General features: G+C 58.2%; 51 protein-coding genes (2 of these 51 running past the window's edge). 29 read left to right on the forward strand and 22 right to left on the reverse strand.

The genetic code is table 11. The annotated features are described in order from the left end of the window. The 14 genes from B8783_RS17240 to B8783_RS17305 form a co-directional block, all read left to right on the forward strand. Positions 1–895, forward strand: partial view of an acetyl-CoA C-acetyltransferase gene (locus tag B8783_RS17240; protein ID WP_084421503.1) — the 3' portion only. 260 nt of this gene lie to the left of the window's left edge; only the last 895 of its 1155 coding nucleotides appear in the window; its start codon lies beyond the left edge, outside the window; its stop codon occupies positions 893–895. A gap of 11 nt (positions 896–906) precedes the next feature. Then, the gene (locus tag B8783_RS17245; RefSeq protein WP_084421505.1) at positions 907–1785 is read left to right on the forward strand and encodes an SDR family oxidoreductase; all 879 of its coding nucleotides are present in this window, start codon (positions 907–909) and stop codon (positions 1783–1785) included. Between the two features lie 12 nt (positions 1786–1797). Then, entirely contained in the window at positions 1798–2865 is a 1068-nt protein-coding gene (locus tag B8783_RS17250; RefSeq protein ID WP_084421507.1) for an acyl-CoA dehydrogenase family protein, read from the forward strand. Beyond that, complete coding sequence (locus B8783_RS17255) at positions 2862–4052, forward strand: acyl-CoA dehydrogenase family protein (RefSeq protein WP_084421509.1); 1191 nt, start codon at positions 2862–2864, stop codon at positions 4050–4052. Before B8783_RS17250 ends, B8783_RS17255 begins: the two co-directional genes overlap by 4 nt. Before the next feature lie 10 nt (positions 4053–4062). Continuing rightward, positions 4063–4833 carry an SDR family oxidoreductase gene (locus tag B8783_RS17260; protein ID WP_084421511.1) on the forward strand — a complete coding sequence of 257 codons (771 nt, stop codon included), beginning with the start codon at positions 4063–4065 and terminating at the stop codon, positions 4831–4833. Between the two features lie 3 nt (positions 4834–4836). Beyond that, positions 4837–5292 carry a MaoC family dehydratase gene (locus B8783_RS17265; protein ID WP_084421513.1) on the forward strand — a complete coding sequence of 152 codons (456 nt, stop codon included), beginning with the start codon at positions 4837–4839 and terminating at the stop codon, positions 5290–5292. Further along, entirely contained in the window at positions 5289–5681 is a 393-nt protein-coding gene (locus B8783_RS17270; protein WP_084421515.1) for a nuclear transport factor 2 family protein, read from the forward strand. Before B8783_RS17265 ends, B8783_RS17270 begins: the two co-directional genes overlap by 4 nt. Next, positions 5674–6489 carry an SDR family oxidoreductase gene (locus B8783_RS17275; RefSeq protein ID WP_084421517.1) on the forward strand — a complete coding sequence of 272 codons (816 nt, stop codon included), beginning with the start codon at positions 5674–5676 and terminating at the stop codon, positions 6487–6489. Before B8783_RS17270 ends, B8783_RS17275 begins: the two co-directional genes overlap by 8 nt. Positions 6490–6510: 21 nt before the next feature. Further along, the gene (locus tag B8783_RS17280; protein WP_084421519.1) at positions 6511–6957 is read left to right on the forward strand and encodes an Lrp/AsnC family transcriptional regulator; all 447 of its coding nucleotides are present in this window, start codon (positions 6511–6513) and stop codon (positions 6955–6957) included. Continuing rightward, entirely contained in the window at positions 6954–7418 is a 465-nt protein-coding gene (locus B8783_RS17285) for an Lrp/AsnC family transcriptional regulator (RefSeq protein WP_084421521.1), read from the forward strand. The genes B8783_RS17280 and B8783_RS17285 overlap by 4 nt, the downstream gene beginning before the upstream one ends. Before the next feature lie 8 nt (positions 7419–7426). Next, a complete protein-coding gene (locus B8783_RS17290) occupies positions 7427–8578 on the forward strand; it encodes a helix-turn-helix transcriptional regulator (RefSeq protein WP_084421523.1) in 1152 nt (383 codons plus the stop codon). A 322-nt stretch (positions 8579–8900) separates the two neighbouring features. Next, a complete protein-coding gene (locus B8783_RS17295) occupies positions 8901–10067 on the forward strand; it encodes an acyl-CoA dehydrogenase (RefSeq protein WP_084421525.1) in 1167 nt (388 codons plus the stop codon). Between the two features lie 9 nt (positions 10068–10076). After that, entirely contained in the window at positions 10077–11129 is a 1053-nt protein-coding gene (locus B8783_RS17300; protein ID WP_084421527.1) for an acyl-CoA dehydrogenase family protein, read from the forward strand. Further along, positions 11123–12667 (forward strand): AMP-binding protein, encoded by a 1545-nt coding sequence (locus tag B8783_RS17305; protein ID WP_084421529.1) that lies wholly within the window; start codon positions 11123–11125, stop codon positions 12665–12667. The genes B8783_RS17300 and B8783_RS17305 overlap by 7 nt, the downstream gene beginning before the upstream one ends. A 29-nt stretch (positions 12668–12696) precedes the next feature. Here the strand turns inward: B8783_RS17305 and folE are convergent, their stop codons facing one another. From folE to B8783_RS17360, 11 genes are all read right to left on the reverse strand, one after another. Then, positions 12697–13398, reverse strand: a complete 702-nt coding sequence (gene folE / locus B8783_RS17310; RefSeq protein ID WP_084421530.1) for a GTP cyclohydrolase I — start codon at positions 13396–13398, stop codon at positions 12697–12699. Between the two features lie 40 nt (positions 13399–13438). Continuing rightward, positions 13439–14188, reverse strand: a complete 750-nt coding sequence (locus B8783_RS17315; RefSeq protein WP_084421532.1) for an SDR family NAD(P)-dependent oxidoreductase — start codon at positions 14186–14188, stop codon at positions 13439–13441. 10 nt (positions 14189–14198) lie between these two features. Beyond that, positions 14199–16076, reverse strand: coding sequence for a DUF3604 domain-containing protein (locus tag B8783_RS17320; RefSeq protein ID WP_084421534.1), 1878 nt, complete (start codon positions 16074–16076; stop codon positions 14199–14201). 134 nt (positions 16077–16210) lie between these two features. Continuing rightward, on the reverse strand, positions 16211–18487 hold the full coding sequence (locus B8783_RS17325) for a TonB-dependent receptor (protein ID WP_084421536.1): 2277 nt from the start codon (positions 18485–18487) through the stop codon (positions 16211–16213). A gap of 320 nt (positions 18488–18807) precedes the next feature. Beyond that, entirely contained in the window at positions 18808–19674 is an 867-nt protein-coding gene (locus tag B8783_RS17330) for an SDR family NAD(P)-dependent oxidoreductase (RefSeq protein WP_233355852.1), read from the reverse strand. Continuing rightward, positions 19674–20480, reverse strand: coding sequence for an acetoacetate decarboxylase family protein (locus B8783_RS17335; protein WP_084421538.1), 807 nt, complete (start codon positions 20478–20480; stop codon positions 19674–19676). Before B8783_RS17335 ends, B8783_RS17330 begins: the two co-directional genes overlap by 1 nt. A gap of 90 nt (positions 20481–20570) precedes the next feature. Continuing rightward, a complete protein-coding gene (locus B8783_RS17340; RefSeq protein ID WP_084421540.1) occupies positions 20571–21581 on the reverse strand; it encodes a Rieske 2Fe-2S domain-containing protein in 1011 nt (336 codons plus the stop codon). 162 nt (positions 21582–21743) lie between these two features. After that, entirely contained in the window at positions 21744–22658 is a 915-nt protein-coding gene (locus B8783_RS17345; RefSeq protein WP_084421542.1) for a LysR family transcriptional regulator, read from the reverse strand. Between the two features lie 52 nt (positions 22659–22710). Next, on the reverse strand, positions 22711–23904 hold the full coding sequence (locus B8783_RS17350) for an amidohydrolase family protein (protein WP_084421544.1): 1194 nt from the start codon (positions 23902–23904) through the stop codon (positions 22711–22713). A gap of 119 nt (positions 23905–24023) precedes the next feature. Further along, positions 24024–25286, reverse strand: coding sequence for an MFS transporter (locus B8783_RS17355; protein WP_084421546.1), 1263 nt, complete (start codon positions 25284–25286; stop codon positions 24024–24026). 79 nt (positions 25287–25365) lie between these two features. Then, a complete protein-coding gene (locus tag B8783_RS17360) occupies positions 25366–26262 on the reverse strand; it encodes a VOC family protein (RefSeq protein WP_084421548.1) in 897 nt (298 codons plus the stop codon). Positions 26263–26425: 163 nt separating this feature from the next. Here B8783_RS17360 and B8783_RS17365 point away from each other — a divergent pair, with 163 nt between their 5' ends. Both B8783_RS17365 and B8783_RS17370 read left to right on the forward strand, forming a co-directional pair. Continuing rightward, positions 26426–27661: an acyl-CoA dehydrogenase family protein gene (locus B8783_RS17365; protein WP_139792411.1), complete on the forward strand. Its 1236-nt coding sequence runs from the start codon at positions 26426–26428 to the stop codon at positions 27659–27661. Positions 27662–27672: 11 nt separating this feature from the next. After that, positions 27673–28497, forward strand: coding sequence for an alpha/beta fold hydrolase (locus B8783_RS17370; RefSeq protein WP_084421550.1), 825 nt, complete (start codon positions 27673–27675; stop codon positions 28495–28497). Positions 28498–28670: 173 nt separating this feature from the next. Here the strand turns inward: B8783_RS17370 and B8783_RS17375 are convergent, their stop codons facing one another. The 4 genes from B8783_RS17375 to B8783_RS17390 all read right to left on the reverse strand — a co-directional run bounded on the left by B8783_RS17375 (position 28671) and on the right by B8783_RS17390 (position 32392). Then, positions 28671–30737: a TonB-dependent receptor gene (locus B8783_RS17375; RefSeq protein ID WP_084421552.1), complete on the reverse strand. Its 2067-nt coding sequence runs from the start codon at positions 30735–30737 to the stop codon at positions 28671–28673. Between the two features lie 39 nt (positions 30738–30776). Further along, a complete protein-coding gene (locus B8783_RS17380) occupies positions 30777–31073 on the reverse strand; it encodes a lipocalin/fatty acid-binding family protein (RefSeq protein WP_084421554.1) in 297 nt (98 codons plus the stop codon). Positions 31074–31373: 300 nt separating this feature from the next. Then, positions 31374–31838, reverse strand: coding sequence for an Lrp/AsnC family transcriptional regulator (locus tag B8783_RS17385; protein WP_169711841.1), 465 nt, complete (start codon positions 31836–31838; stop codon positions 31374–31376). After that, positions 31835–32392: an Lrp/AsnC family transcriptional regulator gene (locus tag B8783_RS17390; protein WP_084421557.1), complete on the reverse strand. Its 558-nt coding sequence runs from the start codon at positions 32390–32392 to the stop codon at positions 31835–31837. The genes B8783_RS17385 and B8783_RS17390 overlap by 4 nt, the downstream gene beginning before the upstream one ends. A 171-nt stretch (positions 32393–32563) precedes the next feature. Here B8783_RS17390 and B8783_RS17395 point away from each other — a divergent pair, with 171 nt between their 5' ends. From B8783_RS17395 to B8783_RS17405, 3 genes are read left to right on the forward strand one after another with little or no spacing between them, the layout of a single operon-like run. Beyond that, on the forward strand, positions 32564–34492 hold the full coding sequence (locus tag B8783_RS17395; protein WP_084421558.1) for a DUF3604 domain-containing protein: 1929 nt from the start codon (positions 32564–32566) through the stop codon (positions 34490–34492). Then, on the forward strand, positions 34489–35409 hold the full coding sequence (locus tag B8783_RS17400) for a peptidyl-prolyl cis-trans isomerase (protein ID WP_084421559.1): 921 nt from the start codon (positions 34489–34491) through the stop codon (positions 35407–35409). Before B8783_RS17395 ends, B8783_RS17400 begins: the two co-directional genes overlap by 4 nt. After that, positions 35406–36440: a HupE/UreJ family protein gene (locus B8783_RS17405; protein ID WP_084421560.1), complete on the forward strand. Its 1035-nt coding sequence runs from the start codon at positions 35406–35408 to the stop codon at positions 36438–36440. The genes B8783_RS17400 and B8783_RS17405 overlap by 4 nt, the downstream gene beginning before the upstream one ends. Before the next feature lie 70 nt (positions 36441–36510). Here B8783_RS17405 and B8783_RS17410 read toward each other — a convergent pair whose 3' ends face one another. The 4 genes from B8783_RS17410 to B8783_RS17425 all read right to left on the reverse strand — a co-directional run bounded on the left by B8783_RS17410 (position 36511) and on the right by B8783_RS17425 (position 39214). Continuing rightward, positions 36511–36831, reverse strand: a complete 321-nt coding sequence (locus B8783_RS17410) for a hypothetical protein (protein ID WP_084421561.1) — start codon at positions 36829–36831, stop codon at positions 36511–36513. Positions 36832–36888: 57 nt separating this feature from the next. Continuing rightward, entirely contained in the window at positions 36889–37653 is a 765-nt protein-coding gene (locus B8783_RS17415) for an SDR family NAD(P)-dependent oxidoreductase (protein ID WP_084421563.1), read from the reverse strand. Positions 37654–37859: 206 nt separating this feature from the next. Further along, positions 37860–38384: a flavin reductase family protein gene (locus B8783_RS17420; protein ID WP_169711842.1), complete on the reverse strand. Its 525-nt coding sequence runs from the start codon at positions 38382–38384 to the stop codon at positions 37860–37862. Between the two features lie 44 nt (positions 38385–38428). Beyond that, positions 38429–39214 carry an SDR family oxidoreductase gene (locus B8783_RS17425; RefSeq protein ID WP_084421566.1) on the reverse strand — a complete coding sequence of 262 codons (786 nt, stop codon included), beginning with the start codon at positions 39212–39214 and terminating at the stop codon, positions 38429–38431. A 349-nt stretch (positions 39215–39563) separates the two neighbouring features. Between B8783_RS17425 and B8783_RS17430 the strand changes: the two genes are divergently transcribed. The 8 genes from B8783_RS17430 to B8783_RS17465 all read left to right on the forward strand — a co-directional run bounded on the left by B8783_RS17430 (position 39564) and on the right by B8783_RS17465 (position 50847). Next, entirely contained in the window at positions 39564–41891 is a 2328-nt protein-coding gene (locus B8783_RS17430; protein ID WP_084421568.1) for a TonB-dependent receptor, read from the forward strand. A gap of 9 nt (positions 41892–41900) precedes the next feature. Continuing rightward, entirely contained in the window at positions 41901–43262 is a 1362-nt protein-coding gene (locus B8783_RS17435; protein ID WP_084421570.1) for an MFS transporter, read from the forward strand. A 420-nt stretch (positions 43263–43682) separates the two neighbouring features. Beyond that, a complete protein-coding gene (locus tag B8783_RS17440; RefSeq protein ID WP_169711843.1) occupies positions 43683–44825 on the forward strand; it encodes a serine hydrolase domain-containing protein in 1143 nt (380 codons plus the stop codon). Between the two features lie 248 nt (positions 44826–45073). Beyond that, positions 45074–47215: a TonB-dependent receptor gene (locus B8783_RS17445; protein ID WP_169711844.1), complete on the forward strand. Its 2142-nt coding sequence runs from the start codon at positions 45074–45076 to the stop codon at positions 47213–47215. A 6-nt stretch (positions 47216–47221) separates the two neighbouring features. Then, a complete protein-coding gene (locus tag B8783_RS17450; RefSeq protein ID WP_233355854.1) occupies positions 47222–48262 on the forward strand; it encodes a DUF1611 domain-containing protein in 1041 nt (346 codons plus the stop codon). After that, the gene (locus B8783_RS17455) at positions 48259–49242 is read left to right on the forward strand and encodes a dipeptide epimerase (protein WP_084421575.1); all 984 of its coding nucleotides are present in this window, start codon (positions 48259–48261) and stop codon (positions 49240–49242) included. The genes B8783_RS17450 and B8783_RS17455 overlap by 4 nt, the downstream gene beginning before the upstream one ends. A 3-nt stretch (positions 49243–49245) precedes the next feature. Next, positions 49246–50019, forward strand: a complete 774-nt coding sequence (locus B8783_RS17460; protein WP_084421577.1) for an SDR family NAD(P)-dependent oxidoreductase — start codon at positions 49246–49248, stop codon at positions 50017–50019. A gap of 57 nt (positions 50020–50076) precedes the next feature. Further along, positions 50077–50847, forward strand: coding sequence for a TetR/AcrR family transcriptional regulator (locus B8783_RS17465; RefSeq protein WP_084421579.1), 771 nt, complete (start codon positions 50077–50079; stop codon positions 50845–50847). On the opposite strand, the gene B8783_RS17470 is transcribed toward B8783_RS17465, so the two are convergent. Genes B8783_RS17470 through B8783_RS17480 form a run of 3 tightly spaced genes read right to left on the reverse strand, consistent with a single transcriptional unit; the run spans position 50844 to position 54241 of the window. Beyond that, positions 50844–51644 (reverse strand): phytanoyl-CoA dioxygenase family protein, encoded by an 801-nt coding sequence (locus tag B8783_RS17470; RefSeq protein WP_084421581.1) that lies wholly within the window; start codon positions 51642–51644, stop codon positions 50844–50846. The genes B8783_RS17465 and B8783_RS17470 overlap by 4 nt on opposite strands. A gap of 12 nt (positions 51645–51656) precedes the next feature. Next, the gene (locus B8783_RS17475; RefSeq protein ID WP_084421583.1) at positions 51657–53057 is read right to left on the reverse strand and encodes a serine hydrolase domain-containing protein; all 1401 of its coding nucleotides are present in this window, start codon (positions 53055–53057) and stop codon (positions 51657–51659) included. A gap of 23 nt (positions 53058–53080) precedes the next feature. After that, positions 53081–54241 carry a DmpA family aminopeptidase gene (locus tag B8783_RS17480; protein WP_084421585.1) on the reverse strand — a complete coding sequence of 387 codons (1161 nt, stop codon included), beginning with the start codon at positions 54239–54241 and terminating at the stop codon, positions 53081–53083. Positions 54242–54404: 163 nt separating this feature from the next. On the opposite strand from B8783_RS17480, the gene B8783_RS17485 reads away from it, so the two are divergent. Together B8783_RS17485 and B8783_RS17490 are read left to right on the forward strand one after the other, a co-directional pair. Next, on the forward strand, positions 54405–55883 hold the full coding sequence (locus tag B8783_RS17485) for a M81 family metallopeptidase (RefSeq protein ID WP_084421587.1): 1479 nt from the start codon (positions 54405–54407) through the stop codon (positions 55881–55883). A 150-nt stretch (positions 55884–56033) separates the two neighbouring features. Then, positions 56034–57671: the 5' portion of a TonB-dependent receptor gene (locus B8783_RS17490; protein WP_169711845.1), read on the forward strand. 543 nt of this gene lie beyond the right edge of the window; the window shows 1638 of its 2181 coding nt (coding positions 1–1638); the start codon lies at positions 56034–56036; its stop codon lies beyond the right edge, outside the window.

Genomic DNA, 57671 nt, shown 5'->3' on the forward strand with positions numbered 1-57671 from the left:
GCAATGCGGCAGCTCCCAGCAGGCGGTCCATTTCGCGGCTCAGGCCGTGATGAGTGGGACGCAGGATGTGGTTGTCGCTGGCGGCGTTCAGACGATGACCCAGATCCCGATCTCGTCGGCCATGCTGGCGGGACAGGCGCTTGGCTTCGGGGACCCGTTCACCGGCTCTAAAGGATGGGTAGAGCGGTTCGGCGATGGACTTGTGACGCAGTTCAACTCTGCCGAAATGATTGCCGAGAAATGGGGCTGCTCTCGCGAGGACATGGAAGCCTTTGCGTTGGAAAGCCACACGCGGGCCGCCCGAGCTATTGATGAAGGTCGGTTTCAGCGGGAGATCGTGCCTTTGGAAGGCCTTGAGACGGATGAAACCGTGCGGCGTGAAACGACGCTGGAGCGGATGGCAACGCTCGAACCACTTCAGGAAGGTGGGCGGATTACGGCGGCTGTGTCGAGTCAGACCTGTGACGCAGCGGCCGCGCTGCTTATCTGCTCGAAGGAAGCCGTGGAGCGCTATGGCCTAAAGCCGCGCGCCCGAATCCACCATATGAGTGTGCTTGCCGACGATCCGATCTGGATGCTGACGGCGCCGATCCCGGCGACCAAACGGGCGCTGGAGAAGGCGGGAATGACGCTTGACGAGATTGATCTCGTCGAGATCAACGAAGCCTTCGCATCTGTCGCCATGGCTTGGCTGAAAGAGACCGGCTACCCGCACGAAAAAACCAATGTGAATGGCGGGGCTATTGCGCTCGGTCACCCGCTAGGCGCGACCGGCGCGAAGCTTATGACGACGCTTCTGCACGAGTTGGAGCGCACGGGCGGTCGCTATGGCCTGCAGACCATGTGCGAGGGCGGCGGCCAGGCGAACGTGACCATCATTGAGCGAATGAACTGAGGAGGATGTCCATGGGCATTTGTGAAGGACGCGTTGCCATCGTTACCGGCGCCGGAGGCGGACTCGGGCGGGCTTATGCAAAGCGGCTGGCCGCAGAGGGCGCGAGCGTTGTGGTCAATGACATCAATGCTGAGACAGCCGCGACCTGCGTTGCGGAGATTGAGGCGGACGGCGGCAAGGCCATCGTCAATACAGACAACATTACGGACTATGAGGCGGCCGGGAATATCGTGAAGGCGGCGCTCGCCGAATTTGGTGACCTGCATGCCGTCGTAAACAATGCGGGCAACAATCGCGACCGCATGTTCACCAGCCTGACGCCAGACGACTGGGACGCGGTGATGGCCGTCCATCTGAAGGGTCATTTCTGCATTTCATCCCATGCGGCGAAACGCTGGCGGGTCATGTCGAAGGAAGGCAAGCCTGTTAGTGGGCGGATTATCAACACTTCCTCCGGCGCGGGTCTTCAGGGCTCTGTAGCTCAGTCCAACTATGCGGCCGCAAAGGGGGGAATTCTGTCTCTGACGCTGGTGCAGTCAGCTGAGCTTGCCCGCTACGGTGTCACGGCCAATGCGGTTGCTCCACAGGGACGCACGGGCATGACGGCCGGAGTCTTTGACGAGATGATGAAGCCGCCGGAGGATGGCGGGTTCGACGTGTTCGACCCGGCCAATGTTGCCCCGCTGGTCGCCTGGCTCGTGTCAGAGCAATCCGACGGTGTCACGGGCAAATGTTTCGAGATGTATGGCGGGAAGATTTCCGTGGCCGATGGGTGGCGCACGGGCGAGGTCGTCGATAAGGGCGCGCGCTGGGAACCTGCAGAACTGGGCGAGACGATCAGTGAGCTGATCGAGAAGGCACCCCCGCCGCAGCCGGTGTACGGAAGTTAGGGGCGGTCGATCATGGACGCGAGCTTCACCGAAGACCAGGAAATGATCCGCGAGGCGGCGGCGACCTATCTGCGTGACTGGTCCGACCGTGGAGGTTTCCGCAAGCAGGTCGATGCCAGCGCACTAGATTATGGATCGGTCTGGCAAGAATTTGGCATCGAGCTCGGCTTTGCGGGATTGACGATACCTGAAGTCCAAGGTGGCTCGGGGCTTGGTGATCTGGCACGCGCCCTTGTGATGGAAGAGATGGGCCGCGTCCTTTTCACTTCTCCTTATTTTGCTTCTTGTGTTCTGGCGGGCGATGTCCTGGCGGCCGTCGGGGGCAGCGATGCTGAGGGGCTGCTGGCAAAGATAGCATCCGGCGAGCGCACGGCGACGGTCTGTTCGCTGACTTCAGGATCTGTGCGCTCAGGAGAAATAACTGGCGTGGCCAGGAATGTTGTCGACGGCGGAACGGCAGACCTGATCCTCGTCATTGGTGGCGATAGCCTGCACATGGTTGACGCGAGCAAAGCCGGTGTCATCCGTAGTGTGTTCAGGACGATGGACCTGACGCGTCCGCAGGCTGATATCAAGTTCGCCGCGGCGCCAGCTGAACTCGTTGCGTCGGGCGCTGGGCTTTCGGAGGTCTACGCCCTGTCTGAGGCCCGCTCTGCGATAGCGCTGGCGGCCGAGCAAGCTGGCGGCGCTGGCGCCATGCTGGACGCGACCGTTGCTTATGCGCTCGAGCGCAAGCAATTCGGTCGGCTTATCGGGTCCTTCCAGGCGGTGAAGCACCGTTCCGCCGACATGATGGTACTGGTCGAGGCCGCGCGGTCGGCCGCTTACCAGGCCGCAGCGCTGGCTCATGGGCCTGAACTTTTCGCTCAGGCAGCGATTGCAAAGTCAGAGTGTTCAGACGCTTATTTCGCGGTGGCGGGGCATGCGATCCAGATGCATGGCGGCGTCGGTGTGACCTGGGAATACGACATGCATTTCCACTTCAAGCGGGCCCGCGCCGGCATGGGGCTGCTCGGATCTCCGGAAGTCTGGCGCGAACGGCTTGCGGGCTGCATCGGCCTTGAGGGGACGGCGGCATGAATCTCGATTTTACACCCGAGGATGAAGCCTTCCGTGCGGAGGTCGCAGGCTGGCTCGCGGCGAACCTTGTGGGTGAGTTCGAACAGCTGAAGTTTCGCGGCGGCCCTGGCGACGAGGACGCCTTTCCCGAAGAGCGAAAGGCATGGGAACGACGGTTGGGCGAAGCTGGCTGGATCGGCCTCGGTTGGCCGGAGGCGCATGGCGGGCGTAACCTGCCACTCGTCCGGCAGATGATCTTCAATGAGGAATATGCTCGCGCTGGTGGGCCGGGCAGGGCGGGGCACATTGGCGAGACGTTGGTCGCGCCAACCCTTATTGCGCTTGGCACTGACGCGCAGAAGACGCGCTTCTTGCCGGATATCCGCTCAGGCACGGAATACTGGTGCCAGGGCTATTCGGAGCCGAATGCAGGGTCAGACCTCGCCAATGTCGCGACCAAGGCGCGTCTGGAAGGCGGCAAATGGGTCCTGAATGGGCAGAAGGTGTGGACGTCGCTCGCCCATGAGGCGGACTGGGCCTTCGTAATTGCGCGCAGCGAACCAGGGTCGGTGGGACGTGAGGGGCTCGTCTATCTTCTGGTTCCGATGGACCAACCCGGCGTCACCGTCCGTCCCATCGTGCAGATGACGGGCTCCAGCGAGTTCAACGAAGTCTATTTCGACGAGGCCGTGACCGATGCCGAGAACATTGTCGGCGCGCCGGGCGACGGCTGGAAGGTCGCCATGGCGACACTGTCCTTTGAGCGCGGCGCGTCCACGCTGGGACAGCAGATGCAGTTTCGCAACGAGCTTGCGATGATCATCGATGTCGCCAACCGGAATGGTGCGGGCCGGAATCCGGCGATCCGCCAGCGCATCGCGAAAGCGTGGGCGCAACTTGCGATCATGCGGATGAATGCGTTGCGTACCCTGGGCGACAGCACCGCCACGACGCTCGGCCGGGAGGGCTACATTTCCAAGATTTACTGGGCGACGTGGCACCGTAATCTGGGCGAGCTTGCCATGGATGTGCTGGGAGAGGATGCCGAGCGCTGGGAAGCCGATCCTGTGACCAGCCGTCTTCAGAAACTGTTCCTGTTCTCCCGCGCAGACACAATCTACGCGGGCACCAACCAGATCCAGAGAAACATTATTGCCGAGCGCGCGCTGGGAATGCCGCGCGAGGCCAGGGAGAAAACCAGTGGCTAACCTCAAGACCATGCCGAAACCGCCCGAACCGCGAAACCTGCTGGCTGGCAAGACCGCACTCATCACCGCCGCGGCTGGTACGGGCATCGGGTTTTCAACCGCGAGCCGCTTTGCGCGTGAAGGCGCGACGGTGTTCATTTCCGACATCCATGAGGGCCGGCTGGCGAAGGCTGCTGACGCTCTGGAAGCGGAAACCGGTATCCGGCCCGCCACGGCGATCTGTAATGTTACGAAACAGGAAGAGGTCGATGCCTTGTTCAAGGCCGCCGAAGCCGAGCTCGGCGCGATCGACGTAGTCGTCAATAATGCTGGCCTGGGCGGTACAGCCGACCTTGTCGACATGACCGACGAGCAGTGGATGGTCGTGCTGGATGTGACGCTCAATTCCTGTTTCCGCATGACACGGGCCGGCATGCAGCACATGCGCGGTCATGGCGGCGGCGTGATCGTGAACAATGCTTCGGTGCTGGGCTGGCGCGCCCAGAAAGGGCAGGCTCACTATGCGGCGGCCAAGGCTGGCGTCATGGCGCTGACGCGTTGCGCGGGCGTCGAGGGAGCGGAGCTGGGTGTGCGGGTGAATGCTGTTGCGCCGAGCCTGGCGATGCACCCATTCCTGCACAAGGTGACCTCACCAGAGCTGCTGGCCGAACTCGAGGCGAAAGAGGCGTATGGCCGGGCTGCCGATGTCTGGGAAATTGCGACCGTGATCGCGTTCCTCGCCAGCGACTATTCCACTTACATGACGGGCGAGATCGTGTCCGTTTCCAGCCAGAGGGCTTGAGGCATGCCGATGGTCTTCCAAACGCCTTCCGCCCTCGTCGGCTCTGAAGGTCAAAAGCTGGGGCCGACCGACTGGCTCACCATTGATCAGGCCCGGATTGACGGCTTTGCCGACTGTACTGATGACCATCAGTGGATTCATGTTGATGTGGACGAGGCTGCGAATGGGCCGTTCGGCGCAACGATCGCGCATGGCTTTCTGACTCTGTCATTAGCCAACCGGTTCCTGCCGGAGCTAATCGAGGTTCAAGGCTTCAAACATGCGGTGAATGTTGGCTGTGACGGGGTTCGCTTCCTCAATGTTGTGAAGGTTGGAAGCCGGATCCGGGGTGTCGGTGAGATTGTCTCCGTTGAAGAAAAAGGCGGCGGAATTCAGTCGCGGGTCCGCATAACGATTGAGATCGAAGGTGAGAAAAAGCCAGCCTGCGTCGTTGAAACGATCAGCCGTTATTTCGCATGACGGCAGGCCTCGACATAAAGAGCAGGACTCACAAGATCCGCTCAGTTATCGGCACCTACTGCAAGGCCATCCGTGAGGCAGACCTTGAGGCGATCTGCGCGCTTTTTGCTGACGGTGCGATTTTGGAGGATCCTGCGGGATCGCCACAAATCAAGGGCAAGGCCGACATTCGGGCCTTTTACGAACAATCGTTGAAGGGCAGACCTAAGGTCAGGATCAATGCCGACCCCATTGTCATTGGCAGCTTTTCGGCGACGCCGATGCAGATTGATCTAGAATACAATGGCAAGCCGCTCTCAATCGAACTCCTCAGCGTCATGTCCTACGATGATCAAAATCGTATCCTGTCGATGAGCGCCTATTTCGATCCGAGGGCGCTCGATGGTTGAGCTCAATCCATCCTCCTCGACATGCGTCATTACCGGTGCGGCGAGCGGTATCGGCGCTTCGCTAGCCCGAAAGGCGTCCGCAGAAGGATACCACCTCCTACTCACCGATATTGATGAGCAAGGACTGAAGGCGGTTGCTGCAGAAACTGGTGCTGATTACTGCCTGTGTGACGTCAGCTCACCAAGCCAGGTAGAGTCTCTTGCGGATCGCGCCGCTAATGCGGGACGACCAGTCGGCGCCGTATTTGCAAATGCTGGCGTCATGCAAATGGGCCAGTTGGCGGAAACGACGGCGGACGTCTGGGCCCTTATTGTCAATGTCAATTTAATAGGCTGCGCGAATGTCGTCCGGTCATTCGTTCCGATTCTGACGGCGCAGAAGAGCCATTCGCACTTTGTCGCTACAGCCTCGGTGGCCGGTCTCGTCAATGCGCCGGGATCTGGCGCATACAACGCGACAAAGCAGGGCGTCGTGGCAATCTGCGAGACGCTTTATCAGGAACTTCGTGAGATCTCACCGCAAGTCAGCGTTTCTGTCATTTGTCCGGGTGCCGTTCGCACACAATTCCTCAGCACCGACCGCTACAGGCATCTTGCGCGCGAAGAGAAAAGAGTAAAAAATCTCTCGGAAATTGTGCAAACAAAAGGTATAACGCCAGATGATATATCCAAATGCGTTTTTGAATGCCTAAAAGAGAAACGCTTCTGGATTTTTCCACAGGACTACGTCTTGGACAGGTTTCGCGCCAGGGCGGAGGCTATAATGAGCCAATCACCCCCCAAATGGATGCCGGAAGGTTCAAAGTGAGAAAAAGCGCGGAGGGACGCAATGGACGCACTTGATAGCCGGATCATTGCTGAATTGAAGAAAGATGGGCGTCAGTCGGCGCAGTCAGTGGCGAATGCGGTAGGGTCTTCGGCTGTAACTGTCCGGTCTCGTATCAAGGAGCTGGAAGATAGCGGCATGCTCAAAGTGGTCGCCGTGACTGATTTTTCTGCGGCTGGATATGACACGCTATTGGCTGTCGGTGTGGATGTTGAGCGGCGAACAGCAGAAGATGTAGCCCTCGAGCTCAGCCAATATGAGCAGATTCTTGCGGTCAATCTGATCTCTGGCGCCACTGACATCGAAATCCTCGTTGGCGCGCGGGACTTCGCTGACGTGTCGCGGTTTCTCGAAGAAGAAATCGGCAGGATCAAGGGAATTGGAAAATTGTCAGCCGCCCTGGCGCTCGAAGTTTTCAAATATGAGTCTGAAACGGTCGTTGACACATGAAGAACAAGAACCTGCTCGACGATACGGACCGGGAAATCCTGGAATTTCTTTCTGAGAATGCGCGGACGTCGAACCGTGAAATCGCACAGAAGATGGGCGTGGCGGAAGGAACCATCCGTTCACGGATCAAGCGGATGGTCGATGAGCGGTCGATACGCTTTTCTGCGCTCAGCAGGGAAGAGAATCAGGACACGGCAACCCTCTGCTATGTCGGCTTGCGTGTCGATCTGGCAAATACGACGGCCGTTGCGACCTCGCTCTGCGCGTTTCATGAAGCTCGCTTTGTTGCCCGCACGCTCGGTCGCTTTGATATTTTCGCGGTGGTCGTGGTGAGTTCTGTCGAGGGGTTAAACCGTTTTGTCAGTGACAGGGTCATGCCACTGGAAGGCGTGCGGCGTGTACACACAAGTATCGTCACGAACATGATAAAATATGATCACCGCTGGGGCAGGGTGACCTAGGTTCGGCTATGCCTGTAACGAGCCCTCTTGCTTCGGTCGATGATCTTGTCACGTCGATCTATACAGGAATCTCGGAAAACCGGCCTTGGCAGACCTTTCTGAAGCTACTGCGGGAACGCACAAATTCGGAAGTGGCGTCTCTATCCTTGCGGCGTGGCGGCAATGGCGTCTCGCCTATCGTCATCCTCGACCGTCGGTATGAAATCGGCAAGCAGGATGCGCGACACATGGCGCGGGAATATGCCCTGCTCGTCGACCAGGACCCAATCAGCGCGACTCTCAATACACCAGGTAAAGTGACAAGTCTCCACGAACTGATCTCGCCTGAAGAGCTTGAGCAGAATGCATTTTTCCAGCGTCTGATGAAGCCGGGCGGCGTCCAGCATTATATCGGCATGTGCTTTGGTGAGCCGCGGGGCTGGCGTTGTCTTATCCGGCTCATGAACAAGCCCGATATGCCGGACTATGACGAAACAGACCGTCAGCTGTTGCGGGCGCTCCATACGCATCTCGAGACAGCCCTGTCCTTGTTCGCGGAGCTCAAGCGCTCGAGATTCGAACTCAACGAGTTCCATGCTTCGCTCGACAGGCTCGTGATCGGTGTCTTTGTCCTGGACGGCAGTGGAAAGCTGCTTGACGCAAATCGCACAGCGCGATCCATCGCGGCACGCAACTCGCTCGTGCGTGTGCTCGATGACACCCTGCACATCAACAATTCTGCACTGAACAGTAAATTCAAGAATGCTCTGGAACGTGGGCTGGCGGCGCGCGAGTTCGAGCCGGACCATCAGTTTGTCGAGACGCTGAGACTTGAATCGCCAGCAGGAGAGCGATTTGAAATGTTGGTACGCAATGTTGGCCGGCACGACCGCTTTGTTGGAACGCGCATGCCCGCTGTCATCGTCTATATCTCGGATCATGACGACCGAATGAGCATCCATGACAACCTGCTGGAAAAGCTCTTTGGGCTCACACCGACCGAAGCCAGGCTAGCTGCCTTACTGGCGAGTGGAATGTCGCTGACTGACGCGGCAGGCCATCTGGGCGTTACGGAGAACACGGTCCGGAAGTACTCAAAGACAGTCTATTCCAAGCTGGGCGTGCACAGGCAAGCCGAACTTGTCCGCCTCATTCTCAAAAGCGTTGCCATATTCGGCTGACGCTGAGTTAGTTCCCGCCACTTCCCCACTCTATTGTGATTTCTACGGAAACAATGCCTGCGCGCCCCGGAGGCCCACACCCCCCATTTGGGGGTGTCAGGCGGAGCGTCGGCGTGGTCTCTGAACGGCAACGGGGCGGCGAAGTCAGCAACCGGCATATACGGAGTGGAACGCAACGTGAGTGTTATTTTCGGTAAGACCGTGGGTCGTCCGGATGGCGTGTTCGAGGGCGTCTCTGCTTTACTAAATTCAAGACACCGCTGTCCTTTTCGAAGGGCAAGGCTGCTGGCCGTGGCCTGCTGAACGACAAGGATGCCTGCTGATGCCCCTCGATCTCAACTATACAAATCAACAGAAAGTGTTTCGCGAAGACGTGCGAAAGTGGATGGAGGCGAACGTCCCCCGGCAACGTCTGAAGACGCTGGAATGTCGGGAGGGATTCGAGCAGCATCGCGAGTGGGAGAGGGTTCTCCAATCCGGTGACTGGGGCATGGTCACCTGGCCGAAAGCCTATGGCGGGCGCGGCTGCGATCTCATCGAATGGCTGATCTTCGAAGAGGAGTATTATCGTGTCGATGCGCCTTTGCGCGTGAGCCAGAATGGTATTTTCCTGCTGGGGCCAACACTCATGGAGTATGGCACGCCCGAGCAGAAGGCGCGCTTTCTACCGGCCATGGCGGCAGGCGACGAGATATGGGCGCAGGCCTGGTCAGAGCCGAATGCGGGATCGGATATGGCGGCCATCCGCACGAAAGCCGTCCGCGACGGCGATGAATACGTAATTTCCGGCCAGAAGATCTGGTCGTCACGCGCCGTATTTGCAGACTGGTGCTTCACCCTGGTGCGGACGGACCCCGATAGCCGTCGGCACAAGGGGCTGTCGATGATCCTCCTGCCGCTGGATTCTTCCGGACTGACAATCCGACCGATTGCGCAGCTGGACGGAAATCCAGGTTTCGCCGAACTGTTCTTCGATGAGGTGCGGGTACCTGTCTCGAATCTACTTGGCCCGGAGAATGGCGGTTGGGGGGTGGCGATGGCGACGGCCGGCTTCGAGCGGGGGTTGATGCTGCGGTCGCCGGCGCGGTTTCAGAGAACGGCCGCGCGTTTGCTGGAATTGTACCGGCAGCGTGGCGATCGCGCGTCACCCGGGGTCCGCGACAGGGTCCTGCAGGCATGGCTGGACGCTGAAGCTTACTGTCTTTCGACCTATCAGACCGCTAGCAAGATCATGGCGGGCGGCTCAATTGGGGCCGAGGCCAGCTGCAACAAGATTTTCTGGTCCGAACTTGATCGCGAGATGCATCGTCTCGGCATGCTGCTGTGCGGCGACTCGGCCGAGCTGACGGGAGAGAGCGGGCGGGCGCTGGATGAGGGGCGCTGGCTCGACGGATACATGTTCTCGCTCGCCGGGCCGATCTATGCTGGCACCAACGAAATCCAGCGAAACATTATTGCTGAGCGACTGCTCGGCATGCCAAGGGGTTAGGAGACTCCCATGAACTTTGCGTTCGCTCAGGACACACTCGATTTGCGCGATGGCGCGCGGTCATTCCTTGATGCTGAGAATGATGCGGCTCGCCTCAGGGACGTCGCTTCGGGAGGCGACAGGCTGAGATTGTGGCCCAAGCTTGCGGAAATGGGGCTTCTGGGGCTGCTTGCGCCTGAGGCGGCTGGTGGGCTTGATCTGCCTTCAGAGGATGTTCTCCTCTTCTGTGAAGAAGTGGGTAGGGCGTGCCTGCCAGAACCTTTCTCCGAGACAGCTGCGGTTCTGATCCCGGCGCTTCGTGCGCTTGGCTGCCCAACAGAAGCCATGATCGAGGATCTGGTATCAGGGGCGAGACGCGGGATCATCGCTCACCCCCTTAATCCCTATCCCAACTTTGCCGAAGATGCCGACTTCGCGCTTGCCTTTCTGCCCGGTAAGGTGATCGTCTCTGCGGGCGAATACATCAAATTGACGCCTCAGCAGAGCATCGATCCGGGGCGACGTCTCTGTAGCGTGACCGTGCCGTTTGGTAAGATCATCGCCAAGGGCGAACTTGGTAGCCAGCTGGCGGCCAACATTGCGGCACGGGGAGCCTGTGCTGCGGCGGCTGAATTGTGTGGTCTTGCGGCGCGGATGATTGAACTGGCCACTGAATACTCAAAAGTCCGTGAGCAGTTTGGTCAGCCGATCGGTTCGTTCCAGGCGGTCAAGCACCTGATGGCGAATGCGCAGGTCCGGCTCGAGTTCGCCCGACCGGCAGTCTATCGCGCCGGTACTTTGCTGAACACGGCGGGACAGGCGCGAGACAATGCCGTCGCGCATGCAAAGATCGCGGCAACGGATGCGGCCATGTTGGCGGCTGAGAACGCGATCCAGGTATTTGGCGGTATGGGCTATACGTTTGAAGTCGACCTCCATTTCTACATGAAGCGAGTGTGGGCGCTCGCGGGTATCTGGGGCGACAGAAACTATCACCAGAAAGTTGTCGACGGGGCAGTCCTCAAGAGGGCCATGCCTGTCGGCCCGGGCAACACGTTCATGCAAGGGCAATCAGCATGCTGATCCAGACTGTACCAGAGGTCCTGGCGAAAGCTGTATCAGCAGACCCTGAGGGCATAGCCATCATCGACGGCGATCAGTCGATCAGCTATTCGGCGCTGCTTGCGACGGCGAGCAAAGGCGCTGCATGCCTAAGGTCGCTGAACGTATCAGCAGGGGATCGGGTGGCGCTTTGGGCGCCGAATTCCTCAGACTGGATCATTGCGGCACTTTCCATCCATCTGAATGGCAGCATTCTGGTTCCGCTGAATACACGGCTTAAGCCTGCTGAAGCGGCGGAGATCGTCGGGCGGACTTCGGCGCAGCTGGTACTGACAACCGAGCGTTTTCTCGGCCGGGATAATGTCGCTGCGCTAAGGGCAGAGCCCAGCATGCAAGAGACGCAGATCATCAGCATTGATGGCAATAATGAGGGTTCATGGCCTGCACTGCTTTCGTCTCAAAAGGATACGGGCCCGGCGGCCTCCGATCCCTTCATTGCAAGTCCTGATGACATATCGGACCTGATCTTCACATCGGGTACGACAGGCCTTCCCAAAGGCGTGGCGACCACGCACGCCCAGACGACCCAGAATTCGCGAGCCTGGGCCGAAGCGGTCGGTTTGACGTCGGACGATACATATCTCATCGTGAATCCGTTCTTTCACACATTTGGTTACAAGGCAGGCTGGCTCGCAGCCTTATGGTTCCGCACGCGGATCATCCCGATGTCGACGTTCACGCCTGAAGACGCTTGCCGCCTCATCCAGGAGCATCGCGTAACAATTCTTCCTGGACCGCCGACGATTTTTGAGGACCTTCTGCGCTTCAAGGACCGGGACGCCTACGACATTTCTTCCCTGCGTGCGGCCGTGACGGGCGCTTCTGTGGTTCCAGAAGAGCTTGTCCGGCGAATGAAGGACGAGTTGGGGATCGAACAGGTCATGACGGCCTATGGCCTAACCGAATGCTGCGGCGTCGCGACGATTACGGGCCGCGCCGATCCAATTGAACGCATAAGCAAGACGTGTGGCAAAGCCGTCAATGGTGTCGAGCTCATGATTGCCGATGGCAGGGGTATCCCTGTCGAGACCGGAGAGACGGGCGAAATCTTGCTGCGCAGCGAGTATAACTTCAAACATTACCTCGACGATCCGGCCGCGACGGAAGCGAGTTACCATCGAAATGGCTGGATGAAGACAGGCGATCTTGGCCGTCTCGATGCACTCGGTTATCTGACGATTACGGGCCGCAAGAAAGAGATGTTCATCTGCGGTGGATTTAATTGTTATCCAGCGGAGATCGAACATCAAATTCGTCAGCATCCGGCCGTTTCCGAGGTTGCTGTCATTGGCATGCCTGACGACCGTCTCGGCGAGGTTGGCGCGGCTTTCGTTACGCTTGAAGATGGGGCCCGACTTGATGAGCAGGCCCTGGTTGACTGGTCTCGTGACCGAATCGCCAACTACAAGGTTCCGCGACTGGTCCGCATTCTGAAGGTGCTGCCGCGCAACTCTCTCGGCAAGATCGAGAAGGTGAAGCTCTCCCAGATGCTTGATTAGGGGCGGCCTCCCTGCGTGCCGCCGGCGCGTCAGTCTCTTGTTCTCAGGCGGATCAGGGTGAGGAATTCGCGGCGCAGCGACGCGTTTTCCAAGAACTGTCCGCGCATGACGCTGTTGATCATCTGTGTATTGTTATCTTTTACGCCGCGCCAGTGCATGCAGAAATGATCAGCTTCCATCACGATTGCGATGCCGTCAGGCGTGATCATACTTTCCAGCATGTCGGCGAGTTGAACGATCGCTTCTTCCTGGATCTGGGGCCGCGACATGATCCAGTCTGTCAGCCGAGAATACTTCGAGAGACCTATCAGATTTGAGCGGGCATTCGGTAGCACCCCGATCCATACGCGGCCGATAATCGGACAAAGGTGATGACTGCACGCGCTACGAACCGTGATTGGCCCCACGATCATCAACTCGTTTAGAGCTTCCGCATTGGGAAACTCCGTCGTGTCGGGAGAAGAATGGTAGCGTCCGGCGAATACTTCCGTCACAAACATGCGGGCAACCCGGGCCGCCGTGTCGCGGGTATTGTGGTCGCGGCTCGTATCGATCACGAGGGCATGCAGGAGCTGCTCCACTGCGGCCTCGACTTCTGCCTGCAGGGCTTCGATTTCGCCGGGCTCAATGAAAGCGGCGATATTGTCGTTGGCAAAATACCGTTTGTCGGCATCTTCTAGCCGTTTCCGGATTGTGCCGGACACGGCGGTCTTAATGAGCTCGTCGACCATGGAATTGGCCCCTTCTTGTTCTTTGTTATTGCTGCGCCGGTTAAAGCGTTAGGCCGCCGTCCACGATGACGTTCGTACCTGTCGTGAACGAGGCGCCCGGCGAGAGCAGGAAAACTGCGGTTTGTGCGATCTCTTCAGGCGTGGCCATGCGCCCCTGCACGCTGGTGCGGTGGAACATCTTCTCGACGGTGGCGGGTTTAACGCCCTTGAGCGCATTCTGGCTCATCGCGCTGCTGACACTGCCTGGACAGATTGCGTTGCACCGGATGCGGCGTTGCTGATCAATTGCGAGCCGAGCCACAGATTGGGTGAGGTTCAGGAGGGCTGCCTTGGAGGCACCGTAGGACACTGTTCGCGAGCCAGGTTTGAGGCCTGCCACCGAGGCGATATTCACGATCGCCCCTTCGTCCTGCATGAGCCGTAGGGCCATCTGACAGCCAAGCAAAGGCCCTTCGAAATTGATGCGCATGACGTCCCGCAAACCGTCGATGGTGACCTGCTCAGCAGTCTCCTGTCGGTATATGCCAGCATTATTGACCAGCCCGTCGAGCCTTCCGAAGCGTGTGTTGATCACTTTCTCAAGTGTCTGCCAGTCGTCGGCACTGCCGACATCGTGGCGCTGAAAGACGGCGCCATTTATGATTTCATCGCTGGCAGCCGCTTCCGCAGCCGGATCGATGTCGGTCCAGATGACCAGCGCGCCCAGCCGCATCAGGCTGCGCGTGATGGCAGCACCGATCGCGCCTGCGCCGCCAGTCACGACGATGACTTTGTCTGCTAGAGTGATCATGCCGGTCTAATCAGGGCGTGTACCAGATAGGCGATGTGTACGCCCTCTCCTGAAGTGTCGTCGGCACGCCTTCGGGCAGCTCGATTCCGTAGAAGGCCGCATCATACGCTGTCCAGCGCGGCGTCGGGATCTCCAGGACGCGAAGATAGTAGAACGCCCGCTGGTCCGGATCGAAGTCGGGGTCCGTCCAGACGGTGCTCAGTTCCGGATCGCCAATCGAGTTGAGATAGGTTGCAGTTTCCAGATCCACTGTGTTCCCAACAGGGGCGACCGGTGAGCCTGGCTCGGCTGTCCGTCCGTCAGACAGGGCGACATCATAGATCTTTTCGTGGGTGCTTCCGGAGCCGTCGAGCCAGCCTTTCACGACCTGGACCCGGTCCAGGTTTGCGCCTTCCGGGTCTTTCACGGCGCGGATCAGGAAGCGTGGCGCACCGCCCTCCGGATTCGCTGTCAGGTCTCCTCCCATGGGAACGCCGCGGGTATAGCCAATTTCTGCCAGATTTGACCGGTCGGCATCGGCCGGATCGAAGTCCCAGCCGCCGAAGAACCGCACCGTCATGCGTGGTCCGGTCGACGCGTAGGTTTCGCGTCGCATCATCGCGTCGAAAAGGGATTCCCGCGTATTTTCCTGTGCCCAAATACCAGCATAACCTGCTGCGCTGAGCTCCCAGATGTATTTCACGAGATCATCCTGGCGGAAGAATTCTCCCTTCGTCCGAAAGCGCGAAGGCTCGGTGAAGAAAGACTTGCCCCAGAAGTTGTTTTCTTCGACGGCGGACATTCCGGTGTGGGAGTCGGTGCTTCCGATCATGCCAAACTTGAAGGGATTGGCGCCGAGTGATTTGTCATAGGCCAGCCCCGCAAGCAAAGCTGAGCGGGCATACTCGTATTGCAGCATCCAGTCCTGTTTGGCGGCGGTTAATTCGAGATTGGCAAGATCCCAGGTCTCGAAATCTGCAAATGGATCTTCGGGTGAGAGCAGGGGGTGGGTCTCACTATCGCCCTTGATCTGCGTTACCTCGAAGAGTGGTTCCCAACGTGCACGGGTCTCGGCATAGGCCTTGTCGAGATCGTCGCCGTCCATCGTCTGTGGCGCGAACATCAGCCCATTCGAGACATTGCCATTGTGCGGAATCGCTAGAACTTCGCCGCCGGTTTCAGCTTCATAGGTTTCAAAAAACTTCCAGAGGTCTTCGGGGTCCTGGCTGTCGAAGCTGGAAAAGGGAATAGTTTTCGAGACTGTCTCAGCGTCGTCCTTGAAGATGACGACGCGGTGAAGGTTGTCGCCGCCGGGCATTGAGGTCCACTCATAGCCAGCAAAAGCGGTGAACACGCCAGGCTCGTTGTACTTCTCGGCATTGGCGACGACTTTCTGCCAGACCGAGTTTTCAAATTCGGGGTCGCGAAACTCCGCTTGTCCGGACATCATCTGATGAAGGAGCGAGGTTGTGAGGTTCATCCGCTCGGCTGGCTTTTCGTTAAGTGTCTTTTGCCAGCCTTGAGCGACTTCGGACTGGTTCAGCAAGGGATCATTCGCGCGGAACCGGCGCCAGAGGCCCATATATTCGGCATGGTCGGCGACGACGACAAAGTCGAGCGGTCGGCTGAGCTTGGTGGACTGCCGGCTGGACGTGGTCACCTCTTCGCCCCGTGCGTGGGCGTAGGACTGATCTGCGGTAACCCGAAGCGCCCCGCCGAGATCGGCGTCCAGCGAAAAATTGGTGTGCAAATGGGTGTCGCCCCAAAACACCTGTTCGGGGTAGTCAGCGCGCACATAGGGTGAGTAAGGCTCTTTGGACTGGGCGGATGTCGTGCCCGCGATGGCGCTGGCCGTGAGCGAGGCAAGCGCGGTTGTTGCCATCAAGCGCCGGAATTTGTCGAAGTTCATATTTTCCACTCCCTAAGACTGAGAAGGGCGAAGCCTTTGGTGGCTCGCCCCCTTAGTATTGTATGGTGGGAACGGCCGGACCCTTGCCGGGCCATCCGCTCCCACCGATAAACATGGCCGCTAAAGCGTCTGCTTCAGCGTTCGGAACCGTACCTGTAGCCCAGCCGGATGCCCCACATGCGAGGTGCGCCATAGGCGATTGTTGAAACGCCAACAGTCGAGCTGAGCGGCAGGCTGCCGACCTGGTAGAGTTCGTCCGTGGCATTCGTCATAAAGAAAGACAAATCGACCGGATGTCCGCCTACATCACGCCAATCGACACCCAGCGTCAGGACACCAAACTCATCCTGAAACGCGAACTCGTCGATCAGCGAGGCGGTGTAGCGGTCGCCCGTCACACTGTATGCTGCGCGCGCTGACAGACGTCCCCAGTCCTCACGATCGAAGAGATGCACAGCGCCGTCGAAGCCGTAGGTCCATTCGGGCACCGTTGGAATGACTGGCGGAACTACGTTCGGGCCGAGTTCGGTGTATTCATAATCGGTCCACGCAAGTTGCGTTCCCAGCTCCAGTCGATCGCCGAAGGCAAACCGGTTTTCCAGTTCGATGCCGGTAATCTCCGCTTTGCCGGCATTCCGGATAACGGTGAGCGTTGCTCCGGTGATTGACGAGGTCGAGAATTGCGGCAGCTGGATGTCGTCATAGAACTGGCGATAGGCTGCAATGTTGGTCCGCGCGGCGATCGAATTGACGCTCCAGTCGGATTTGAGACCGAACTCAATGTCAGTGACGCGCTCCTCGTCGAATGTCACTTCGTCCGCAGGCGTGTCGCCTTCTAGATTGAAGCCGCCCGAGCGGAAACCGCGGCGTGATGCAACGTAGACCATCGTGCCGGGTTTGACCTGATAGTTCAGGCCGACGGTCCAGGTTGGTGCCTCAAAGTCTTCCGAGCGCGACGAGACACAATTTGCATCCGAGAAGGGAGAGGTGCAGGCCCCCGTAAGGCTCACGTCACGCGTCCTCCTTGAAATGGTTTCCCATGTGTACCGGACGCCGCCGGTGAAGGTCAGACCTTCGACCAGTGAAGAGAGGTCGTAGTCGGACTGGGCAAACACGGCCTTTGTCGTCTCTGAATTTGCAACACCGACGTTCCGCGGCTGGCCGAAGACAACATTCCGGTGCTCGGAGAATTGGTCGTTCTCGGGTGAGTCCAAGTAGAAGACGCCGAAGGTTGAATCGAGCTTTCCATCGAGAAGGTTCGACCACTGAAGTTGGGCTTCTTCAGAGAACTGACGAGTAATAAAAGGACGCGCCTGCGACTGGACGGGATCGAAGATCGGCAGGATCGTGCCGTCCCCGTCCACCGTGCGAGCGTATTCTGCGTCTTGATAGCTCGCAATGTTCTTGAAGGTGAGATTGTCCGTCAGCTCAATAGACAGGATGTCGGTAATCGACCAGCGGTCGAGATCGCTCCTCAGGTCCGCAGAAAGGGCGCCAAGACGACGTTCCCCACGAGCATCTTGAGCGGCAAGCAGGGCCTTCGTGATCGGGAAGAACTGGTTCACCGGATGCAATGGGTTGTCGTTGATGTCCTTCAGGATGGATGAGGTGCCATTCTTGTCGCTGCTGATCGAGTCCACGATCAGAAGGTTTTCAATGGACGCCGTAGGCTTGAACAACACCGAAAGGCGCCCAGCCACATGTTGGGCGTCGTCCAGCCAGAGACCATCCGGATGAGATGGTGTTGATTCTGCAAAGGTAAATCCGTCTCGCTCCTGCGTGCTGAGCGCGAAACGGACAATGAACTTGTCTTCTGCCAGCGGTACGTTGAGAACAGCTTCGACTTCACGGTCGTTGTAGTTGCCGCCTGTAACCTGAACGCTCGCGCCAAATTCCGGCTGCGGACGGCGGCTCTGCACAAGGACAGCGCCGCCAGTTGTGTTTCGGCCAAAAAGGGTACCTTGCGGCCCCTTTACGACCTGCACGTTCTGAAGATCGAATAGTAGATCGTTGCCGCCGAGCATGCCGCCCGGACTGCCAGCCTGCGAGCTTGTCGCCGCCGGCACTTCGTTGATGTACATCAACACACTTGGAATGCCGCCGGGCGTGAAGCCGCCTTGACCGCGAAGCGTTACGATTGGCTGGTCACGATAGGGACCAAAGGCCTGCAAGCCCGGTGTGAACAACTGCAGGTCGCCGACAGACTCGATATTAAACAGGTCGAGATCTTCCTGGGATTTTGCGGTAATCGCAATCGGCACGTCCTGCAGGCTTTCCTCGCGGCGGCGTGCGTTGACAATCACCGTGTCGAGCTTCTTTGCTCCGGATTCGTCCGCCGCCGGTTCAACATCCTGTGCCAATGACCATGGCGCCAGGAAAATGGAGCTCGCTAGCAGAGCTCCCGTATACATGACTCTCTTATCCACTTGTTCCTCCCCGAACAATTTCTAAGATGCCTCCTCAGCGGGAAGCATTCTTTGCGTAGTAATTATTTAAATATAATGCGCATTAAGCGGTTTTAGGCAACTGGCTATCGACGCTAATTGCTAATTTATTGGCTTTATTTATACGAATCCGAAAGTCTGTGTGGCCTTTCTGTCGCACATGCCGGTTTCCCGGCGCTGCAGGAATGGTGCGAGGCAGGCTATGTGGCGAACGCATTTGCCGCATAGCCTGCCCCATACCTCTTTGGTGCGTGATGCTCGTCCGGATTCAGTCGAGCACATCACTTTCAGAACGCGTAGCCGGGTGTGCCCCGGTCCAGGATGACTTGGGTGCGCGACCCGACGGCCATGTCGGTCTGCTCACTGTCCGGTATCATCCAGAAATCACCTTTACGTATTCCGTCGAGTGCAAAGCGTGCGACGTCCTCTGGCTCGGTGAGTTGGATACGCAGGCCCGTCGCCTTGATCAGATCGTCCATGGATTCATAGGCGACCTTCCGCTGGGTTTCGTCTTCGACATAGTCGTCTGGACGGACGGTGCTGGAAGCCAGAATGCCGGTGTTTACCGTGTGGGGGCCTGGAAAGAGGATGGCTGTCCGGATTTTCCCACCTTCCCGCTGAAGCTGCTGAAACAGGACTTCGGAAATGCTGGTCACAGCTGCCTTTGTCGCGGCATAAATCGGCGTGTTTGGCAGGGAGTACAGGCCTCCATTGGCAGACGAGGAATTGATGACAAATCCCTCTTCGTCTTTTTCCAGCATGCGCGGAACAAAGGCCTTGATGCCGTGGACGATGCCCATGACGTTCACATCGATACCCCAGCGCCAGTCACTGATGGGCAGATCCCACAGCTTCTTCTGGGCCTCGCCCAAGCCAACGCCGGCATTATTGAACAGCAGATGCACATTGCCGAAGGTCTCAAAAACCTTGTCGGCGACATCAAGGACCATCGCTTCTTTGGTAAGGTCGCAGCGAAGCCCGATCACGCGGCCTTCGCCCATCTGCTCCAGTTCCTGCACTGTGGCGGCAATGCGCTTTTCATCGATGTCGATGACCGCGACATTGCAGCCCAGCTTGACCAGCTCGATGCAAAGGCACTTTCCAACGCCGCCGGCTCCGCCTGTGACGACGGCTGTCTTGCCCGAGAACTCCATCAGCCCGAGACTTTCTCGCCAGCAGCAACCAGTTTGCCGACATTTTGCGGGTCGTCGTAGCGGCCAACCCAGTGCGGCTGGATCCATTCACCCGGAACAGTTCGCAGGATGCTGCCGCCTGTCTGGGAGCCGCCCTCGACATACTGCATTGAAGAAAGGCGTCGGACCGGAATGTCGACAAGAGGATCGTACGGCGACTCTGTCAGCGTGATCTTTCCCTCCATGCTGCGCCGGTCGGTGTAGTTTCGTTTCCAGTTGAGCCGCGTAAGAAAGACGTCGCCGTCAAAGCCGGTTTCGTGCTCGATCGAAGGCATGCCTTTGTAGCAGTATATGTATTCCTCAAACTGGTGTGGCTGATCGACTGGGTCGCCAATATCACCTTCGATTTCGAAATATGTGATGCCGTGGCGTGAACAGGTCGCGCGCACATGATCTCCATCGCGTTCGAACGTCGTTGAAGCTATCTTCTTTGGCTCGCCGAAGCGCTCACGTCCCGATGTGACGACGGTTTCGCCTTCCATAGCCATGTGGAAACAATAGGCTCCCGGAACGCCTTCATAGGTGCAGTTGACGCCCATGGTGAGCGCACCGATTTCCATCGTGTGATCGTCGGTGATGTGCATGGCCACGTGGACCATTTGAATGAAGATCTCAGGACGCTCGATATTGACCAGGGGCTTGGGAAGAAGCTCGCGAGCGATTTCCGGATCGGTTTCATAGACGGCGCGAATGCCCCGAACTGTGTTTCGTAGCATGCCTGGCTTGCGCGTCTCGGCTTCGCCGCGAACATAACGAAGTCTTGCCATGTGCTGTTTCTCCAATGGTTTAGATGAGCCCGTGCAGAAGAGAGTCCGGGCGTGCGAGTTGGTTGAGGGGATCGGAAAGCGAGGGAAAAATTATTCCGCAGCGCTAGCGACGAAGCTGCCTTTGGGCCAGCCGATGTAGAACTGCGAGAAGTACCGGCGGAACTGCAGGATCGGTCCATCGCCATCGCACAATAGTGGTCGGGCCCTGTGGATTTTCGTGTCCCAGATCGGCAGGTCGCCCTCGACGCCCTGCTGACCGCAAATCGAGGTGATCTGCATCTGGACGATCTTGCCCTCAAAGGAGTCCGGATCGAATTTCGGATGAGCGAAGTGGAAGCGCAGTTCGACCAAATCAGCTTCTACAGGAGTGGCAAGAACCTGCAGCGAAAGATCGGCGATGCCGCTGAAACGCGTCATCTTCTGTCCCGCGCCATTCTGGACTGTGCGCACAGACGACTTCATTGTCTTCGTTTCGCCGTTCGGTAGCGTCAGCGTGCGCTCGCCATGTGCTTCGCTCGTCCGAAGGGGGCCGTCATAAGTTGTTTCGCCCTCCGGAACCGCGTCGAGTTTGTGAACGTAAAGGAAGTGAGCAAAATCGACGCCGTTCTCGGCAATCTCCTGCGGATTGCTGGCAAATCGCCATTCGCGTCGAACCGGTTCTGCCCATTCCGGGTTGGTGAACTCTGGATATTCGATCACGTCGAAGTCGGGCTCGATGCCGTCGGGGTGATGCCAGGCCCAGATCACGCCATTCTTTTCCTGAAGCGGATAAGCATCGGTAACCGGACCGCGCTTGCAGCGAGGTGGCATCTGGGTCGCGTAGGGGATGTCCTTGCAATTACCCTCAGTATCGAACTTCCATGCATGGAAGGGGCAGCGAATACCATCGCCTTCAATCTCGCCACCAACCCCGAGATGAGCGCCGAGGTGAGGGCAATAAGCGTCAAGCAGGCCCGCCTTGCCATCTTCGGTCCTGAAGAGAACGAGGTCTCTCCCGAAATACCGAACCGATTTGACGTCGCCCGCATTCAGCTCATCACAGTAGCCAATACCGAACCAGCCAAATGGAATTGGCATGGGAAATCGTTCAATAGTATGCAATGCGAGCCTCCCAGTGTTTTATATTGCTCATTTGCGTAGCAAAATTTATATCACGCAATGCAGTACAAGGAAAATAGGGAGTTGCGCACTCTTTGTGCATGAGCGTGCACAATGAGTCCGGGGTCCAAGTCGGATGCAGGGCTGAATGGATTCGCTGGAAATCTAGCGGTTGCGGGACAATCCCGACAGGGCGGATGGCCGGATCTTTACGCGGCCGGTACGGCTCACAAGATAGTCAATGAACAGCCTCGCGCCGGCCGACAGGATGCCTGGAGAATATACGACCCAGCAGGCCTTGTCGTAATAGGACCATTCTTCTTCGAGGAGGAGGATGGAGCCATCCATCAGGTCCTTGCGGACAACGGCCATTGGAAGACTGGCAAGGCCAAGGCCACGGCGCACTGCGCTTCGTAAGGCGACGGCGCTGTTGCTCATCCAGAAAGGCGTTACTTTGAGGTTCTGCTGTTCGTTGAAGTTCACCGCGCCCGAAAGGTCTGTGAGCCAGGTGTGGCGCTTGATGTCGTCGGCCGATTCCGGCCAGCCATGCTCTTCAATGTAGTCGGGCGAAGCGCACAAGCCGTAGGACAGATAGCCAAACTTCCGTGCACGAAGATTTGAGTCTTTCAACTCGCCATAGCGAATGACGATGTCGAACTGGTCCTGGCTGATATCCTTTTCATTAAGGTAGGCGATAGACTCGATATCGATGGCCGGATGTTGCGCGCTAAAATCTGCGAGATAGGCCGTCATGTAGTCGGATCCGAAATTGCCGCTGAGCGCAACGCGCAGGCGACCGACAGGCTCGCGGCTAATCAGGCCCATCCGGTTTTCCAGAGAGACGAGCGAGTCCTTCATTTCGAGGCATTCACTGTGAAAGCTCTCGCCCGCTCCTGTCAAAGAGAGCGAGCGAGTTGTGCGGACCAAGAGCTGAACGCCGAGCCTAGCTTCCAGCTCACGTATGGTCTTGCTTAGATAGGACTTTGAAACGCCTAGTTTGTCGCCGGCGGCTGTGAACCCGCCATGGGCGACAACTGCCAGAAACTCGTCGATCCCGTGCCAGCTGGAGACTTTCTTCATTCTGAAGCACTAGATCGACGAGCATCAATAAACAACTGCAAACGAGAGCGGCCTATTCGGCAGCTTGCATGCGCAGGCTGGTCTTGGGCGGCCCAATTTTCGCAGCAATGTTCCAGAGTGCACTGGTATCGAGATCGTATATGTCCAGCGCATTTGTGCCGAGCATGGCCTGGATGTCATCCTCGGGTAGTCCGCCAAGGCTTTCCGACATTTTTTGCTGAGTGTTCGGCCAGGTGCCCTCTGGGTGCGGATAGTCCGTGCCCCAGAGAATACGGTTGATGCCGATGTCGTAATAGGATTTCGTGGTTTCTTCGTCCGGAAGGGCTGAGCAGCCAATCCAGACATTGCGGGCGAAATACTCGCTTGGTTTCAAGGTCATGCTGGTTGTGAAATCGCCGAGCTTGCCGCTGGTGTGCTTAACTGAGGCGCGCACATCCATCAGTTCCAGTATCCAAGGATACCAGAATTCGCCGCCCGCTTCCGTGAAAGAAACTTTCAGGTCCGGGAACTTTTCGAAGACCGCGCCAAAGATCATGCTCCAGAGCGGACGGGTCAGCCAGAATGGGTACTCGCAGAGATACGTTCCGATCCAGCCTGGCTGGGTGATGTCATAGGCTGGCGACGCGCCGGAGTGAAAGTGCAGCGGCATTTTCAGGTCCTGCAGCATGGCCCACACTTCATGGTATTTGGTGTGGTTATACATGTCGAAACCGTCGGTGATCGTCGGGAAAAAGACGCCCTTCAGGCCATTATCTTTTGCCCAGATGATTTCTTTCTTGGTCTCTTCGATATCGTAGAGAGCTGGAACAATGGCGAGTCCGATCCGGCGGTGCGGATCCTCCTGGCAGAATTCCGAAAGCCAACGATTGTGGGCGCGCGCGCCGGCCCATTGCAGCTCGGCATTCTGCTTGTTCGGCAGCAGGCCGATATCGGCGCCGAAAGGCGGCGCATTGCGTTCCGTGATCCCATCTGGATAGAGGACTTCTGCAGCCACGCCATCTCCGTCGAGGACGCGGTTCCGGATCTTGCCGTCCCAGGCGCCTTGCAGGCCATCACCAACCTTGGCGCGCCACTTATTATTGAAGTCGTCGATCAGGAAATGCTTTTCCTTTTCGGCCCGCATGGCGGTCTCGCGCTCGACAGCCCTGTCGAACTCATCATGGTACTTGGAGTCCAGATAGTCCCGATAGCGCTCAGGCGGCAGGCCGGCATGTCCGTCAGACGAGATGATAAGAAAGCGATCCATTTTATTCTCCCGGGGGTCTTGGTTGTCATTGCCGGGAATGCATTGGATTCCTCGGCAGGTTTCTATGGTTCGACCCTAATGATTTGGCGCCCTGGAAAAATACGGATTTCAGGAACGCATTATTGCTCACGGCGAACAATCGTGTCCTGTCGGCGGCTTCGGATGGTAAAGCTGAGAAGCAAGTATGCCAGCATCGCAACCGGTACGGCGAAGGGTGTCGGCGTAAATATCTGGTAGGCGGCTGCCGCCAGGACGGGGGGCACTGCAATGGACGCGCCAGCGATCAGCGAAACCGCAGAGGCGATCGCAACCTGGTCGTCGCGCCCACCGGCATGAGACGCGGCTGCGCCGAAGCCGGGACGCGCCAGCCCAAAACCGAAACTCGCAAGGATGAACCCACCCATGGCGGCAAACGGTGAGGGTTGCAGCAGAGGCCAAGCGTTTCCTGCAAGGGCCAATGCTGTGCCGATCATCATCATTCTTACCGGAGGCATCGGGAAAATCCGGACTACGCCGAACTGGGCGATCAGGGCAGCAATGGCGCCGCCGGTCATTGCCGTTGCGATGAGGTTCTGGGCCTGAACAGTGCCGACAACAGCCCGGTCGATCAGAACGAAACCGATGAGGTAGAGATTTATCGCCTGGGCCGACGAAACGATCATGCCGAAGGTCAGGTGAGGGCCGACGGCTTTGTCCTTCCATACCGATGAGACTGTTGCGGCCGGCGCTGTGGGCTGCTCGACCTTCGGGACCGGCGATTGTTTCTTCAGGAAGACGAAACTGGTTGCCAAGGCCACCAATCCCAGGACAGCAAAACCCAGGATCGGGCCAATGAAGCCGAGCGGGGCGACGATCATCAGCGGTGCCACGGCGGGGCCAACCACACTACCGAGATTGTTGGCGCCCTGGATCTCCGTCAGGATTCGCGTCCGCCGCTCACCCGTTGTGTTGAGTCCGACAATGGAGAGGATCGCCGTCGACGTGCCGGAACCGAGCAGACCGAACGCGATCCGCATCACCGAAAAGAGCAGGAAGATACCGAACGGGCCGGCAATCTCCAGACGGCCAAGCGTGATGCCCAGCGCGAATCCAGCCAGCGACAGCACGAAACCGCAGATGCCGAGGCGGATATAAAGATTTGGCCCGACCCGGCTGACCCGTGTCGCCCAGAAAGGTGAACTGATCGCCCAGGCCAGTGCGGAAAAAGAGAAGACACAGGCGATCAGATAGTCAGGGATGTCCAGCATCCGGCCAATGGCTGGCATGATGGAAACCAGACCAAGGTTGCCCACGGCCATAAGAAAGAAGACAGCGCCTAAATATAGGAACAGCCAGCGAGTTTGCCGGCTTTTGCCGGCATCCTCAGTTTCAGCGTTGGACATGAAATCCTCTATCCCTCTGGCAGCCCGAACCGATTATCAGCGATGCGGGCAGATTCAGGGCAGGCAAGCTGCCAGGCGCCTAAAGCGACCACGACCAGACGTGTCCCCAGTCGCTGATGCTTGTGATCGCGGTGGTTTCCCATGTCTTGGGATTCAGCACCAAACCGTCACAGCCCACTTCAAGGTCGAAGCCGCCAGGCGTCCTCATATAGAAGCTGAACATTTTGTCGTTGGAATGCCGACCCAAAGTGGCACTTTCCCTGATCTCTGCCTTTCGCATGCGGTCATGCGCCCGCCCGACATCGTCCTGGTCCTGCATTTCGAGCATGAGGTGAACACAGCCAGACGGCGGCGCAGGGTGTTCGCCGAGGGCGAGGGAATGATGGCGGCCATTGTCGGCATGCATGAACGCGATGCGAAAGCCGGTGTCTTCGGGATCGTCGGAGAATTTGAAGCGGGGCAGGTCTGTATCATGGAAGCCGACGACGTCGCGGTAGAAGGCGTGGCACTCGTCGAAATTGGGCGCGCCAAGGACAGCGTGCCCCATGCCCATAGCGCCGGTCACGAATCCCTTCACGCCTTGCTCGGATTTAAACGGAACATCGTCAGCGGTGTCGCCACAATAAAATTCAAGGTGGTTTCCAGCCGGATCGACGATCGAAATAAAGCTGTCGACGCCTCTGACCTTGGCCGCCTCATCGCTGCCATATTCGGCCGTCTGGCCGGCAGCCTCGACGCGCTTCTTGAGGGCTTCAAGTTCTTCAGGGGTGGAAATGCGGTAGGCCGCAGCGATGAGGCGATCCTCTTCGCCCGGTTCGATCCGGAACCGGAAAGGCCGTTCGTCGATCCGGTAGTGCTTTGCGCCATTACCGGGATCGGCGGCCCGCATCACCCCGGTGACGTCTACTAAAAACCTGTCCCACGCATCCATGTCTGTTGCGGAAACGACGACGTAGCCGAGTTGCTCGATAGCCATTGCTAAACTTCTCCCTTTGCTCGGCCTTCGTCGGCCGATTTAGACAATTAAAATGCTAATACGTTTTGTTATTGACCATTTGCGTAATAATTATTATTAAAAATTACGAATTGCAATAGCTTGGTGAGGAGAAGTTCCCAGCCGGCCGAATTAGGAGGAAACGATGAATACAATCTCCCTGGCAGCCACTTCCAAATCCGGGAAGTCTGCCGATAGCATTCCGACCGCCGAGGAACTTGTAGCGCGCGCGCGCGCCATGATCCCGACGCTCAAATCACGCGCAAAGCAGTGCACGTCTGGACGCGATGTCCCCGTAGAGACGATCGATGAGATGCGTCAGGCCGGTTTCTTCCGTATCCTTCAGCCGAAACGCTGGGGCGGCTACGAGATGCACCCGAATGTTTTTTACGATGTGCAAAAAGCGTTGGCCGAAGGCTGCATGTCGACGGGCTGGATGTTCGGCGTGCTCGGCTGCCATCCATTCGAGCTCGCGCTTATGGATTCGCAGGCCCAGGAAGATGTCTGGGGCGAGAACAATGAGACGCTGATTTCTTCAAGCTATCAGCCGGTTGGCAAAGTGGAGCATGCCGAAGGCGGCGGCTATTACCTGTCTGGCCATTGGGGCTTTTCGACCGGTTCCGTCCACTGCAAGTGGGTGTTCCTGGGGGCCGTTGCGCCCCCGAAGACAAAAGATGGCAATCCGGAGATGATGATCTTTCTGGTTCCTCGGAGCGACTATGAAATCCAGCGCGACGCCTGGCATGTCTTCGGGCTGCAGGGCACAGGCAGCCATGACATCGTCGTCGACCGCGCCTTCGTGCCGGAGCACCGTGTGCACCGTCCGAGCGAGGCGGCGTTCTCCGGCATCGAGCGCGGGCACAAGGAGAATGATGCACCGTTGTATCGCATTCCGTGGGCGCAGATCTTCATTCGTTCCGTGAACACGGCTGCCCTGGGCGGCGCACAAGCTGCGATCAAGGGCGCTATGAACATCATGGAGAACAGAATCTCCACCAATACGAACAAGGCGTCCAAGGATGACCCGATGCTGCACGCCGCAATCGCGGCTGCGAAAGGTCAGTGCGCCGAGATGGACCTGATGCTTCGCCATCAGTTTGAGGACCTGATCGGTTACGCTGAAAGCGGCGAACCTGTGCCGATGACCAAGCGGGCGCTCTATGCCTATCATGCTTGTTCGGTTGTTCGCCGGGTCGCCAAACTGGTCGATGATATGGCCCAGCTACTCGGTGGACGGGCGATTTACACGCACAGCGAGATCATCCAGCCGTGGCTAGACCTCCATGCAGCCCGTGCGCACGTGATGAACGATCCCAACCTTCGGACCAAGGACGTGATCAATACCGAACTCGGCCTGTTCCCCGAATTTCCATTTATGTAAGGCAGCGCAAAATGAGCGACATCAAGTACAAAACCTACCCGATTTCGGGCGGGTATAAGATCAATATTGCGTCGGTTGGCGAAGGGCCGGTGGTTGTCTGTATCCACGGGAGCGGTCCGGGTGCATCGGGCCTTTCGAATTTCCGCGGTAATTACCAGGCCATTGTCGATGCGGGCTATACAGTTTTGATGCCCGACCTCATCGGCTATGGAAATTCATCCCAGCCGGAAGGTATTGATTACCCTCTCGAGTTCTTTGCAAGCACGCTTTTCGAGGCGCTTCAGGCGCATGGTGTTTCGCAGGCACATCTGGTCGGGAATTCCCTGGGTGGCGGCATATCGCTGCAGCTCGCACTCGACCATCCGGAATTCGTAAAGTCACTCGTGCTTCTGGCGCCCGGCAGTATCGAGGAACTCGAAACTTACATGGCGATGCCAGGCATCCGCGTTATGGGCGAAGTCTTCATGGCGCCCGAATACACATTCGAGTCGCAAAAGAAGATCTTGCTGAACCTCGTACATCCCGACTTCGCGCCGAACGTCCCTGACAGCCTGATCCGGGAGCGGTTCGAAGTCGCAAAGAGCCAGCCAAAGGACGTCTTGTTCCGGATGAAGACCCCGAATCTGCAGCCCCGGTTAAAAGAGCTTTCGCTTCCGATACTCGTCTATTGGGGCAAGGACGATATTTTCCTGCCGTATACGGGTGCCAATCACTTCCTCGAAAACTGTCCGCAAGCGCGTACCGTCACGTTCACGAGAACTGGTCACTGGGTACAGGTCGAGCGGGCGCGCGAATTCAACGCATACACGGTCTCGTTCCTCGAGGGGCAGGACTGAGCTCAATCTGGAACAGGGAAGGTACTATCCTCCGACATACCTGACCCTATACTGCGGCGCTCTTCGTCTTGGACGAAGAGCGCCTTTTTTTCGTGAGTTCCGGATAAAGCGATAAAGCCGGCGAGAAAGCACTGGACACCCTACACCCTGTAGCGGGAGGCGTTCGTCCCTCTTTAAAACCTGTAGCGTGCGCTCAGGCGTAATTGGCGTGGTTCGACAGGGTGGAAGTGGAGATCTTCGACACCGCCTGTCTCGCCGGGCAGGCGGGACTCGAAGAAGTAGGAAATGTCGGCATCTTTGGCGTCGAGAGCATTTAATACGTCAAGCGACAGAGAGACCGGGCCGATATCACGTGTGACACCGAGATTGATGATGGTCGTCGGATCAGACGTGATAGAGCCGTTTTCCGTCAACGGTGCCTCCCCGAAATGTCGAAGGCGGGCACTGACGGATAGCGCATCAAAACGCATCAGCATGCCACCGGAAAGAACCGTTCCGACCGCGCCTGGAATCTCGTCTGCCGGACCGGCGATATCGAACGCTGCATCCGTGTGGGCCGCGCTGGCATCGATGATGAGCCACGGCGCGGGCGTCCAGAACAAGCTCGCTTCGATGCCGGTTCTGGTGGAGCTGTCATTCGGTTCAGTGCTCCCAGCATCGCCGACAAAAACCAGTTCGGAATCGAGATCGAGCTGGAACAGTGCCAAGGTTGCCCTGACTGCATCGCTCTCCCAGCGCGCACCGATTTCGCTGCCGCGCGCCTTTACGAGGATCGGCACAGGCGTCGCCGGCTCGCCGCTTGCGGGGTCGACTGAGATGGTTGCGCCGCGCACATCATTTGAATGAAAACCCTCGCCATAATTGGCGTAGAGTTCCAGTCCAGGTGCCGCCTGCCAGGCAAACGCAAGGCTCGGTGATGCGAGCGTATCGTTGGCGGAGCCGCCATTTTCAGGCAGGCTGATTGCGTCCACCTCAGCGTCGTAGTAATCGCCGCGCACGCCCACCACCGCCCGCAGTTTGTCGGTGATCGCTAGGCTGGCCTCGCCCCAGGCGGCAATGCTGGTTTCGGTAACGGCGTCCCGACGTACAGTCGACAGTCGTTCGCGCGCAGCTGTACGGAACAGACCAACATCGGAAATGTCGTCGCGGCGTGCATCCAGGCCGCCGCTGAGTGTCAGACGTTCGCCAACGGGCCGATCATGCCTTATCGCAGCGCCGTAATAGGTTCGCTGATCCAGCTGCTCGAACTCGTCGCCATTAATCTGATCCTCGAGATAATAGGTAAAGTTGGACCAGAGCGAGAAGTCATAGGAGACGCCATAAGCCTGAGCCCGGGTTCGCCCTCCATGGGCATGAGACCATTCAGCTGCGGCAGAAAGAGAATAGCGCGATGTCTCGCCGCCCAGATCGTCATCGATGAATCCGAAGCGGCCGGTGTCGTCGCTTTCGACGGCGCGTTTCGGAATCTGGTCGGTGGACGTGTATTCGGTTTCATACGCGGTCGCTAAGAACTGATACCGGCTCGTGCTGGATTCGTGGGTAAGTTTTGCAAGGGCGTTGAGCTTTCTGAGGTCCTGTTCCAGAGCCCAGGGGCCATCATAGGTCTCCATTTCGCCGGCCAGCAGAAGCGTGGTCGCTGGCCCGGCCTCCAAATTCGCAGCGCCAACGCCGCGCTGGAAATTGCCTTCGCCGATGCTGAGTTCAATGAAGCTGTTATCCAGCCTGTCATATGTCTTGTAACGGGCTGATCCCGCAGCAGCGAAATCACCTGCCTGCGCCGAGTAAGGGCCCTTGCGGTAGTCTACCCGTTCCACAATTTCCGGAATGACGAAGTTCAGGTCAAGATAACCCTGTCCGTGGCCATGCGTGCGCAAGTTGATCGGTATACCGTCGACCGACGCTGAAAAGTCCGTACCGTGATCGAGATTAAATCCGCGCAGGAAGTACTGGTTCGCTTTACCTTCGCCGGAATGCTGCGTCGCAACGGCGCCGGGAATAACTTCGACGAGTTCACCGACGCGCGCCAAGGGTCGGTCCTTGAAATCTTCGTAGCCGACGGTGCCTTCGCTGGCGGCATCTGCTTTGCCGATGAGTTCAGCGCCCCTACCAAAAACAGAAATCGGATCGAGGCGTCTGGCTTCATCATTTTTTGATGAGGTAGATTGTGCCCAGCCTGTGGGAGCTGCTGGCAACACGGTGATTGCCAGCAGCAGAACGCGGCAAGAGATAAAATTCGACATGATTCTCTTCGTCGTCAGTCAGCCACGTTTTGGTTGGATTCAGTCTGGCGTTGCCGAGAAGGTCGAGACGCCGAATGAGCCGAGCTTTACCTTGCCGGAGATATTGCCATCGTCTTCCGTGCCGGTGAATTCGAGAGTCAAAGGCATCGGATTGCTGACTTTGGTCTTCCAGGTCAGCTCATTCCCGTTCACCTTGCCATCTTCAATCACCGTGTTGCCAAACGGGCTGGACATTTCCCCTGTCAGGGCGTCGCCCTCACGGTTCATTGTCATGCCGCCTTTCTGGTCTCCCATTGGGGTCTTGATCACCATCTTGTAATTTCCACTGATCGCCATGTTTTTCTCCTAAATTTGACGCGCGACGAATCTGATCCTCTCAAGCGGCACGACCCGTAGATGCTTGAGCCAAAGCCTTCACAATCCGAAGGTGGTTCGACCCATGCAAGGAGTCCTTATTCGGATAATAAATGTTGAAACACTCCGCGTTTCGTGCCTTTAATTGTGTCAGATTGTGTTTTTGCGTAAACGATAGCACGCAAACAGGCAACAAAAAAACCGCCAGCACGCACGACGCGCAAGCGCGGTGTGACTGGGGGCGCCGAATTGGGAGGGCTGACTTCGGCCAGCGAAAGTCAGCTAGATGATCGAGGTAAACCGGTAATCATGCTTGATGATCTGCCTGGCGAAAGAGTAGCGCACATTCTCGACGCCCGAAATCGTCCGCACGGCGTTGTGCACATAGTCATGAAGCTGCTCGGCATCGCGAACGAAGGCCATCGTGAGGATGTCTGCGCGACCGATGAGCGATCTTACAAGGAAGATCTCGGGCAGTTCGCTCAGCCGTTGGGTGACCTCCGTGACGGGGACGCCCGGCGCTGCGTCGATCCAGATGAAAGCCAGAATCGGGTTTTCCAGACGGTTCACATTAACAACTGCCGAAACGCGGATGATGTCATCGGCTTCCAGGCGTTTGATGCGAGCCCGAATGGCGCCTTCAGTCAGGTCCAGTCGCCTGGCAATCTCTCGGTTGCTGACCCGGCCATTCTCGGCGAGGCAGATGATGATGTTCCGGTCGATGTCGTCCAGCGAATACTGCGTCACGAGAATGGCATCCATTGCGAATCGAATTTGACGTTATTCATTGACAGGGCCGGCGTAACTTTCGCGACGCCCTTTACAGCTGGAATGGTCTCGAACAGGACGCGGTGCAGGTCCTCCATCGTGCGTGCGACGACCTGCATCTCGATGTCCTGCGGGCCAATCACGGTCATGAGTGTCACGACCTCCGGGATCTCGGCGAGTTCGAATGCGACGTCGTCAATGGGACGGCCGCGCGCGATCACGCCGACGGGAGCGAAGTGATGAGGGCCGAGCTTGTCGATATTGACGGTGGCGGTGATGCGAAGCAGGTCGATGTCTTCCAGCGCCCGCATGCGAGCACGAACCGTCGCTTCAGTAAGTTTTGTTATCGCGGCAAGGTCGCGAATCGTTTTTCGACCGTTCGCTCGCAATTCGTCGATGATGATCTGGTCGATGTCATCAATACCGCTGACCGCTGCGGACCCGACATGCACATAAGACGTGTCGTTGCTGATCGATCCGGCGTCTTCCGAAGCGGATGGAGCACCTTGTTCTGTCGTCTGTTTCTTCGACATTTAAGCCCTGCATTCCCTGAACTTCCAACGGCCGATCGTGCAAAAAAACCGCCTGCAAGAGGGACCCGTGACAATTCCACGACCCTAGCCTGCCGACGGTCCGAGGGCAAACAGAACCAACCGAACTTCAGTCAAACGTCTGATTAAAATGATAATGTTGTCAAGGGAGAGATGCGCGTGAAGCCTTATCAAACTATGTTGGCCAGCGGACTGGCAATTGCCGCTGCATCGGGAGCGGTCCATCGCCCTGCCGTGGCCCAGCAAGCCTATTCACCTTATGTGGCCGAAGACTATCCGCGCCAGGTCCTGTGGGGAGATACACACCTGCACACGAATCTGTCGTCGCTCGACGCGAGCGACAGTGGACGGTTCACGCTTGGCATGGAGGACGCTTACAGGCTCGCGCGCGGAGAAGTGGTTGAGGACAATTATGGCTCTCCCGTTCGTCTGTCACGTCCCCTCGATTTTCTGGTCGTTGCCGATCACTCCGAATTCCTTGGCCTATGGGAGGCGGTGAAATCTGGTAATGAGGCGCTTCTGGCGACGGACTGGGGCCGCAAATGGCGTGAGGAATACCTCGAGGCCGAAAGCTATGAGGACTATGCCGCGCTCGATACCGAAATGCTGACCCCGGGAACGCCGCTCGACCGGCGAAGCGCGCCGGTTCTCGACGACGTCCCCTTCAGAAAGAACATATGGAGCGGTATCGGCGAACTGGCTGATGTCTATAACGAGCCCGGGCGGTTCACCGCGATGATCGGCTTTGAGTGGTCCTCAACGCCAGGCTGGTCAAACCTCCACCGGGTCGTGATGTTCCGTGACGATTCCAACAAGACCAGCCAGGTGCTCCCGCTCACCGCGACTGAAACCGTCGACCCGGAAGATCTGTGGGAATATCTGGAGAACTATGAAGCGCTGACGGGCGGGCAGGTGCTCGCTGCGCCACATAATTCCAATCTCAGCAATGGCCTGATGTTCACTGACGCCAAGATGGATCGATCACCCATTGATATCGCCTATGCCGAACAACGCGCCCGCTGGGAGCCGGTGGTCGAAGTCACGCAGATGAAGGGTGACAGTGAAACACATCCGGTTCTGTCTCCGACCGATGAGTTTGCGGAGTATGAGACCTGGTACAGCTTTGCCGGTAAGATGCCGCCGAGCAAGATGGACGAAAAGGCGATCAACCGCTTGCGGAGTTCCTATATCCGGGCCGGTCTCCGATCCGGACTGGAGATCCAGAATGAGGTTGGTGCCAACCCGTTCAAGTTTGGCCTTATCGGCGGGACGGATGCCCACAACGCCCTTCCGGACGCGGAAGAGAACAATTTCTGGGGCAAGTTCTATACGAACGCGCCCTCGGCTGATCGGATGACGGATCCTGGGCTATCGAGCTACAAGATGCAGTCACCCTGGAAAACAGCCGAACTGGCGGCGTCCGGCTACACCGGTGTGTGGGCGAGCGCGAATACGAGGGAAGCGATCTTCGATGCATTGAAGCGCCGCGAGGTCTATGCCACGACCGGTCCCCGCATTGAGCTTCGCTTTTTTGGGGGGTGGGACTTCTACCGTTCAGACGTGATGCGGTCGGATTTCGCAAAGGCTGGATACGAGGGCGGCGTCCCGATGGGCGGAGACTTGACCCGGGGGCCCGACGGCGAGGCGCCGACGTTCATGATCCGCGCCGTCAAGGACCCGCTCGGCGCAAATCTCGACCGTGTGCAGGTGGTCAAGGGATGGGTCGATGCGGACGGCAGCTCTCAGGAGGCCGTGTTCGACGTTGCGTTGTCCGACAAGCGGACGGTTCAGGCTGACGGAAGCGTCGATCCGGTTGGGTCGACCGTCGATCTAACGTCGGCATCCTATGAGAATTCGATCGGGTCGAACGAGCTTGCGACCGTTTGGAAGGATCCACAATTCGATCCGCATCAGCTTGCCTTCTACTATGTGCGCGTCCTCGAAATACCGACACCGCGCTGGACAGCCTATGACGCTGCGCGCTTCGGCCTCAAAGATGTGCCCGAAGACATCCCGATGATTACCCAGGAGCGAGCGTATTCTTCGCCGATCTGGTACACGCCTTCAGAGAGCGACCAATGACACAATCAACCATTCGACGGGTCATCGCCGATCCGCTTCTCCACTTCCTTGTCGCGGGGCTTGCCCTGTTCGGCCTCTATGCCATTGCCAATCCGCCGCAGGCGCAGGAGAGCGAGCGGTCGATCATCGTGACACGCGACGACCTCGTCACCTTCATGCAATACCGCACGAAGGTCTTTGATGGCCGACAATTCGAAGACATGTTCGACAGTCTTGGCCCGGAAGAGCGGATCCGGTTGGCCGAAGAGTATGTCCGCGAGGAGGCCATGTACCGCGAAGCCAAGGCGCTAGACCTCGATCGCAACGATTATGTTGCGCGAAAGCGGCTGATCCAGCAGCTTGAGTTCGTCGCGCAGGACTTTGTCGACCCCGTCACGGCCGTTAACGACGAGGCTCTGAAAACCTATTACGAGGCACACCGGGACCGGTATGTCGAACCGGCCAAGGCGACCTTCACACATGTGTTCTTTTCTGCCGATCGGCGCGGACCGGAACAGGCCTTCGAGGCGGCGCAGGCTCAGTTGACCGAACTCAACGAGAAGGCTGTTCCTTTCCACCAGGCGGCGCGCTACGGCGACCGGGCGCTGTTCAATGTAAACTATGTCCAAAAGGACAAAAGCGTGGTTGCGAGCCATTTCGGGCAGGATGCGGCAGACGCGATTTTTGCCATGTCGCCTCAGCCAGGCGTCTGGAGAGGGCCGTTCCGCTCGCCCTATGGTGCCCATCTAGTCCTGATGACGGATAAATCAGAGTCACATCTTCCGCCGCTGGCTGATGTGCAGGCGCGCGTCGCAGCAGACGCCCTGTCGGATTTCCGAAAGCAGCGTCTTGAGGAGGCGGTCGACGAGATTGTATCGAGCTACGACGTCAAGCTCGAAGATGATGTCACCAAGCAGCTTGTGAATACCTCGTCATGACATCGGTCCGTCTTCTCCTTGTATTTCTGGTCGTGGGGCTCGTCAGTTGGTGTGGAACGCTGCCCGCAGCGGCACATGAGAGTCGGCCGCTCTATCTTGAGCTGACGCAAACAAGCCCAAACGTCTGGCGCCTGTTCTGGAAGGTTCCCCCTAGCGTGCCAGAGGGAAACCTCCCTAGCCTTGAATTGCCTCCCGGCTGCAGTGCAGCTGGAGGCTCAGCATCGCGTCTCGATCTTGTTCCCAATGATGGATCGATCCTGGTAAGCTGTGAAGGGCCGCTTCAGGGCGGCGAGATCACTATACAATATGGCGCGTTCAATCCATCGATCTCCACGATGACCAGGCTGAGTGCTATCGACGGCACCGAACTGGTTGGTATCCTCGCGCCGCAGGACAGCGTCTGGACAATACCGCAGGACATCACGGCATCCTCGGTTGCCCGCGATTATACGCTCCTTGGGATCGATCATATCTGGAAAGGGTGGGACCACCTTCTTTTCCTCGTCTGCCTGCTCTGGATCGCTGGAAGCTTCAGGCGGGTCCTGATCACGATCACCGGCTTTACGGTCGCTCACTCTCTGACGCTCGCCTTGTCTACACTGGGACTGGTGAACATACCTATCCCGCCCGTAGAGGCGGCGATTGCGCTATCTATCGTGTTTCTCGCGCGTGAGATCGCCGTCGGCCGACGCAACAGCCTCACCTGGAACCGTCCTGTCCTTGTATCGGCAAGCTTCGGCCTTCTGCATGGTCTCGGCTTTGCCGCCGTGCTTGCGGAGATAGGGCTTCCTCAGACGCAGCTTGTCACGTCCTTGCTGTTCTTCAATGTCGGCGTCGAGATCGGGCAGGTCCTGTTTGTCGCGGCGGTTGCCGGAATCTTCTGGGCCGTCAGGTTCTTGCTGCGCGGGCGAGCCGGCCAGGCAATTCGTGTGCCGGCAAGCGGTGTACAAGGACGGTTGCTGGCCTCCTATGCCGTTGGTGTGCTGGCGAGCTACTGGCTCGTTGAGCGTGTCGCTGGTTTCTGGATCTGATCTCCCGCAAAGCAAAAGGCCCGCCTTGGTTGATGGGCGGGCCTTCGACGGTTTGATTACAAATATCAGCTTAGCTGAGTGCGGCCAGGTCTTCGTTAATGGCTGCCAGGACGTCATCGGACAGAACGTCTGGTGAAAACACCTGCAGTTGGTCCAGCGTCATGCCGCGTGCCATGTCGATCTGCGGGTTCTCGAACAGTTCCGGTGCAATATGGGTTTCAAGAATCGTCCGCGTTTCAGGCGTGTCGAGAAGCGTGCCGAAGTCTGTTTCTGACGTCGAGTAGGTGACAGTCTCTGTTTCAGTTGCTGCCTCGTCGGCGAGAGCCTGGGGCATGGCGAAAGCCATGAAGGCACCGGCGAGCAGGGCGGTGGAAAGGGGTTTCAGTTTCATTTCTGGTCTCCAGGGTTCAGGGTTTGGGAGAAGGTAGGGCGGAGCTGACGATGTGTGTCACGACATCAGGGATCCGCCATTCACTTGGATCGTGGCGCCCGTCATGTGAGCGGCCTTATCCGGTGAGGCGAGAAAGAGGATTGCTTTGGCGATATCGTCCGGCGAGGCGAACTTTGACATTGGAATACGGGACAGAAAATCATCCATGAAAGCCGACCCGGCCCCACCCATCGCCGCGACGATCGATTCCGACGTCGTAACGCCCGGCGAGACGAGGTTGACGCGAATATCCGGAGCAAGCTCCATGGCGAGCGACCGGCTAGCAGCCAGTACGGCACCTTTGCTGGCGCAGTAGGCCGTGTATCCAGACATCGGCAGAAATGCTGCGCCGGAAATGATGTTGATGATCGAATTGCCAGGACTCTTGCGCAGGACTGGAATGGCGGCCTGGCATACGCGCATTGTCCCCATGAAATTGATGTCGATAACCTTTGCGAGGTCTTCTTCTTCCTGAGCTTCAAAAGCCATCATGGGAAAAATGCCAGCGACATTCGCGACAATGTTGATCCCGCCCAGCGTCTCGACAGTTTTTGCCACGGCGTCATTCACTTGAGCGGCCGATCCAAGATCGACCTTCAAGCCAAGAGTCTTCACGCCGAACTCGGAAGCCAGCTCGTTCGCTTTCTCGGCGACATTGTCCTGCACGTCGATTAGGGCCACGGATGCGCCGGCTTCGGCAAATTGGTGTGCGGTCGCAAAGCCGACACCCTGGGCTGCGCCCGTGACAAAAGCCACTTTCCCCTCGAATTCGTTGGATTGCAATTTCCAATTCCTCGCCTATCGAGCCGGGCTATCCGGTTTTCCGCTCTGCCATGAGCGGCTTGTTTCTTTGATTATCGTCTCGCGACCTGGCTCGGCAGAACATTATTTCCGTTCGAATGCACCGATTAGTGTCGCATATGAATAATCAAACAATTTCGTGCATTGTCAATTGCGTATTTGAGGTGATAATTTGCTACGAATAATGCTTACACCCAACCATCTGCCATGAGTGGAAGATAAGGGGGGGCGACGTCTTCGCTGGCAAAGGTGCCGAACTTGCCAGCGTGGAACATCAGCGGTTCGCCGCCAAATTGCGCAAAGCCGTCGACCCGGCCCACTATGATGAGATGATCTCCGCCTTGATGGATGGCTTCAACGCTGCAATCCATACGTGCAAGGACGCCATCAAGCCGGAGCGGCTCGTCATCCGGGGCTCCGGTCTCGGGGGAGGCGTCCTGTGAGGACGGCCGGGCATAGCTCATCGCCAGTTCTTCCTGATCGCGTTCCAGGATGTGAACGTTGAAGCGCCGCCCTAGCTCAAAAGCGTCCACGCTTGAGCTTCTTGTCGCGAGACACCAGAGGAGCATAGGTGGGTCAAGTGAGACCGACGTCATGGAATTTGCCGTGACGCCGATCTGAGCGCCTGACGGTTTCACCGCCGTAATAATGGTGACGCCGGTACCAAATTGTCCGAAGGCGCTGCGAAGGGCTTTGGGGTCAAAGTCTGCCAATTCGAGATTCCCTGAAAATGATTGAGATATGACGTCCTGCTGCGTCAGGCGGATTCAGTAGCGTCTGCCTTGACGATCTCGAGGAAGAGAGGCCGCTCGCCGCCGCCATGCACTTCAAGCGACGCGCCGCTTATGTAACTGGCGTCCTCCGACAGCAGGAAGATAACGGCACGGGCGACGTCTTCACCCGTTCCCAGCCGTTTGAGCGGCAGCGATGCAGCGATCTTTGCCTGCGATGCGCTGGCACCATAGGTCTGTTCGGTCGTTTCCGTTTCCACAAGGCCAACAACGATGCTGTTCACGCGAATGGCAGGCCCCCATTCCTGTGCGAGGCTGCGCGACAGGCCAAGGAGGCCGGCCTTGGCCGCGCCGTAGACCGCTGTACCTGGCGAGGCACGCTGGCCTGAAACACTGGCAATATTGACGATGGATCCTCGTCTCTTTTCGAGGTGAGGGTAGGCGGCCTGACTCAGATAGAGAGGGGCCAGCAGGTTGAGGTTGATGATCGCTTGGGCAAAGCGCGGACTTGCCGTTGCCGCGTCGCTTTCCGGAGATCCGCCAGCATTGTTTACGAGAAAGTCGATGTTGCCGAACGCATTTGCGACGGTCTTCACAAAGTCGCTGACTTGCTGAGGGTCGCGAACGTCGCACGACACAAACAAGGCTTCCCGTCCGCCAGCCTGGATCGGTGTTTCTGGCGCTGAGCGCCCGCATATCGCGACGTTACAGCCAAGGTCGAGAAGCCGTTTTGTGATGGCTAGGCCGAGGCCGCGCGTGCCGCCGGTGACGATGGCGGTGCGGTCTTCAAAATCTGCTCGGTTGCTCGACATGGCTGGGCCTCGGTTCTGTGTGTCTCGACTGTAGATTTCCTATCATCCGAAAAAAAGAAGGTCACGCCCGGAATGAAAAAATGCGTATCAAAAATGAATAAATACTACGAAAAAAGGTATCGTAATTTTTAAATTTTCCAAATAAGGCACCGAGGTCCGTTCGTGGGTACGAATCGAAATTGGTGCCGATCGGCTCCGAATTTGGCGTCCTATCATTTTTTCTGAAGAACAGTGTAGCCACGTGGAGCGTCTTCAACGCTCCTTCACGACCCTTAACATCCTCCAAATCAAAAAAAGCCGACCCGGCGTGCCGGAGCGCGGAAATATACGATCCAGGGAGGACCGAACTATGAATTATTCCAGGCATGGAATCCTTGCGTGCGCTGCACTGCTCGGGAGCTTTCACTTTGCCAGCGCGCAGGATGCCGCTCAGTCACAGAGCGCCGACACAGAAGAAAGCAGACAGCAGCGGAAACTCGACGTTGTATATGTCACAGCGCAGCGACGAGAGGAGCGGCTCGTTGATGTGCCAATCTCGTTGACCGCGCTAGGCTCGGCGGAAATCGAGCGGGCGCAGGTTCGAAGCGTTAGCGACCTGAACGCGGTGGTGCCAAACATCCAGATCAATGAGACGGTTGGCAACACATTCGGACCATTGATCAGCATTCGTGGCCTGTCGCCGTCTTCCGACACCAGCCTCGCGCGCGACCAGCCCGTCGGCATCTATATTGACGGTGTGCCGGTCAGCAAATCCACTGGTGCAGCCTTCGACACCGTTGATCTGGAGAGAGTTGAGGTGCTCCGAGGGCCGCAAGGCACATTGTACGGAAAGAACACGATCGGCGGGGCGGTTAATCTCATTACGCGAAAGCCGACCGGCGAATTCGGCGGGAGCGCCCTGCTTGGGGCGGGCAGTTATGGCCTCTTCAACGCGCGGGTCTCTGTGGACCTGCCGGAGATTGCAGGGTTCAGCCCGAAACTGGCGATTATCAACAAGAAGGATGACGGCTATTATCGCAACTCGGCGTTGCCGGGGAATTTCGGTGAAGAGGAGGTCTGGGCCGGGCGTTTTGACCTGCTGTGGGAGCCGGCTGACAACTTCTCCGCGCTCTACAGCTATGATGAGAGCGACAGCGAAGGCTCCCCCGCGCAGCTCGCACTCGTTGCCGTCACGGGGGCAGGGCCTGTTGCCTTCATCAATCCATTGCTGGCGCCCTATGTCGTGGACGGTCGTACGCGCACGATTGGCGCCGAGAGCGCGTTCGGCAGCGATTTCGAGACCTCCGGGCATGCTCTGACCCTCGAATGGCAACCCGGCCTTGGCGATCTCACACTCAAGTCGATCACAGCGCGACGCACCATGTTCTCATCTTCGCAGAGCGACTTTGACGGATCTCCCATCGATCTCCTCCGCTTCACCCTCGAGAATGACTATGAGCAGTTCACGCAGGAGTTTCAGGGCATAGGGTCCTTCGGGGCGATCGATTACACGCTTGGTCTTTTCTACCTGGATGACGACTACGACGTTCACAATCCACGCTGGAATTTCCAGTTTGGCGGGAACGATGCCTTCGATGCCAGCGAACGGTCCGGGGGCTCTAAAAGCCAAGCCGCCTATGGGCAGGTGTCTTGGAAACCGGCTGCCTTTGAGGATCGGCTGAAGCTGTCGCTCGGCGGCCGTTACACGCGTGAGGAAAAGGAAGCGACGGAGCTCTTCCTCTCTAATTCGGCCTATGCGGCCGATCCATCAGCGTCGGGCTCGGGAGTCTTCCTTCGCGAGGCAGACGGCACCCCCGTGACGCGTAGTGGGCAGCCGGCGGCGGGGGCGCGGCCGGGTGCGGGTGGCATCGGCGCGACTGACCTTATTCCGCTCGAAAATGACGGTGTCTGGTCCAGCTTCACGCCGGAGTTCAACGCCCTCTATAAGTTCAGCGACGACGTCTCCGTATACGGACGCGTTGCGACGGCGTTCAAGAGTGGCGGTATCAATGATACCGCGGCGACGAATGACGCTTTCCTGACGTCGTATGATCCGGAAAAGCTGACCTCATACGAACTCGGTTTCAAATATGCGGGCTTTGACAATGCGCTGTCGCTAAGCGGGGCGGTATACCATTCCAATTACACCGACTTCCAGGCGGGGGTGTTTGTGCCTCAGCTGGTGACGACAAACATCATCAACGCTGGCGAAGCCAAGCTCACGGGGGTCGAGATCGAAGGCACGGTCCGGCCGACCGATAATCTCTCTTTCGACTTCGGCGCGGGCTATGTCGATGCCAGGTATACCGATTTCGTCCTGCCGGACGGCACTGATGTCACGGATGCGTATGTCGTCACGCGCGTGCCTGAGTGGAACTACCAGCTCGGTGTGCTGCACACCCATGATTTCAGCTTCGGCACGCTGGAGACGAGCGCCGATTATACCTGGCGAAGTGAGCAGGCAGGGACGATCACGGATGATCCGCTTTCGGAACTTCCGTCCTATGGCTTGCTAAGCGCGAGGATCGCCCTGACCGACATACAGGTCGGCGACGGAAAGACGCTCGAAATTGCGGCTTGGGGCAAGAATCTGACGGATGAGGAATACCTTGTCAGTGGCATCAACCTCTCGATTCTGACGGTTTCCCAGTTCGGCGATCCCCGCACCTTGGGCGCAGAACTTCGGCTTCGCTTCTAGGGGGACGATATGGATACGACGCCCGCCGAAACGCACTCAACGGTCGCTCCGGCCAAACCTCAGAGAAGTCTGACGACGGGCGTCTATCCGTGGATCGTTGTCGCTATCCTTTTCACCGGGTACAGCTTTAGTGCGATTGATGCACGTGTGCTGACGCTGATGGTCGAGCCGATCCAGCGAGACCTTGGGCTTTCGGATTTCGAAATCAGCCTGTTGCAGGGCTTTGCCTTTGCGATCATGTTCTCAATCGCGTCGCTTCCGATTGGACGCTTCATCGACAGGACCGGTAGGCGGTCCCTGCTCATTGTTTGGGGTGTTCTTTTCTGGTCTCTGATGACGGCCGCATGCGGATTTGCAAGTGGCTTCATCGGTCTCTTCATCGCGCGCGTTGGGGTTGGTGTTGGCGAGGCGACACTGAGCCCAACCGCGTATTCCCTCATCAGCGACTATTTTGATCGCCGACGTCGAGCGCTCGCGATCAGCTTCTATGCCATTGGTTATCCGATCGGCGGCGGGCTCGCGCTGCTGATCGGCGGAGGTCTGCTCACCATCTTCACCCGGTGGGGCGGCGTCGACATTCCGGTTCTCGGTCATTTCAGCCCGTGGCAGGCAGTATTCCTTTGCGTCGCGGCTCCAGGTGTCCTGATTGCCGGCCTCATGTTGCTTATCCGCGAACCGCCGCGCCGAGAGGTGTCGACCGCCATGTCGCGGCAAGTCTCAATGCGCGAGGCGCTCAGCTATGTCTGGGAGAACAAGGTTTTGTACGGCTCGCTGATCGGAACGGTGGGCGTGCTTGCCCTTCTGGCAATCGGGACCAGCCTATGGTTTCCGACCTTTCTCATCCGGACCTATGGAATGACGCCTGGGCAAGTCGGGCTTTCATACGGCTTGGTCATGCTGAGCTGCGGCGCTGTCGGCACGTTGTTTGGCGGCTGGATGTCCGGGCGGCTGATGCAATCGGGTCGAACCGATGCAAACATGCTGGTCGTGCTGGCGGCGACGCTTCTGAAAGGTGCCCCGTTGATCGCCGCCCCGCTCATGCCGTCGGCGTTTTGGGCCCTGACTCTGATGGCGATCGGCACTCTCATCGGCCAGGCATCGCAAGGCGTCATGATGGCAGCCATTCAGGATGTCACTCCCAATCAGCTGCGTGGGCAGATTACGGCGGTGACGATCCTGGTCGTCAATCTCGTTGGGACAGGCCTCGGAGCAACGGTAATTGCAGCCGTGACCGACTTCGGTTTCGGTGACCAGTCGGCGCTTCGCTACTCGATTGCGCTTACCGGCGCGGTGGCTCTGCCCGTGATTGTCGGCCTCATCCTTGTATCGATCCCGCACTACCGTCGGGCGATTGCCAAGCTCGGCTCGTAGATGGTTGAGACCGAGACGCGAAGCTGGCGATCATCTTCAATGCTCGGCGCCGGTGGCCGACTTCAAATTTATATCGCAGCCCTGAGCAACGGTCTGGCCCCGATCGGCTGAAACTTATTCTGTGTTTTGAAAACTGCCAGCGGCCCCAATTCGCTCGTCGCGACTAATTCTGGCGCACCAGTGCGCTTTATCTCGGTGCGAATGACTTGAAATGAGTGAATCATCTCGTGTTTCGGTGGCACAGCTTGTGGCCGATTGAGGTGTAGGGCAAGCATCCTTAAAAAAGAAATTGAACTCATATTCAGTTTATGAGAGTGTATGCATCGGTTAAATTTTCTTTTTGGCGCTAGGGGCCTGCTGCTGCCGGGCATGCAAGGTAGCCCGGGTTCGGCCGGATGGATAATCTACAGGAGTGGTGCCTTGAAAGGCTTATGTCTCTCGATAATCATGCTGCCGCTCGGCCCGGTTTTGTCGCTGCCGTGCGCGGCGGCAAGCCCTGACTGGATCGATCAGTCCGTCCAATCCTTCGCAGACGCAGTTGGAACGCCGGGACTTTCTCTCACAATCATGGAGCATGGAGAGATCGCTTGGGAAGGTGCGCAGGGATATGCGGATCTTGAACAGATGACGCCAATGACACCGCAGAGCCTCATGCGGATCGGGTCTATCTCTAAAACAATAACAGCCGTGACGACGCTACAAATCGCTTCGGCTGGTCTCGTCGATCTGGATGCGACAGTCAGCGACTATCTGCCCGGTTTTGCGGGGCCGGCTCGTATGAGTACGCTTCGGCAACTGGCATCTCATACCGCATGTGTGCGGGGCTATGACTCACCGGAAGAAGAGATTTCCCTAACGCATTATGCCAGTATGAAAGAGGCGCTGGTTCGCTTTTCTGATGATGATCTGATTTGCGCGCCGGGCGATGCTTTCAACTACTCAAGCTACGGTTACACCTTGCTGGCGGCTGGGCTTGCCGAGGCGTCCGGTCTGTCCTTTGGTGAGCTGATAAGCGCGCAGGTTCTCGATCCGCTGGGGCTGGATAGCGTGGCGCTTGATGATGCTGTGCGGGTCATTCCGGGCCGCGCCGCTTTTTATGTGGAGTCCGAGGACGGCGAACTCGAGAACGCGCCATTCAATGACTATAGCTACAAGTATGCTGGTGCTGGCATGCTGGCTTCGACTCGCGATCTTGCAAAGTTTGGCGCGGCTTTGGTTGGGGAGGGGGGCCTCGCTCCGGACGCTGAAAAGGCGATGACCTCACCGGCCAGGCTCAATAGCGGGGTGTTCACCGACTATGGCCTGGGCCTGTATGTCAGTCTGCCGGATTTCCTGGAGGCGAGAAAGGCATACCTTCCCGAGGCGTTGTATGAGCAGTTGATGCATCAGGTGTCCGGTCGTCCGATTTACTGGCATACTGGAACGAGCGAGGGTGCCGTGTCGGTGCTGATGATTGAGCCGGACTCCCAGCGCGTGCTCGCACTGTCCATAAACAAAGGCGGTCTGGAGAAAGAGGTTTTGATCTTTGCGATTGGTCTGATGGACGAACTCAGGGGAGACTGAGGCCGTTTTCTGGGCGCTGTGATCATTCAGGTGGTGCTCATTTAAGCAAAATCAGAAAAAGAGTTGCTTAAAATATGAAAATGATCTCAAATTTAGTATAGTGCAATTATGGTCTGGTGGGAGCGGTCCGAATCTTCGGGGCGACGTTTGGCGGGGCAGGACCCAACACCAGAATTTTGGTGCAGGAAGGATTTTAGGACGCAATGACACATTCAAGTCTTCACAAGTTTTTGACTCTGGCACTCTTCATGAGCGGCTCCGTGTGGACGGAAGCGCAGGCGCAGCAGGCGCAACAAGCGTCGGACGAGACCGAGGCGACCTATTATGATGTCGTCACGGTAACCGCCCGCCGGCGCGAAGAGGCCATTCAGGATACGCCGTTGGCCGTAACGGCTTTTGGGGCAGACCTATTGGACGCGGCCGCACTGGATGAGATTGGCGATCTTGTTTCGCTGAGCCCGAATGTGACTTTCGAACCCGGCGGAGATTTCGTCAGTTCCAACATCGCCATCCGGGGTGTGAGCCGCGAACGCTCCACTGAGGAGCCGGGCGTCGGTATCTATCGCGACGGCGTCTATGTTGGCGGTCCTGTCACAACGCTCTCAGATCTCTATGACCTTGAACAGGTCGAAATTCTTCGTGGGCCTCAGGCGGGGCTTTACGGTCGCAACGCGGTCGGCGGGGCCGTGAACATCGTTACGGCTCGTCCGGTCTTTGAAAATACGGCGAAGATTGATCTGCGCGCAGAAAGATATGACCGTCAGGAATTCGTGGGCATGGGCAATTACGCCTTTTCCGACCGACTTGCCGGGCGCCTGAGCGTCAAGCTGGTGAACCAGGATGACGGCTTTACGCGTAACGCTTTTCTCGACCAAGAGCTGGAAGCTCGCGAGAACCTCTCGGCGCGCGGGCGTCTGCTCTGGCAACCGAGTGAGAACACCGACCTGCTGCTTACGGCGGCCTATCGCAAGGATGAAGGGCAAACGCCGGGTGTCTACCGAACTGGCGACGATCCGGAGAAACTCGCCTACGATACCGAAACGCCATATAATTCAGAGGAATGGCAGCTCTATTCGGAATTTAATACCGCGCTAGGCGCGGGGACGCTGACGAATGTCCTCAGCTACCGGACAGTCGATGTCTTTCAGCAGGACGATACCGACTTTTCCAGCGCCTATCTGCAAACTTCAACGCGCGATATCGAGCTTGAGACGCTCTTCGCCGAGCTGCGCTATGCGTCCGCTCAGGACCAGGCGTTTCGTTACCTTGTCGGCGCAACGATGATACGTGAGGAAGCTTTATTCGACACAAATTTCCTGATTTCGGTCGGCGTGCCGGGCCTCGGATCATTCTTCGGACCTGACAATGGCGGCCTGACGGGCGACAATCTGGATAGTGTCCTGTTTGACCTCGATAATGATCAGGAGCTGATGTCATACGCGGCCTTTGCGGAGCTGTCCTATGATCTGACCGATCGGCTGACCCTTGATGCGAGTTTGCGGTATACGCGTGATGAGCGTGACGTTGACTTTGAGCAGGCGACGCCCGGCTGCACGGCCTGTATCGCTATCGTCGGGCGCTCGCTCGATTATGGCGTGACCTCCGACCCCGTCTTCGAGAACTGGTCGCCGGCCGGCACGTTGAGCTATGACGTCTCTGACGATGTCATGGTCTATGCGACGGTCTCGACCGGCTTCAAGGCCGGTGGAATTAATGAAGGGGCCAGCCAGCCGAAATACCTGCCGTTCGATAGTGAGACTTCACTGAGCTACGAAGCCGGGTTGAAAGCGTCTCTGGGGGATCGTGCGCAGTTGTCCCTGGCGGCGTTTTCGCAGAAGCGAAAAGATGCGCTGATCTCCGTGGACGAATCTGTAATCGACCCGACATTCCCGGCCGGAGTGAACGGTCTCGGCATCAATGCTGGTGAAATCCAGACTGCGGGGCTCGAGGGTGAGCTGTCCGCGCAGCCCATAGACGGGCTACGCCTCAATGCGGCCTATGGTTATCTTGATGCGACCTATGATGAGTTCGTGGTGCCTCTCTCGGGCGGCGGTGTCGTCGACTATTCGGGCAATCAGGTGCCACGCAGCTTCCGCCAGAGCGTCAGCCTTGACGCGCTCTACACGGCGCCGCTGACCGATCTGGCCGACCTGTTCCTCTATGGTAGCTACAGCAATTCCTGGGACGGCTATCAGGATAATGCGAACCAGATCGAGTCAGAGCATCCGGAGATCATCAATCTGAAGGTCGGTCTCGAAGGGGAGAGTTGGCGAGTGACGACTTATGTCAACAATATCGGCGATACGCGCTATATCAACTATCAGATTGGTAGCTTCATACAGCGCGCTCCTGGCCGCACGTTCGGTGTGCGCCTTGAGCAATCCTTCTGATCCAGCATGAAGGATGAAGACCTGACAATGACCGGCCCCGTCCCGCCCTATCTCGTCTTCCTCGGCGACGAGCATCGCTTGCTGCTCGCAAAGACCGGGGTTGGAATTGCCCAGTGGGCGCCGGAGCGATGCATCGGTCAATACCGACTTTCCAGGCAAGCAATCCATCTCGGCCTACAGGATCTGTCTCCTGAGGAGGCTGTTGCGAAGGGCGCCAAGTCGTTGGTTATAGGTGTCGCAGGAATCGGCGGTGCGATTCCGCCAGCCTGGCGGGCGGTGCTTCACGAGGCGCTTGAAGCCGGTCTGGATATCGTTGCCGGCATGCATGAGCGCCTGCATGATGACGCTGAACTGGCCGAGCGGGCGAGCAAGCTGGGGCGGCGTCTTGTGGATCTGCGTGACCCGCCGGCCGATCTATCGGTCGGTACGGGCAAGCCGCGTAGCGGTCGCCGTGTGTTGACCGTCGGGACAGATTGCGCCGTCGGAAAGAAGTTCACGGCGCTGGCTGTCTGGCGCGAACTGCGGGCGCGCGGCGAGGCGGCCGATTTCTGTGCCACAGGGCAAACGGGGGTGCTGATCTCGGGCAAAGGGTTTGCCATTGATAGTGTCGTCAGCGACTTCATATCCGGTGCTGCTGAGCGTCTCGCCCCGGCGAACGATCCCGCGCATTGGGACGTGATTGAGGGGCAGGGCTCGATCTTTCATCCGGCCTATGCGGGTGTCTCTCTTGGCCTTCTGCATGGCAGCCAGCCTGAAGCCATCATCCTTTGTCATGAAGCCGGACGCGAAAGGCTCGGCTATTTCGAGGACTTCCCAACACCGCCCCTTGATCTGGCAATTGCCCGCCATCTTGAGGCCGCGCGTCTGACCAGTCCGGATGTGCGGTGCGCGGGCATCAGCCTCAATACGAAGTCATTGGCTGAAGGCGAAGCGCTGGCGCTTTGCAAGACGTTGTCGGCTGAACTCCATCTGCCGGTCACCGATCCTATTCGAATGGGGGCAGGTCCGCTGGTTGACCGCCTGTTATCAATCCCGCCCAAGCCATGAGCGAGACGATCGAGATTTCGGTGACTGAAGCGTCCTGGCCGCTCAGGACCCCTTTGCGTTTTGCCTTTGCTGAGCTCAATTCAATTAATGTCCTTACGGTCGAGCTGAGGCAAGAAGACCATCGAGGCCGCGGTGAGGGCATTGGCGTTTTCTTTCGCGGCGACAGTCCCGAAAAAGGTATTCAGGAACTGCGGGCCTATAAGGGTGGTTTCGCGACCATGGAGGAGGCTGTAGCAGCCTGCGCCGGATTGCGATCCTTCGCGGCCCGGAATGCGCTCGATTGTGCAATCTGGGATCTTCGGTGCAAGCGTGATGGTGTTCGGATTCTCGATCAGATTGGAGCGCCGGGCGGACCAGTTGAAACGTTCCAGACCATCAGCCTCGATAGCCCCGAGGTCATGGCGGATGCCGCGGCGGAGATTGCCGGGCCACGCCTGAAGCTCAAGGTCGATGCGGCTCGAATTGTTGAGCAGGTTCAGGCCGTTCGGGCGGTACGTCCGGACGCCATGTTGCTCGCCGATGCCAATCAAGATCTCGATCTGGCACGGCTTGTCGAGGTTGCGTCTCTGCTTGCAGAGGCCGGGCTTGTCCTGCTTGAGCAGCCATTGCCTGCCGGAGGCGATAGCGCGCTTGCGGAGTATCGGTCACCCGTCCCGCTGTGCGCAGACGAAAGCTGTTTCACGGCGGAAGATGTGCCGGGCCTTGTCGGCCTGTATGACGCTGTAAACATCAAGCTCGACAAAGCGGGCGGGCTGACAGGCGGGCTCGCCCTTCTCAGGACGGCGCGCAAGCATGGTCTGAAAACACTTGTGGGTTGCATGGCAGGAAGCTCGCTCTCCATGGCGCCCGGTCTGGCTCTGGCGAGCCTTTGTGACTTTGCCGATCTGGACGGTCCGCTCCTTTTGTCGACGGACCTGTCGAATGGCGTTGAGTATAAAAGCGGCGTGGCCTTGCCAGCGCCCGAGAGCTTCTGGGGGTAAGGCATGAAAGATGGCATGACGGGGCAGACAGCCCTGATCACAGGCGGTGCAAGAGGGATCGGTTTTGCGATCGCGCAAGGTCTGGCGAAAAGAGGTGTGCGCCTGGTTCTTGCAGATCTCGACGTCCGCCAGCTTGAAGCGGCGCAGGCCACCCTTGCTGAGATGGGCGCCGAGGTCACCTGTGTCGAGGTGAATGTGGCTAACAGTGCCGCTTGCGACAGAGCGGTCGAAACTGCCGTGTCAGAAGGCAATGGACGCCTGGATATCCTGGTTCACTCTGCGGGCATTGGGCTGGAGCGGCTATTTTTGGAAACCACGGATGAAGAATGGTCGCGAATGCTCGATGTTGACCTGTCCGGGGCTTTTTATTGTTGCCGCGCCGCCGGCCGCGTCATGCAGGCGCAAGGCTATGGCCGCATCGTCAACATAGCTTCCACGGCGGGTGTCGCTGGCGGCACCGGGCGTGCGGCCTATGGCGCGGCCAAGGGCGGCGTCATAATGCTGACCCGTGTGCTCGCCGTGGAGCTTGCGACATCCGGTGTGACCGTCAATGCCCTGGCGCCGGGCGCTATTGAGACCGACCTCGTCGCACAAATGCATAGCGAGACAACCCGCCAGGTTTATCGGCGGGCAATTCCGGCGGACCGCTATGGCACCCCGGATGAGGTGGCCGCGGCCGCAATATTCCTGACTACGCCTGAAGCGGCCTACGTCAACGGTCATGTCCTTGCGGTCGATGGAGGCTTTCTGGCGGCTGGAGTCCTACACAAGGATTGAAGCCGCTCCGGTGGAATTCGGTTGTCGATAAGGGGCGGATGCGGCTATACGAAGTTTATGAATGTCGCTTCAGTTCCTGACACTGCGTCCCGCGTCGAGCCGTCCAGCTTTGTTGATGCGCTAGCCCTTCGACTCGAGGAAAATCCACCGAAGCGAAAAGGTGAGCGAACCCGCGAACGTATCAAGCTCGCAACGGCAAGGATGCTGGAGCGTCTAGGTTATCATGCGATGCGGGTGCTGGACATTACGCAGGAAGCGGGTGTCGCGGATGGCTCGTTCTATGTCTACTTCAAGGACAAGAGCGAAGCTGCTCTGGCGGTGCTTTCCGAATTCGTCGAGTTCATCCCGCCCGGTGCCACCGTCGGCAATACCAGCCGTTCAGCGTTTGATACGATCCGTGAAACCAATTGCCGTTTCATCCGTCTGTCCCGGGCGAATGCGGGCCTTATGCGATGCATGCTACAGGTGGTCGATGAGCATCCGGACTATTCCGCGCTTGTGCAGGATGTGAACTTGAACTGGTATACTCGCGTGTCCCGCAGTGTGATCCGCCACTATCCCGAAGGTGCGGTGGATGAGGATTCGATGCTCTTGGTGGCCTACGCTCTCGGCTCCATGATGGATGAGATCGTCCGCAGGCTGGTCATCTATCCTGATCAGAATCTCATCCGACTGACCGACAAGATCGTGCCGACAGACAAGGCGCTGGCCGATGCGCTGAGCGTTCTCTGGTTCAGGACACTTTATCCCGGCAGCGAGATTCCGAAGGGCCTGCGCGGCGCGGCGTCCAAGATCGCTCAGCTAAGCAATGAAAAGCCCATGACCTAAGCCGCGCCTGCCCGCCAGACGGTGGGGTAGAGCGCTCCGGAATAGGGGGCCCCATCGGCAAGGTCCGGCTTCGTCGTCGGGATCGCGACTTCACCTTTGGGCACTGTGTATCGAGCATCGTCGCCCAGCCATCTTGTCGACAAAACCCGCCTGCGCCCGGCCTTCGGGTTGGCGGGTGCGCCATGTACGAGCATCGCCTGAAAGATGAGGCAGTCGCCCGGTTCGACATCCCAACTGAGGATATCGTAATTATCCCGCGCGGCTTCGATATCTGGCAGTTCCGGAAGGCCGGTGCCATCATAGGGACTGCCGTCTGCAAAGTGAGCCGGATTGTAGGCTTGTCCCCAATTGTGGCTACCGGCAACGAATTCGAGGGCCACGTCTTTCGGGACAGAATCCACGGGAAGCCAGATTGAGCAGACCTGGCGACCGCTGACAGCCCAGTAAGGCTGATCCTGGTGCCAGGGCGTGCGTTGCTGGGTCCCTGGTTCCTTGACCAGCATCTGGTCGTAGAAAAAGGTCGACGTCGATGAGCCCATGATGAGGCCTGCCAGCTTGCCGGCAGGGGACTTCAGGATGAAGTCGCGAAAGCTCTCCTGGCGGGTCCACATGTCGAGGTCACCGAAGAAGCGTTCAGCGCCGGCCGGGCCATAGCGCTCGGCGTCTGGTCCGGGATGCCTGAGCGCTTCATCGATGGCACGCTCGACCAGATCCAGCCATGGCCGGTCGAAGATCCCACGCAGGATGCAAACACCATCGCGATCATAGTCCTCGCGGGCCTGTTCGATATTGGTCATGATGAGGAGCCCTCAGTTTGTTTTGTAGAAAGAAAACAAGCCGCCGACATAGTCGACCATGACGCGGGTTGGTGTGTCGTCTTCACCGGGAATAAAGGTGAAGGTCATCTCGTCGTCATGGGCGGCGTAAAAATGCAGACCGTCGAGGCGGACAAGTGGGATTGCCGGATCATCCGAGGCGGTTCCGCCAAGCTTCATTGCCAGCCCGTCCTCCTGATCGAGGATGCCAATCCGGTCGATGCCGATCCGCATGCGGCCGATATCGTAGTCTCCGGCAAGCATGGCTCTTTGCGACTGTGTCAGGGGTTCGCTGGACGGCTCGCCCCGCGGCGCGTCGAAGACCAGACGGGCGATCTTCTGTTCCAGGCCAACGGGCGAAGGCGATACGTTGCGTGAATTCGCTAGCACGATGATCGAGACATCGTCATCGGGATAGAAAGCCATATAGCCCGAGAAGCCATCGATGTCGCCGGCATGGGCAATCTTGCGATGGCCTTCCCAGTTGCGGATGATCAGGGCGCCAAGGGCGTAGGGGTTGGCCTCGCCATCGGGAAATTCGCGCAATTCATAAAGCGTGTTTCGGACATCATCGCCCAGCAGGTTTTGCCGGTGCACCGCGTCTAGATAGGCTTGCAGGTCCTGAACGGTAGAGGCCAGGGCGCCGGCTGAGAAGGGTACGCTGGGATCGAGAATCGGCGCGTTCTGGTACCCGTCTTCGCTGAGAACATAACCACCGGCACGGTGCGGAATGATCGTTTGCGGACGGTTGTAATATGTCCGGTCGAGGCCGAGCGGCGCAAATATGGTTTCTTCGAGATAAGTATCGTACGGCTTGCCAGTGACGTTTTCCACGATCACGCCGAGCAGGAAGATACCGGAATTAGAATAGCTGAAATTTGTTCCCGGCTCGAACATAAGCGGCGCTGCTTCAAACATGTCGCGTATTTCCCGTTGCGTGAATGCCTTTCGCGTCCCTTGCGGAAATTCGGGCTGCGCATTGTAGTTCAGGATACCTGCAGTGTGATTCATCAGCGTCCAGACGGGCGCGTCGCCTGCAGGGCCGTCATAGTCCGGGATGTACGTGCTGATAGGGGCGTTGAGGTCGATCTTGCCTTCCGCGACGAGTGTGGCGACGGCGATGGCCGTGAATGACTTCGTAATCGATCCGATCGCAAAAACCGTGTCCGGAGTCGCCGCCACATCCTGTTCTAAATCGGCCGTGCCGACCGCGCCCTCATACAGGATCTGGTCGCCTTTTCGAACGGATACGGCGAGCGCCGGATAGGGGGCTGCTTCCTGGCTCTGGCTGACAAGGTCTGCGATCGCATCGGTCGGTGGCGTGACGGGTTGAGCGACAGCGCAGCCGACGAGGCTGAGCGCGAGCGCGGCGGTCTTGATAGTGCGGACAAGCATGAAAGCGGTCTCCGGTGAAGTGTTTAGTTTGCGTTGGATTGCAGTAGGGCGCGCACGCGCTCTTCCGGCAGTTCGTAGACGTGCCCGCCGCGGCCCCCTTGCATGTCCTCGGCGGCAACCAGAGCATTGATGATCGCCTCTTCCGTGGCGTCGACGACCGCTGTGAACATTGGATCGAGGGCTTCGTTCGGAATGCTGGTATATGTGAGGGGCCCGTCGCCACCGAGCGTGACCTTGTTGCTTGTAGAGAAGGCCAGGAAAATGTCGCCCGACAGGCTGTCGCCCTGTCCGCCAGTGCGCCCCATGCCGATGGCGGCCCGACGCGCCAGTCGCTTAAGCTGGCTGGGGAGAAGAGGAGCATCGGTTGCGATCAGGATGATGATCGAGCCGTCACGTTCGGTGTCTGCCTTGGGGGCACGCTGTGGCTGGAGGTCGGTGATCATCTTGCCGATGTCCACGCCGTCGATCACTAGCTGGTCGCGGGCGCCGTGATTGGCCTGAACGAGGACGCCGACTGTAAATTCCATACCGGGACCATAGCTCGCGACCCTTGAAGCGGTGCCGATGCCGCCCTTGAAGTAATATGCGACCATGCCGGTGCCGCCTCCCACAGACCCTTCCTCGACAGGGCCGGTACGGGCATCATTGAGTGCCTTGATGACATCGGCTGGTGTCAGGGGAAACGACCAGGCGTCGTTGAGCCCACCATCATATGTTTCGCCAACGACGGGCAGGACACGCGAAAACTTCACGTCATCATTTCCGGCGAAGTGCTCTTTTGTCCATTGCAGGACGCCGTCCCGGGCGGCGCCGACGCCCAGCGTTCCTGTCAGGGTGACGGGTCCGAAGAAGGCGCCGAATTCTTCAATGAAGTGGGTTCCTGTGAGTTCGCCAGTGCCATTGAAGGCAAAGTACCCAGCGGCCACCCCTTCGGTTGCGTCCTTGCCAAGTGGGAAGACGACCGTTGCGCCCGTACGGGCGTTGCCTTCATTCAAGGTGACGTGGCCGACTTCGACGCCGGCCACGTCGGTTATCGCATTCAGGCTGCCCGGTGTGCCATCGAAAGTGATGCCAATGTCGCGTGCGCGCTCGGCGCTGCTTTGGCAGGCCGCCGTTCCGGCGAGGGCGAGCGCTCCAAGAATGCTCGTCAGGGTCAGTCTGGTGAGTGAAAAGCCTGGTCGCATGGTCGTTCCTTGTTGGTTGCGTGCGTTCGAACCGGTTGCGGGACGGCCGGCTCAACAAACGCACCCTGCCCTAAAAAGGGGGTTGAGCAATGTCTTGAGAGGAAATAAATGAAATTGAATTCAATATCAATAATTTTATGTCGGCCTGTCTGGGGAAGTGAGCATGCGCGTTTTCATCGGTGGTATCCGGACAGAGACCAATACGTTCGTGGCTCGACCAACAGGCGACCGCGACTTTCAGGATGGTGACGTCACGCGGGCAGATGCTGTCCACGTCGATCCGGGGCTGCACCCCGGCTATGCGGGCTTCCTGGCCATGGCCCAGGAGAGGGGGGATGATCTGGCGCGCGGCATCATTGCCTATGCGGTGCCGGGGGGTGCGGTAGAGCAGTCAGTCTATGCGGACCTGAAAGAGACCCTGCTGCGAGATCTGAGGCGGGCGCTGCCGGTCGATATGGTGTTGCTCGACCTGCATGGTGCGATGGTCGCCGAGGAGACGATAGACTGCGAAGGCGATCTCATTGAGGCTGTGCGAGCAATTGTCGGCAACGATACCGTCATAGGGGTGCTCATCGATCCACATGCTGTTCTGAGCCAGAAGATGATCACATCCAGCGATTTGCTCCATGCCTATAAGGAGTATCCTCATACCGATGTCATGGAGCGGGCCGGCGAGCTTTACGGCATGGGCGCAAACATGGTGGCGACGGGGCAGCGGCCGGTCTGCCGTGTTGCAGAGCTCGGATTGATTGGCGGGTTTCCGACCGTCAGTGAGCCCATGGCCGGGTTCGTCCGCTGGATGAAAGAGGCTGAATCCCGACCGGGCATTGTGTCTGTGTCCCTTATCCAAAGCTTTCCGTGGAGCGACAGCCCTGATGCGGGTGCAAAAATGCTTGTCTATACTGACAATGAAAGACTTTTAGGGGATGTGGCAAAAGAGGGCGCCGAACGATTCCGTGCGATCTTCGAGCAGGCCGTTATTTCGACCATGCCCGTCTCCGATGCTGTTGAGACCGTAGTAAAGAATCCGGAAAAGAGGTTCATCCTTGCTGACGTTTCCGACAATCCCGGTGGGGGCGCGAGTGGAGATGCAACGCATTTGCTGCAGGCCCTGATTGACGCAAATGTGCGCGGAATTGGCCTTGCTCTTCTGAATGATCCTAAATCCCTCGTGATGGCGCAAGAACTTGGTCTGGGTGCGCAGGGCCCATTTTCGCTGGGCGGTAAGCTGTCCCCGTTTTCTGGTGCGCCTGTGGAAGGGACCTTCCGTGTAGCAGCATTGTCGGATGGGGATGGCAAGGATGGACAGGGCGCGGTTGGCGGGCCGTCGTCGGGTCCGCTGGCGCTGCTTGAGGCCAACTTTGGCGTGATCGTTGTCGGCGGCGAGCGCCGGCAGGCTCTGTCGCCATCCCTGTTTTCGGTGCTCGGCGTTGATCCGCGAAAGCTCAGGGTTCTGGTCATCAAATCCTCGGCGCACTTCCGTGCGGCCTTTGCGGATTTCGACAATCAGATTCTGGAGGTCGGTTCTCCAGCGGAAATGAATCCGGATCTGCCAAGTCTGCCTTTCCGGCGCATACGCCGCCCGCTCTGGCCTTTCGATCCGTTGCCGCCGATTATCATTCGAGCACCGGAAGCGCTGTAAGCCCGATAACTTGTCAGCAACCCGCCTTTTCGCACCGTCGTCATAAAAAAGTTGAACATGACCTCAAAATTAATTAAAGAGCTGTGGCAGGCCTGCATTCCCCACGGTGGGCCGCAGCTGATGCCTGGGGCTATTGAAATGGGAGCAGTCATGACTGAGGTGAGCAGAAATAAATCAAAGACGCGGGCCATATTGAAATATGGCGGTCTAACCGTGGCCTCGGCCGCGCTTATCGCAAGCGCCCATGCCGAAGATGCAAAGACACTGGATACCGTCACCGTCACGACGCAGAAGCGCGAACAATCCATTCTGGATGTGCCAGCCGCAGTGAGCGCCGTATCGGCGGAAACGCTGGAGGCGGCGGGGGTGACCCGTCTCGACGATCTCTCGACCTCATTCCCGAACGTCTATCTCAATACGAACAACTCACTACGGACCACGACCATCACCATCCGCGGGGTTGCCTCGAACCCGAACAATCCGGGTGTCGATCAGGGCGTGGGTGTCTTTGTGGATGGCATCTATCAAAGCCGCCCGACGACCATAAACACCAATCTCTATGATCTCGAACGGGTCGAGGTCGTGCGGGGGCCGCAAGGCGCGCTTTACGGCAAGAACACGATCGCGGGCGCCGTCAATCTCATCTCGAAATTGCCCGGAGACAAGAGCGGCGTGGAAGGTGTTCTGAGCCTTGGCGATTATGAGGCGCTCACTTTATTCGGTGCGGCCGACCTCGTCATCAGCGACAAGGTAAAAGCCCGCGTGTCGGCGTCCTCCCAGCGCCGCGAAGGCTTTACCGAGAACACTTTCACCGGGTCGGACCTCAATGATCTCGACGGTACATCAATGCGGTTTGCGGTGGTCGTTGACCCGGTCGACAGCCTGCAGCTGATCTGGCGCGGCGATTTCGCGGAAGACCGTACGAACCTTGGCGGGTCGGAAGTGCTCAACAATGGCGTGCTCTCTGGCTCACCTCTGGCCGATGCCGATCCGGAAGACTTTCGCATCTCCAATGATTTCGACCCTGTGCAGAACCGCGACCTCTGGGGAACCTCGCTACAGGCCGACTGGTCAATCGGAACTGGCAAGCTGACCTCGCTGACCGCTTACCGGGATTATCAATGGTACAATGCCAGCGATAACGATTTTACCGTTTTGAACCAGCTGCGCTCCGGCATTACCGAAGAACAGAATCAGTTCTCCCAGGAATTGCGTTATACCTCCGCGCCGGGGGATACGTTTGACTATATCGTTGGCGCCTATTTCCTGAAGGAAGAGCTCTCGGCGATTTCGAACGCGGTTATCGGTCCGGATCTCGGTGTCTATGCTGCCGAGACGCCTATCGACATCTTCGCGGACCTGGAAACGACATCCTATGCGATTTTCGGTCAGGCTAATTACTATTTCAATGAAGCGCTGGGGATATCGGCAGCCTTGCGAGCCGCCCATGATGAAAAGGAAGTCATCCATTCATCCATTGGCGATCCGTATGGGGCGCTGCTTCCAACTCTGCCAGAGTCGAAACAGTCACGAGAGGATAATGAGTGGACGCCATCGATTAGCCTGAACTGGAATGTCGGCGCGGACGGTCTGGTCTATGCCTCCTATGCGCGGGGCTACAAATCCGGTGGTTTCAATGTCTTCTCGATCTCGCCAACGGATTCGGCCGAGTACAGCCCTGAGTTTGTGAACAGCTATGAGCTGGGTGCAAAGTCATCCTTCGCGAACGGCACTTTGTATGGTGCCGCAGCCGTCTTTTTCCTCGACTACACTGATCTTCAGGTGAAC

It is taken from the genome of Henriciella litoralis, assembly GCF_002088935.1.
GTDB classification, from domain to species: Bacteria; Pseudomonadota; Alphaproteobacteria; order Caulobacterales; family Hyphomonadaceae; genus Henriciella; species Henriciella litoralis.

Coding starts and splice junctions, on each gene's coding strand:
- B8783_RS17245 (WP_084421505.1), top strand. CDS start 907: ATGGGCATTTGTGAAGGACGCGTTGCCATCGTTACCGGCGCCGGAGGC.
- B8783_RS17250 (WP_084421507.1), top strand. CDS start 1,798: ATGGACGCGAGCTTCACCGAAGACCAGGAAATGATCCGCGAGGCGGCG.
- B8783_RS17255 (WP_084421509.1), top strand. CDS start 2,862: ATGAATCTCGATTTTACACCCGAGGATGAAGCCTTCCGTGCGGAGGTC.
- B8783_RS17260 (WP_084421511.1), top strand. CDS start 4,063: ATGCCGAAACCGCCCGAACCGCGAAACCTGCTGGCTGGCAAGACCGCA.
- B8783_RS17265 (WP_084421513.1), top strand. CDS start 4,837: ATGCCGATGGTCTTCCAAACGCCTTCCGCCCTCGTCGGCTCTGAAGGT.
- B8783_RS17270 (WP_084421515.1), top strand. CDS start 5,289: ATGACGGCAGGCCTCGACATAAAGAGCAGGACTCACAAGATCCGCTCA.
- B8783_RS17275 (WP_084421517.1), top strand. CDS start 5,674: ATGGTTGAGCTCAATCCATCCTCCTCGACATGCGTCATTACCGGTGCG.
- B8783_RS17280 (WP_084421519.1), top strand. CDS start 6,511: ATGGACGCACTTGATAGCCGGATCATTGCTGAATTGAAGAAAGATGGG.
- B8783_RS17285 (WP_084421521.1), top strand. CDS start 6,954: ATGAAGAACAAGAACCTGCTCGACGATACGGACCGGGAAATCCTGGAA.
- B8783_RS17290 (WP_084421523.1), top strand. CDS start 7,427: ATGCCTGTAACGAGCCCTCTTGCTTCGGTCGATGATCTTGTCACGTCG.
- B8783_RS17295 (WP_084421525.1), top strand. CDS start 8,901: ATGCCCCTCGATCTCAACTATACAAATCAACAGAAAGTGTTTCGCGAA.
- B8783_RS17300 (WP_084421527.1), top strand. CDS start 10,077: ATGAACTTTGCGTTCGCTCAGGACACACTCGATTTGCGCGATGGCGCG.
- B8783_RS17305 (WP_084421529.1), top strand. CDS start 11,123: ATGCTGATCCAGACTGTACCAGAGGTCCTGGCGAAAGCTGTATCAGCA.
- folE (WP_084421530.1), bottom strand. CDS start 13,398: ATGGTCGACGAGCTCATTAAGACCGCCGTGTCCGGCACAATCCGGAAA.
- B8783_RS17315 (WP_084421532.1), bottom strand. CDS start 14,188: ATGATCACTCTAGCAGACAAAGTCATCGTCGTGACTGGCGGCGCAGGC.
- B8783_RS17320 (WP_084421534.1), bottom strand. CDS start 16,076: ATGAACTTCGACAAATTCCGGCGCTTGATGGCAACAACCGCGCTTGCC.
- B8783_RS17325 (WP_084421536.1), bottom strand. CDS start 18,487: ATGTATACGGGAGCTCTGCTAGCGAGCTCCATTTTCCTGGCGCCATGG.
- B8783_RS17330 (WP_233355852.1), bottom strand. CDS start 19,674: ATGGAGTTCTCGGGCAAGACAGCCGTCGTCACAGGCGGAGCCGGCGGC.
- B8783_RS17335 (WP_084421538.1), bottom strand. CDS start 20,480: ATGGCAAGACTTCGTTATGTTCGCGGCGAAGCCGAGACGCGCAAGCCA.
- B8783_RS17345 (WP_084421542.1), bottom strand. CDS start 22,658: ATGAAGAAAGTCTCCAGCTGGCACGGGATCGACGAGTTTCTGGCAGTT.
- B8783_RS17350 (WP_084421544.1), bottom strand. CDS start 23,904: ATGGATCGCTTTCTTATCATCTCGTCTGACGGACATGCCGGCCTGCCG.
- B8783_RS17355 (WP_084421546.1), bottom strand. CDS start 25,286: ATGTCCAACGCTGAAACTGAGGATGCCGGCAAAAGCCGGCAAACTCGC.
- B8783_RS17360 (WP_084421548.1), bottom strand. CDS start 26,262: ATGGCTATCGAGCAACTCGGCTACGTCGTCGTTTCCGCAACAGACATG.
- B8783_RS17365 (WP_139792411.1), top strand. CDS start 26,426: ATGAATACAATCTCCCTGGCAGCCACTTCCAAATCCGGGAAGTCTGCC.
- B8783_RS17370 (WP_084421550.1), top strand. CDS start 27,673: ATGAGCGACATCAAGTACAAAACCTACCCGATTTCGGGCGGGTATAAG.
- B8783_RS17375 (WP_084421552.1), bottom strand. CDS start 30,737: ATGTCGAATTTTATCTCTTGCCGCGTTCTGCTGCTGGCAATCACCGTG.
- B8783_RS17380 (WP_084421554.1), bottom strand. CDS start 31,073: ATGGCGATCAGTGGAAATTACAAGATGGTGATCAAGACCCCAATGGGA.
- B8783_RS17390 (WP_084421557.1), bottom strand. CDS start 32,392: ATGTCGAAGAAACAGACGACAGAACAAGGTGCTCCATCCGCTTCGGAA.
- B8783_RS17395 (WP_084421558.1), top strand. CDS start 32,564: ATGCGCGTGAAGCCTTATCAAACTATGTTGGCCAGCGGACTGGCAATT.
- B8783_RS17400 (WP_084421559.1), top strand. CDS start 34,489: ATGACACAATCAACCATTCGACGGGTCATCGCCGATCCGCTTCTCCAC.
- B8783_RS17405 (WP_084421560.1), top strand. CDS start 35,406: ATGACATCGGTCCGTCTTCTCCTTGTATTTCTGGTCGTGGGGCTCGTC.
- B8783_RS17410 (WP_084421561.1), bottom strand. CDS start 36,831: ATGAAACTGAAACCCCTTTCCACCGCCCTGCTCGCCGGTGCCTTCATG.
- B8783_RS17425 (WP_084421566.1), bottom strand. CDS start 39,214: ATGTCGAGCAACCGAGCAGATTTTGAAGACCGCACCGCCATCGTCACC.
- B8783_RS17430 (WP_084421568.1), top strand. CDS start 39,564: ATGAATTATTCCAGGCATGGAATCCTTGCGTGCGCTGCACTGCTCGGG.
- B8783_RS17435 (WP_084421570.1), top strand. CDS start 41,901: ATGGATACGACGCCCGCCGAAACGCACTCAACGGTCGCTCCGGCCAAA.
- B8783_RS17445 (WP_169711844.1), top strand. CDS start 45,074: ATGAGCGGCTCCGTGTGGACGGAAGCGCAGGCGCAGCAGGCGCAACAA.
- B8783_RS17450 (WP_233355854.1), top strand. CDS start 47,222: ATGAAGGATGAAGACCTGACAATGACCGGCCCCGTCCCGCCCTATCTC.
- B8783_RS17455 (WP_084421575.1), top strand. CDS start 48,259: ATGAGCGAGACGATCGAGATTTCGGTGACTGAAGCGTCCTGGCCGCTC.
- B8783_RS17460 (WP_084421577.1), top strand. CDS start 49,246: ATGAAAGATGGCATGACGGGGCAGACAGCCCTGATCACAGGCGGTGCA.
- B8783_RS17465 (WP_084421579.1), top strand. CDS start 50,077: ATGAATGTCGCTTCAGTTCCTGACACTGCGTCCCGCGTCGAGCCGTCC.
- B8783_RS17470 (WP_084421581.1), bottom strand. CDS start 51,644: ATGACCAATATCGAACAGGCCCGCGAGGACTATGATCGCGATGGTGTT.
- B8783_RS17475 (WP_084421583.1), bottom strand. CDS start 53,057: ATGCTTGTCCGCACTATCAAGACCGCCGCGCTCGCGCTCAGCCTCGTC.
- B8783_RS17480 (WP_084421585.1), bottom strand. CDS start 54,241: ATGCGACCAGGCTTTTCACTCACCAGACTGACCCTGACGAGCATTCTT.
- B8783_RS17485 (WP_084421587.1), top strand. CDS start 54,405: ATGCGCGTTTTCATCGGTGGTATCCGGACAGAGACCAATACGTTCGTG.